Origin of the sequence: Clostridium sp. D33t1_170424_F3, from assembly GCF_015667585.1 — a bacterium.
Lineage (GTDB): Bacteria > Bacillota > Clostridia > Oscillospirales > Acutalibacteraceae > Anaeromassilibacillus.
This window is the reverse complement of record NZ_JADPEG010000003.1, coordinates 115,343-173,013: the sequence shown is the minus strand read 5'-3', so window position 1 is coordinate 173,013 and position 57,671 is coordinate 115,343. Positions and strand designations below refer to the sequence as shown.

The 57,671-nt window shown below is 56.5% G+C and carries 38 protein-coding genes (2 of these 38 running past the window's edge); 16 read left to right on the top strand and 22 right to left on the bottom strand.

Translation table 11 applies throughout. The annotated features are described in order from the left end of the window. The 14 genes in view from I4V53_RS03235 to I4V53_RS03170 are tightly spaced (at most 59 nt apart) and all read left to right on the top strand, a layout consistent with a single transcriptional unit that may run on beyond the window. Positions 1–312: the 3' portion of a hypothetical protein gene (locus I4V53_RS03235; RefSeq protein WP_195983956.1), read on the top strand. The gene continues 822 nt to the left of window position 1, outside the view; 312 of the gene's 1,134 nt are visible here — the last part of the coding sequence; the start codon falls outside the window, past its left edge; it ends in the stop codon at positions 310–312. 31 nt (positions 313–343) lie between these two features. After that, on the top strand, positions 344–985 hold the full coding sequence (locus tag I4V53_RS03230; RefSeq protein WP_195983955.1) for a LysM peptidoglycan-binding domain-containing protein: 642 nt from the start codon (positions 344–346) through the stop codon (positions 983–985). A 13-nt stretch (positions 986–998) separates the two neighbouring features. Beyond that, positions 999–1,991 carry an XkdQ/YqbQ family protein gene (locus I4V53_RS03225; protein ID WP_195983954.1) on the top strand — a complete coding sequence of 331 codons (993 nt, stop codon included), beginning with the start codon at positions 999–1,001 and terminating at the stop codon, positions 1,989–1,991. A 17-nt stretch (positions 1,992–2,008) separates the two neighbouring features. After that, positions 2,009–2,275 (top strand): DUF2577 family protein, encoded by a 267-nt coding sequence (locus I4V53_RS03220; RefSeq protein WP_195983953.1) that lies wholly within the window; start codon positions 2,009–2,011, stop codon positions 2,273–2,275. After that, complete coding sequence (locus tag I4V53_RS03215) at positions 2,272–2,745, top strand: DUF2634 domain-containing protein (protein ID WP_195983952.1); 474 nt, start codon at positions 2,272–2,274, stop codon at positions 2,743–2,745. Before I4V53_RS03220 ends, I4V53_RS03215 begins: the two co-directional genes overlap by 4 nt. After that, positions 2,738–4,003 carry a baseplate J/gp47 family protein gene (locus I4V53_RS03210; protein ID WP_195983951.1) on the top strand — a complete coding sequence of 422 codons (1,266 nt, stop codon included), beginning with the start codon at positions 2,738–2,740 and terminating at the stop codon, positions 4,001–4,003. Before I4V53_RS03215 ends, I4V53_RS03210 begins: the two co-directional genes overlap by 8 nt. After that, positions 4,000–4,596, top strand: a complete 597-nt coding sequence (locus tag I4V53_RS03205; protein WP_195983950.1) for a putative phage tail protein — start codon at positions 4,000–4,002, stop codon at positions 4,594–4,596. Before I4V53_RS03210 ends, I4V53_RS03205 begins: the two co-directional genes overlap by 4 nt. Further along, positions 4,577–5,128: a hypothetical protein gene (locus I4V53_RS03200; RefSeq protein WP_195983949.1), complete on the top strand. Its 552-nt coding sequence runs from the start codon at positions 4,577–4,579 to the stop codon at positions 5,126–5,128. Before I4V53_RS03205 ends, I4V53_RS03200 begins: the two co-directional genes overlap by 20 nt. Next, positions 5,128–6,477 (top strand): hypothetical protein, encoded by a 1,350-nt coding sequence (locus I4V53_RS03195; RefSeq protein WP_195983948.1) that lies wholly within the window; start codon positions 5,128–5,130, stop codon positions 6,475–6,477. The genes I4V53_RS03200 and I4V53_RS03195 overlap by 1 nt, the downstream gene beginning before the upstream one ends. A 59-nt stretch (positions 6,478–6,536) precedes the next feature. Continuing rightward, entirely contained in the window at positions 6,537–6,797 is a 261-nt protein-coding gene (locus I4V53_RS03190; protein WP_195983947.1) for a hypothetical protein, read from the top strand. Continuing rightward, positions 6,794–7,528 carry a peptidoglycan recognition protein family protein gene (locus I4V53_RS03185; RefSeq protein WP_353616464.1) on the top strand — a complete coding sequence of 245 codons (735 nt, stop codon included), beginning with the start codon at positions 6,794–6,796 and terminating at the stop codon, positions 7,526–7,528. The genes I4V53_RS03190 and I4V53_RS03185 overlap by 4 nt, the downstream gene beginning before the upstream one ends. After that, positions 7,515–8,012, top strand: coding sequence for a phage holin family protein (locus tag I4V53_RS03180; RefSeq protein WP_195983946.1), 498 nt, complete (start codon positions 7,515–7,517; stop codon positions 8,010–8,012). Before I4V53_RS03185 ends, I4V53_RS03180 begins: the two co-directional genes overlap by 14 nt. 4 nt (positions 8,013–8,016) lie before the next feature. Further along, positions 8,017–10,128: a collagen-like domain-containing protein gene (locus tag I4V53_RS13940; RefSeq protein ID WP_271732542.1), complete on the top strand. Its 2,112-nt coding sequence runs from the start codon at positions 8,017–8,019 to the stop codon at positions 10,126–10,128. Then, on the top strand, positions 10,128–10,628 hold the full coding sequence (locus I4V53_RS03170) for a hypothetical protein (protein WP_195983945.1): 501 nt from the start codon (positions 10,128–10,130) through the stop codon (positions 10,626–10,628). The genes I4V53_RS13940 and I4V53_RS03170 overlap by 1 nt, the downstream gene beginning before the upstream one ends. Before the next feature lie 73 nt (positions 10,629–10,701). On the opposite strand, the gene I4V53_RS14115 is transcribed toward I4V53_RS03170, so the two are convergent. The 8 genes from I4V53_RS14115 to I4V53_RS03130 form a co-directional block, all read right to left on the bottom strand. Then, positions 10,702–10,896: a cytidylate kinase family protein gene (locus I4V53_RS14115; RefSeq protein ID WP_195983983.1), complete on the bottom strand. Its 195-nt coding sequence runs from the start codon at positions 10,894–10,896 to the stop codon at positions 10,702–10,704. A 9-nt stretch (positions 10,897–10,905) separates the two neighbouring features. After that, a complete protein-coding gene (locus I4V53_RS03160; RefSeq protein WP_195983944.1) occupies positions 10,906–12,300 on the bottom strand; it encodes an MATE family efflux transporter in 1,395 nt (464 codons plus the stop codon). 408 nt (positions 12,301–12,708) lie between these two features. After that, positions 12,709–13,302 carry a hypothetical protein gene (locus tag I4V53_RS03155; RefSeq protein WP_195983943.1) on the bottom strand — a complete coding sequence of 198 codons (594 nt, stop codon included), beginning with the start codon at positions 13,300–13,302 and terminating at the stop codon, positions 12,709–12,711. Between the two features lie 420 nt (positions 13,303–13,722). Then, the gene (locus I4V53_RS03150; protein ID WP_353616463.1) at positions 13,723–15,729 is read right to left on the bottom strand and encodes a thioredoxin domain-containing protein; all 2,007 of its coding nucleotides are present in this window, start codon (positions 15,727–15,729) and stop codon (positions 13,723–13,725) included. Further along, positions 15,710–16,612 carry a hypothetical protein gene (locus I4V53_RS03145; RefSeq protein WP_195983941.1) on the bottom strand — a complete coding sequence of 301 codons (903 nt, stop codon included), beginning with the start codon at positions 16,610–16,612 and terminating at the stop codon, positions 15,710–15,712. The genes I4V53_RS03150 and I4V53_RS03145 overlap by 20 nt, the downstream gene beginning before the upstream one ends. Next, the gene (locus I4V53_RS03140) at positions 16,605–18,044 is read right to left on the bottom strand and encodes an FAD-dependent oxidoreductase (RefSeq protein WP_195983940.1); all 1,440 of its coding nucleotides are present in this window, start codon (positions 18,042–18,044) and stop codon (positions 16,605–16,607) included. The genes I4V53_RS03145 and I4V53_RS03140 overlap by 8 nt, the downstream gene beginning before the upstream one ends. A 162-nt stretch (positions 18,045–18,206) precedes the next feature. Further along, positions 18,207–18,554, bottom strand: coding sequence for a helix-turn-helix transcriptional regulator (locus tag I4V53_RS03135; RefSeq protein WP_195983939.1), 348 nt, complete (start codon positions 18,552–18,554; stop codon positions 18,207–18,209). Between the two features lie 305 nt (positions 18,555–18,859). Further along, positions 18,860–25,144 (bottom strand): MGH1-like glycoside hydrolase domain-containing protein, encoded by a 6,285-nt coding sequence (locus tag I4V53_RS03130; RefSeq protein WP_195983938.1) that lies wholly within the window; start codon positions 25,142–25,144, stop codon positions 18,860–18,862. Between the two features lie 412 nt (positions 25,145–25,556). Here I4V53_RS03130 and I4V53_RS03125 point away from each other — a divergent pair, with 412 nt between their 5' ends. Continuing rightward, the gene (locus I4V53_RS03125) at positions 25,557–32,828 is read left to right on the top strand and encodes a glycoside hydrolase family 2 TIM barrel-domain containing protein (RefSeq protein WP_195983937.1); all 7,272 of its coding nucleotides are present in this window, start codon (positions 25,557–25,559) and stop codon (positions 32,826–32,828) included. A gap of 1,010 nt (positions 32,829–33,838) precedes the next feature. After that, complete coding sequence (locus tag I4V53_RS03120; RefSeq protein WP_195983936.1) at positions 33,839–36,097, top strand: sensor domain-containing diguanylate cyclase; 2,259 nt, start codon at positions 33,839–33,841, stop codon at positions 36,095–36,097. Between the two features lie 145 nt (positions 36,098–36,242). On the opposite strand, the gene I4V53_RS03115 is transcribed toward I4V53_RS03120, so the two are convergent. The 14 genes from I4V53_RS03115 to I4V53_RS03050 form a co-directional block, all read right to left on the bottom strand. Further along, positions 36,243–39,449, bottom strand: a complete 3,207-nt coding sequence (locus I4V53_RS03115) for a lectin like domain-containing protein (RefSeq protein ID WP_195983935.1) — start codon at positions 39,447–39,449, stop codon at positions 36,243–36,245. A gap of 471 nt (positions 39,450–39,920) precedes the next feature. Continuing rightward, positions 39,921–43,172, bottom strand: a complete 3,252-nt coding sequence (locus I4V53_RS03110) for a lectin like domain-containing protein (protein ID WP_195983934.1) — start codon at positions 43,170–43,172, stop codon at positions 39,921–39,923. 331 nt (positions 43,173–43,503) lie between these two features. Then, positions 43,504–45,294, bottom strand: a complete 1,791-nt coding sequence (aspS, locus tag I4V53_RS03105) for an aspartate--tRNA ligase (protein ID WP_195983933.1) — start codon at positions 45,292–45,294, stop codon at positions 43,504–43,506. Positions 45,295–45,336: 42 nt separating this feature from the next. Then, entirely contained in the window at positions 45,337–46,626 is a 1,290-nt protein-coding gene (hisS, locus tag I4V53_RS03100; protein WP_195983932.1) for a histidine--tRNA ligase, read from the bottom strand. A 1,376-nt stretch (positions 46,627–48,002) separates the two neighbouring features. Next, complete coding sequence (locus I4V53_RS03095; protein WP_050696896.1) at positions 48,003–48,407, bottom strand: methylglyoxal synthase; 405 nt, start codon at positions 48,405–48,407, stop codon at positions 48,003–48,005. A 38-nt stretch (positions 48,408–48,445) separates the two neighbouring features. Further along, positions 48,446–49,186, bottom strand: coding sequence for a nucleotide-binding protein (locus tag I4V53_RS03090; RefSeq protein WP_195983931.1), 741 nt, complete (start codon positions 49,184–49,186; stop codon positions 48,446–48,448). Between the two features lie 114 nt (positions 49,187–49,300). Further along, positions 49,301–51,508 (bottom strand): penicillin-binding transpeptidase domain-containing protein, encoded by a 2,208-nt coding sequence (locus I4V53_RS03085; protein ID WP_195983930.1) that lies wholly within the window; start codon positions 51,506–51,508, stop codon positions 49,301–49,303. Between the two features lie 1,071 nt (positions 51,509–52,579). Further along, complete coding sequence (gene mreD, locus I4V53_RS03080) at positions 52,580–53,101, bottom strand: rod shape-determining protein MreD (RefSeq protein WP_207747822.1); 522 nt, start codon at positions 53,099–53,101, stop codon at positions 52,580–52,582. Further along, entirely contained in the window at positions 53,101–54,063 is a 963-nt protein-coding gene (gene mreC / locus I4V53_RS03075; RefSeq protein ID WP_195983928.1) for a rod shape-determining protein MreC, read from the bottom strand. Before mreC ends, mreD begins: the two co-directional genes overlap by 1 nt. A 99-nt stretch (positions 54,064–54,162) precedes the next feature. Further along, positions 54,163–55,176, bottom strand: a complete 1,014-nt coding sequence (locus I4V53_RS03070; protein ID WP_195983927.1) for a rod shape-determining protein — start codon at positions 55,174–55,176, stop codon at positions 54,163–54,165. Positions 55,177–55,427: 251 nt separating this feature from the next. Continuing rightward, positions 55,428–55,976: a Maf family protein gene (locus tag I4V53_RS03065; protein ID WP_195983926.1), complete on the bottom strand. Its 549-nt coding sequence runs from the start codon at positions 55,974–55,976 to the stop codon at positions 55,428–55,430. A gap of 4 nt (positions 55,977–55,980) precedes the next feature. Continuing rightward, positions 55,981–56,247, bottom strand: a complete 267-nt coding sequence (locus I4V53_RS03060; protein ID WP_195983925.1) for a DUF4321 domain-containing protein — start codon at positions 56,245–56,247, stop codon at positions 55,981–55,983. Between the two features lie 36 nt (positions 56,248–56,283). Then, positions 56,284–56,724 (bottom strand): dUTP diphosphatase, encoded by a 441-nt coding sequence (dut, locus tag I4V53_RS03055; RefSeq protein ID WP_195983924.1) that lies wholly within the window; start codon positions 56,722–56,724, stop codon positions 56,284–56,286. 861 nt (positions 56,725–57,585) lie between these two features. Continuing rightward, positions 57,586–57,671, bottom strand: partial view of a helix-turn-helix domain-containing protein gene (locus I4V53_RS03050; RefSeq protein ID WP_195983923.1) — the 3' end only. Its footprint extends 145 nt past the window's final position; only the last 86 of its 231 coding nucleotides appear in the window; its start codon lies off the right edge, out of view; it ends in the stop codon at positions 57,586–57,588.

Here is a 57,671-nt window from a genome sequence, read left to right as displayed (position 1 = left end):
ATGCATGACAAATATGTCACAAACCTAGCGTCGCCTGTTTCCGATGAGGTTCCGATAGGTCCGTCTCCAGGGATTTTACCCGATACTACCATTAAGGATGTTAAGTATAGTGCCGATAGTATTTCTAAAGCCGCAACTGACATACAGCAAACTGTTAAAACTTATATAGAAAAAGGTACGCCTAAAACATACCATATAACATATCAATTAAAAGTTCCTGAAACTGTAACTGTGAGCCAATTCGCACAACAGCATGCTGAGAACATGGTACGTAATAAGGGCACATTTGCTCCATCCATAGAGCCTAGGTGATATATACAAATGTACAGGGAGATACAATAGAATGCTTCGTAAATTTATATTTAAAGACTCCAAAACCCAGCAGGAACTAGCCCTGCCTGTCACTCCGGAGGACTTCACCATCCGCCACGGCGTAAAGGTTGAAACGGTGGATATGTACACGCTGGGGGACTTAAATCTTGCAGGCGGCGGCGCGCTGGCGACGCTGTCCATCCAATGCCTGTTTCCCGGGAAAAGCTATCCCTTCACCAGCGGTTCCGCGCAGACGCCATACGCCTATGTGCAGTTTTTTGAGCAGTGTGCGGACAACCATACGCCCCTGCGGTTCATCGTCTCCGATACGCCGGTCAACATGGAGGTTCTGGTAGAGAGCATCGAATACGGCGAGCGGGACGGAACCAACGACGTCTACGCGACGCTTTCCCTGCGGGAATACCGTCTGCCGAAGATCGTGAAGACGGAGCAGGCGACCAAAACAGAGGAACGCCGGGTGGAAACACCGCCCGCGGCGGCAAAAACCTACACCGTTAAAACGGGCGATACGCTGAGCGCGATCTGCAGGGAGTTCTACGGAGACGGCTCCAAAGCGCTCTACACGAAGGTCGCCAGTTACAACGGGATCAAAAATCCCAACCTAATCTACGCGGGAAAGACGCTGCAGCTGCCGGACAAATCCAAACTGTAAGGGGGCGGGACGCATGTTAAAGCTTCTTGTAACGCATGAAAATAACTTGTACGACCTCAGCCAGATGATCGCCTCCGTGGAGTGGTCCGGGGAATACCGGCAATGCACGCGTATTCTGGAGGTCGACCTGGTTTCCACGCCGGACGACGCCAATCTGCCGAAAGTCACCTGCGAACTGGGCGACGCGGTGACCTTCTCCCTCGACGGCAAAGAGCTGTTCCAGGGCTACATCTTCTCCCGCCAAAAGGGAACGGGCGACAGCGCGATTTCCATCCGCTGCTACGACCGGGGCTACTATCTCAACCGCAACAAAGCATCCTTTAAATTCACAAATGAAACGCCGGACGCGATCGCGAAAAAAATCTGCGCCGAATTTGAGGTGCCGATGGGACAGCTCGTCCAGCCGGGGGTAACGGTGTCCCGCATTTTCTCCGGATGCTCGCTGTATGAGATGATCCAGACCGCCTATACACTGGCGGCCGCCAAGACCAAAAAGCAGTATTTTATCCGGTTCTCCGGCGGAAAGCTGAACGTTCTGGAAAAAAGCGCCGACGGCAATAAACTGGTAATCGAGGGCGGCGCGAACCTGTTACAGGCCTCCTGCTCCGAGAGCATTGAGAACATGATTAACAAAATTTCGATCCGCGATGAGAACGACAAGGAAACGGGACAGGTCTCCAACGATTCGTACATCAGATTGTACGGCCTGATGCAGAATTACCTGTCCCAAAACAAGGACGAAAACGCGAAAGAAAAGGCAGAAAAACTTTTGGCGGAAAACGGCGTTTCTCAAAAGGTGACGCTGGACTGTCTGGGGGACGTAACCAGCCTGACAGGCGACGCGGTCATCGTAAAGGAACCGTACACCGGGCTTTCCGGCCTGTTCTACATTGAATCCGACATCCACACCTGGAAGGACGGCGTTTACAAAAACCAGCTTGTGGTCAACTTCCAGAGCATGATGGACGAGGTCGAAGCCGGCAGCAAGCCGGAAAACAAAAAATAAGGAGCGGAGGGAAACCTATGGAAGATAACCCGTATTCTTCATTCTGGCAGGCGATCCGGCAGGAAATCGCGGAACAGCGCATTCCCGCCAACGCGACGGGAACCGTCACCAGCGCGGCTCCGCTGAAAATCAAAATGGGGAATATTGAATTGGACCAAAACGACGTGAAAATCAACGCGCTGCTGCGCGGCGAAGACGCTCTCCGTCCGGGAGACATCGTCCTGATGTCGCCGCGCGGGGATCAGCAGCTATTCTATGTACTATGTAAGGTGGTGGGCGCATGACCCTGTTTCCAATTATCCAGCCGCCAACCGTGGAGGTGCAGAACGAGCTTCCGACCTACCGGGAGGTCAAATGGGATTTTACCGCGAACAAGCCGGTGTTTCAGGATAAGAATCCGGTCATTGTGGAGCGCGAGGAAGCCGTTCTGACCTGGGCGTGGAAAACCCTGCACACGGAGCGGTTCCGATATAAAATTTACACCTGGAACTACGGCTGCGAGCTGGCGGCCCTGATCGGGCAGCCCTACACGGAAGCCCTGAAGCGCGCCGAGGCGATGCGGTATATCCGGGAAAGCCTGCTGGTGAATCCCTACATCACCGGCGTGGAGGAACTGGACGTTTCCTTTGGCAAAAAGGAAGACGACACAGACAAAACGGCAAATGGCCGCTATGCGGCGGACATCCTGCACATCACATGCCGGATCAAAACCGTCTACGGCGATATACAATTGGGAGGTGATATCCATGTTTGAAGAAAAAACACCGGAAAATATCCGGGAACAAATCCTGGCGGGCATGTCGAACGAGCTGGATAAACGCGAGGGCAGCTACACCAGCGATCTGGTCAGCCCGGTTGCCTATGAAATCTGGAAGCTTTACGATACGATGAACGAGCTGATTCCCATCGCCTTTGTGGACGAAACCTCCGGTACATACATCGACCGGCGCTGTGCGGAGTACGGCATCACGCGCAAGGAGCCGCAGAAAGCGTCCGGCTATGTCAAAATGACCTGCGCAGCATCCGTGAACAACCAGCAGGTGCCTGTAAACACCTGCTTTACAACCAACGAAGAAAATGCGGACAACCGCAGACGGTACTATTCCACGGAAGCGGTCACCGTTAAAAACGGGACAGCCCTGGTAAACGTCGAGGCGGAACAGACCGGGACGCCCTATAACGTGGAGCCCGGCGCCATCACACAGCTGCAAACCGCGCTGGCTGGAATTACGGTGCAGAGCATCACCAATGAAAAAGCGGTGGAGGGCGGCACGGACGATTCGGAATCGGACAAGGATCTGGTAGAGCGCCTCTACAAGCGGCTGCGCGACCCGGGGACAAGCGGCAACGCATCCCACTATCAGCAGTGGGCGACGGAGGTCCCGGGTATCGGCGATGCAAAAATCGTGGAGGAACACATGCACCTGTACCGCGACACGGGCAATACCGGCGCGGATCAGTTTGCAGAGGTCAATCCGATCTATGTTCAAACGACAGACGGCAGCGGAAATACGGTCTATGTGGAAAGGGACATCCCATTGCCGCAGATTTCCGTCTATGTCATTGGGCCGGACAAAAAGCCGGTCACCGACGATGTGATTCTGAAAAACTGCTGGGATCACATTGAAACCTGCCGCCCGATCGGGGTAAACGTAAATGTGCTCAGCGCGGCGACCAAGAGAATCGACATCAGCGTGAAAGCAGAGCTTTTGGGGTTGGCGACCATCGAACAGGTGCGCGACGATTTCCGCACCGCGCTGGAAGAGTACATTAAAAAGATTGCGTTTAAGGAGAAGTCCCTGCGCTATAACCATGTGGTGAATCTCCTGCTGAATGTAAACGGCGTCAAGGACATCGGAAACCTGCAAATCAGCGGCGTGTCCAGCGCGCCCAGCACATATGCCGCCGGAGACGCGGAGAAGAAAAATATTCTTTTTGCAGAAAACGAAGTCCCGGTGCTCGGCAACGTCGATGTGGAGCCTTATGTGGACCCGGAAGGTGAATCACTATGATGAAACAGCTTTTGCCGGACTATTACCAGAGAAACGGCGAGACGGAAACCGAAAAAATGCAGGATACGATCGACCCGGCCATTGCCGCGGCGCAGGAGGCCTGGGGCGTTGGGAAAGAGCTGGAAGAACAGCCGGGCGACAGCTTTGTGCAGCAGCTTCTGGTGAACACCACAACATGGGGATTAAAGCTTTGGGAAAAGCTCTACGGTCTGGACACAGACCCGTCCAAAAGCGAGAAAGACCGGCGTGCCAGAATTTTGAGTAAGATGCGCGGGAAGGGTACGACAACGCGGGATATGATTCAAAATCTGGCGGAAAGTTTTGTCAACGGCAACATTATGATTCAGGAGTACCCGGAATCCAATCGTTTTACCATTCAATTTGGAGATATTGGCGTTCCGCCGCTGCTGGACGATCTTTCCGCCGCGATTGACGAGATCAAACCCGCACATTTGCAGTATACCTACGATATTCGGTATCTGACGCACAGGGAAATCGCTCAGGCAAAATGGACGCATCTGGCATTAAACAGCAAGAAATGCACACATATTCAGATCAGAGGAGGAGAGATCAATGGCAATAGAAACCAGTAATTACAAATTGGAAATGCCCTTGGAAACGGAATTTTACGACATTACGGTTTACAATAGAAACCTGGGCAAAATTGATACGCAGATGAAACTGAACGCCAACACCGTGGCGGTATCGCGCGGCGGTACAGGAAAGACAACCTGGACGGCGTCGCGCTTAATCTATCCGTCTTCTTCCACGACGCTGACGCAGGTTCCGGCTCCGACGAAAACCAGGTCTTTTCTTCGCCAGAACACCACAGGCGCACCGTATTGGAGCGCGCCGTCTACGACGCTGGAAAAGACGCTCCTTTCATCCGGGTGGGTTGGCAGCGCACCGCCGTTTACGTACACGCTTTCGGTTGCCGGTGTGACAACGACCAGCAATCAGGATATTTTGCCTGACTTGGATATTACGGAAGAGGAACTGAACGCTTTGCAGGCGGCTAATATTCAGGACGGAGGGCAGGCGGCTAACTCTATCGTTTTGAAGGCGTGGGGAAGTAAACCAGAAACAGATATTCCCATTCGCATCATTATTCGGGGGGATTTATAATGGCAAATATTATAAGAACCGGAGGAAACAGTGCTAGCGTAAATGTTTTCTGTCAACCGGAAGAGCCTCATGTGAAAGACGGTATTTGGCTTCAAATGCCTGAACGGCCTGCATCATTTAAATGTAATATGCGTAAACATTTTTCATTTTTAGGACAGTTTTTAGGCCCTACTGGATACAAGTCTTGTCTAATGGGTTCAGAGACTTATGGCGATACATATTTGCACTATCCTACCTTTCTATGGAGACCGTTTGTTGGAGATAATTCTATATTTTTTGTTACAAACGAACAAGAATTCGATGATGTATCTCAGGACTCTCAAAGATATTATCATATTGTGTACTTGTATAAATTTAATATGCAAACTAAAAAATTTGAAAAACAAACGCTTTTCAATGAGCATTATTCTGCAAGTTCCAACTATATCTGGCACTGTTATGCTGGTGCAAATGCTTTTGAGTATAACGATTCTTTTTATATTTTTGCACATTTTGAATATTACAAGAAAAAAGATGGTGAAATTAAAGACAGCGATACAATTTGTCTCGCAAAAAAGTTAGATAAAAGTGGTAATGAACTAGACTCTAGTACCTCTACAACCACAAAAATACCAAAAGACAAATTTATAATTGGCTGCGTCAAAAACACTCTTTATGCATTAGAAGCAGTTACCTGGACTTCATCATCTTATGTAGTCAGCGCAACTGAACTATATAAAGTATCTCTTGATGGATTTAAAACAACATTTACAAAAGTTGCTACTTTGCCGTCTGTATATGCATCCCAGAATTTCATTTCTATTGTCGATGACAATATATACTTTGCGTCCAACAAAACTCTTATAAAATATAATACTCTTACAAACACCTCTACTTCTATTACAGCACCCGCAAGTTTTTCTGTCATTTGCAATGTGGAAGATAACATATTTATGACTGATATCAGTAACCAAACAAAAAGCACTTTTCTTTTTAATGTCAATACAGAAATATTCACTCCGGTTGTACATGAAGACTCGCATTCATATTTTCGATATTCTATGGCTTGCATTGATAAGGAACAATTACTAATTTTTCCCCCACTCTATAATCGAAAAAACACTTCTATTGCCGCAGATGAGAACGATCTTAACGTTACAGCATTTGAGTTAAAAAATTCTCCATTACCCGAAAACACAGTTGCCATAGAAGATAAAATTAACTATGATGCTATTCTTTATTCATCTCTCGATAAATCGCTAAACTTGCGGAGTTGGTTTGATCATGTATGGTTTTATAAAGATGGTAAGTACCAAACATACCCAACTTATATTGGAGATGGGACCCAATGGGTAAAAATTAGAAACTAGTGAACCTAAAAAATCTGTAATCAATGGTTCAGTAAAAATGATAAGGAGGTTAATAATTTATGAAACTGACTTACAGAATTTGGGACAAGCAGTCCCCGATCAATTCCTGTCCGGCAAAGAAGGCGATGACGTCTCTCAAGATCTCTAAAAATGATGAGGTTTACATCATTGTCAATGAGAACGGCGCCGACTGGATCGTTCAGACAAAACTCAATGCCCCCTATCCTGGCGCGACCATCGAGGAGAGCGCCCAGAACCACATTAATATGCTCCTGAAAGAGCATCAGGAGGAAACCGCCGGCGAACAGGTGGAAGCGTGATTGTCCGCCAGGCCCTGCTCTCAAAGGATCAGACCCTGATCAAAGCCCCCTACACGATGATCCCCACCCGCGTGGTGATTCATAACACGGCCAATGACGCGAGCGCGGAAAACGAGGTCCGCTACATGCGTTCCAATACACAAAAAGTATCTTTTCATTATGCCGTGGACGATATTGAGGCCATCCAGGCGATTCCGGAGACCCGGAACGCCTGGCACGCGGGCGATGGAAACGGGAAGGGCAACCGGCAGGGCATCGCCATTGAGATCTGCTATTCCAAGAGCGGAGGACCGCGCTTCCTGCTGGCGGAGCAGAACGCCGCGGAGCTGACCGCATCGATCCTGGCGCGGTACGGCTGGGGGCTGGAGCAGGTGACAAAGCATCAGGACTATTCCGGAAAGACTTGTCCGCACCGCACGCTGGCGCTCGGCTGGCCGCGGTTTCTGGACATGGTAAAACAGGCGCTGTGCGCGGTCAAGTCCGACACGACGATGGACATGCGCCTCCCCAGGGGGCAGATTTACACGGTAAAGCTGACCAGCTGGCAAAAGCCGGCTTTCACCGTCGGCAACGGCGCCGTGCTGCAGACAAAGTTCGGAAAACAGCAGGGATGGGACTGGTATTTTCAGATCAAGGCGATCGGCCCGCCCGGTGCGGGCTGCGGCGTGTACGCAAACGGCGAACGGCTCTTCGCCGTACAGATAGGAGAAGAAACGCATGGAACGATTTAATGAAACACAGGTTCTGGAGATCAAGGCGGCCATCTCGGCAGCGGCGGCGGCGCTTTCCGCATGGCTGGGCTGGTTCGGCTGGCTGGCGGTGATCTATCTGGCCTGCATGGTGGTGGATTACATCACGGGCAGCGCGGCGGCGGGCAAGTCCGGCGTGTGGAGCAGTGCGGCGGCGCGGGAGGGCATCTGGCACAAGGCGGGATCGATCGTCGCGGTTGCGGCGTCCCTGCTGACGGATATTCTGATCGGGCTGGTGGTAAACCACCTCCCCGCGGTTTCCCTGCCGTTCCAATACACCGTGCTGTTCTGCCCGGTTGTGATCGTATGGTACATTTTAACCGAACTGGGATCCATTGTGGAAAACGCCGGCGCGATGGGCGCGCCCATCCCCGCGTTTTTGCAGAAGCTGATTCTGGTTTGTAAAAATTCCGTCGACGCGGCGGGCAATCGCCTGACGGACGACGAGAAAGAAGAAAGGAAGTGATCTCTTGATTCCTGTAAAGGATTGGTCTGTGGTTGTGCCAGATGAGGACTACCTGATCGGCTATGTCGGCGAGGACAAGGTGCATCGCATTGAATTCCTGCTGGACGACATGGCGGACTACACGGGCTGGGGCTTTTGTCTGGACGTGGAAATCAACGGAGAAAAGCGCGTCATTCAGCTCAACCGCAATACCAGCGGCGATACCAACCTCCTGTACTGCGACGTTTTGCGCGCCTATATGCCGGCGGACGGCTTCATGCTGGCGCAGATCCGCGCGGTTCTGGGAGAAAACGAAAAGGTCAAAAAGAGCAACCAATTCAGTTTTGCGGTCCACCAGTCCATCAACGCGACGGACGTCTTCGCAGACGTGACGCCCGGCTATTTCGATGAAGTTGAGGCGCGGATTCTGGAGGCGAAGGCCGAAGCGGAAACCGCCGCGCAGAACGCCTGCAACATGGCGCCGCAGATCGGCAATAACGGCAACTGGACGGTTTGGAGCAGCGCCTCCGACCGCCTGGTGGACAGCGGCATTCTGGCGCGGGGCGAACCGGGCCCCGCGGGTCCGGACGGCCTTACGCCGCGGATTTCCGTGGGAACGGTGACGACGCTTCCCGCGGGAGAACGCGCGGCGGTGACGCAGGGAGGCACCACAGAGGCCCCTGTTTTCAACTTTGCCATCCCGCAGGGCGAAAAGGGCGACACCGGCAACGCCGGAGAACTGGACCTGTCGCTTTACGCGACAAAGCGCTATGTCGACAATGAGATCGGACAAATTGAATTGACGCCGGGGCCGCAGGGCCCCAAAGGCGACAAGGGCGACGCGGGCGCACAGGGGCCGAAGGGCGCTACGGGCCCGCAGGGCGCAAAAGGAGCGACCGGGCCGGCGGGTCCCACCGGTGCGCAGGGTCCAAAGGGAGACACCGGGCCGCAGGGTCCCAAAGGCAACACAGGCGCACAAGGGTTACAGGGCACAACTGGACCACAGGGTGCAAAAGGCGCAACCGGGCCGGCCGGCGCTTCCGGTACACAGGGACCCAAGGGAGACGCGGGAACTACGCCGCGTATCACAGTCGGGACGGTAACCACGCTCTCTCCCGGCGCATCGGCCACCGTCACCCGGACCGGAACCGACGCGCAGCCTGTTCTGAACTTTGGCATCCCGAAGGGCGATACCGGCAACGCGGGCGACATCGACCTGTCCACCTATGCGACGAAAGCATATGTCAGCAGTGAAATCGACAAGGTGGAGCTGACGCCCGGTCCAAAGGGCGCGGACGGCCTGTCCGCTTATGAGGTCGCGCGGAACAACGGCTTCAGCGGAACGGAATATGGTTGGTTAAACTCTTTGATCGGTACGACTGGGCCGCAAGGACCACAAGGTGCAACCGGGCCGCAGGGTCCGAAGGGCGACAAGGGCGATACCGGCCCACAGGGACCCAGCGGAGCCTCGACCGCCCCGGTTGTCACCACTTCCGGCAGCGGTTCCGCCTATACCGCCACGCTGGACGGCGTAACCAGCCTGTATGCCGGATTGATGATTACCATGATCCCGCATGCGTCAAGCACATTCACTTCGCCCACACTTAACCTCAATGAGCTGGGCGCCAAGACAATTAAACGCCGGTACAGCTACACAAACAGCAGCACGACGTCCGGGCAGGCAAGCAGCTGGCTATCCATCAACAAGCCGCAGATTTTGCAGTACGACGGCACGTATTGGATTGCGGTCGGCGCGAACAAGCCGTACGGGCCGGATATGTACGGAACTGTCGGCGTGAGCAACGGCGGCACGGGAAAAACCAGCTGGACCAGCAACCGATTGGTTTACGCGTCCGCCACCACAACGCTGACACAGCTGACCCCGCCAACCTCTGGAACGGGGTATTTGACACAGAGCGCAAGCGGCGCGCCTTCGTGGATAACTTCTGAAAATATGTGCGGTGCGATCGGCGCGACGCCTGTTTCCCACCAGGAAAGCACTGTGACAAACAGCGGCGGCGCACATGGCATCCGATACCTGGACAATACGCTGTCCGTTCAGAAGGACGGCGTGTGGATTGACCTTCTGGGAGATTTGAACACGGTGCTGGACACGCTGAATGGAGAGGTGATCTGATGGGAACGATTGCGGAAAAGCTCCGCCATTTGGCGGAGACAAAGACGGCGATTAAAAATGCCATTACAGCGAAGGGCGTAGCTGTTTCAGAGCGTGATACATTTCGGTCTTACGCGGCAAAGATTGAACTAATTAAAGATTCATCAAGTGAATTAGATGACATAAAAATTCCGTCCTCAAATAATATGCAGGACATATATTTTAGAGTTGATTTTGTTAATGATTCGGATAGTATAAATGTAATGATTAATGGTGAAAATGTATTTTGGTATTATGAATTACAATACAACCATCCGGATTGCTTTTTACCCCCCACTCCTGGATCCGGCTCAGACGTCTACACGCAAATTTCTTTTGATACGTTGGGCTTTTTAAATCAAGCATTAGTTCACATTAATGTCACTTCACAAAATTGGACTTTACATATTACCTCTGGTAGCCCTGACGTAAAAATAACTTTTCTCAGCAAGGATTATTATCTAACATGCAACCATCTTTAGAATTTAGTATATCATAACTATTAAAAGCAGCAATTTAAAAACTGCACAGTTTTTGTTTTTAGCCCCTTATAACTTAGTTATCTCTCACAAATCCTACTATAATCTCCGCACAGCGTTCCACACCGATCACACTGTTGCCCAGTGTCAGATGATAGTCCCTTGCGACTCCCCAATCGTACCCTGTGTAATGCTTGCAATAAACACAGCGCTTTTTGTCCTTTTCCTTCAGGCGCTTTTCCGGGCTTTTGTCCGTTAACTCCCCATAAATGCGAACGGTTTATGCATAAGCGGGTTCCTCTTTCTCTTGGTGGAAAGCGGCGCGGTACTCCGACGCGATCAGCACAACCGTCAGAATCAAAGCCAGCACGTCGGCAATCGGGGCAGCCCACAGCATACCCGTGACGCCAAATTGCAGCGCCAGAAGCACGATTCCCGGCACGAGGAACACCACGTCGCGGGAGAGCGAAAGCACCGTTGCCTTGACCGGCTTGCCGATGGACTGCAAAAAGATACTGCTGGCCTTCTGGACGCAGCACAGCAGGATCCCTCCCAAATAGATACGGAAGCACAGGCTGGCATATTCGTTGTACAGCGCGCTTTCGTTGCCGAACAATCTTACAATTGCCTGCGGGCAGCACTCAAACAGCAGCATGGAAACGGCGCCGACCACAAGATTTGCCGCGATAATATGGCGGTACACATCAAACACGCGCTGCCGGTTTCCCGCGCCGCAGTTGTATCCCGCGATGGGCTGTCCGCCAACCGCAATCCCCACGGAAAACGCGATTACAATACCGAACACCTTCATCACAATGCCCACGGCGGACAGCGGAATGTCCGCGCCATACGCCGACTGCGCGCCAGTCAGGACAATCATGTTGTTCGCCACACCGATGACGACGACAATCGCAATCTGCGTGATGAAGCTGGAAACGCCCAACTGGCCGATCCTGCGGACGGTTCTCCCCCGCGGCCGGAAGCTGGCCCTGTGAAACACGATCATCCGGGGTTTGCGGAAATACCAGGCTGTCATGACACAAGAGGCCACCTGTCCGACGACTGTCGCAATCGCCGCACCCTGTACGCCCCAATGGAGTATAAAAATTGCGACCGGGTCCAGAATCAGGTTGAGCACCGCGCCCAGCACGGTGGCGAACATCGCATAGCCCGGCGCGCCGTCCGCTCGGATGGCGGAATTCATTCCCGAGGTGAAGACATAGAAGGGAATCCCGATCAGAATGATGCGCAGGTAGTCCCACGCATATTGGTAGCTGGCCTCCGTCACGCCGAACATTCGCAAAATGGGATCGGAAAACGCCAAGCCAAGCGCCATCAGGAGTATGCCGGTGAGCCCCGTCAGCACAATGCCGTTGCCGATGCACCGGCTGCCGGTTTCTTTATCGCCGCTTCCCAGCGAAAGGCTCAGCAGCGCGGCGCTGCCGTCGCCGATCAACAGGGAAAGGGCCAATGCCAGCACGGTAAACGGATAGACGACGTTGGTCGCCGCGTTGCCCAGATACCCGACGCTCTGCCCGATAAAAATCTGGTCCACGATGTTATACAGCGCGCTCACCAGCATGGAAAGCACGCAGGGAACGGAAAACTTCAGGAGCAATTTGCCGATTGGCTCCGTTGCCAAATAATTGTCCGACATACGCTTTGTCTCTGCCATAAATGAAATCTCTCCTTTGCATAAAAAACAGCGTGTCATCCGAGGGGCGGGCAAGCCGCCGATAGACTACACGCTGTACAAAGCTGGATTTACATCTATTCAGATTAAACGCCGAATCTCTCTGTTTTTTATTATATCCGGCGCTTCGCCGCGATGTAAGCGGAAATTTGCGGCCTGCGCCAAGTTTGGGACCTTTTGCGCAGAGACAGGCTGTGAATTTTGGTTAGATTTACCCATTTCGGTCTTCCCTGCCATCCACGGGTACCGTTCCTTCGCCATACAGATTCCATGAAAAAGCCGCCGTTTTTCCAACTGACCTGGAGAAACGGCGGCTTTCCTGTTCACGAATAGAATGATACTGATTTTCTTTGCCGGGATGACGCCCTTCGGTCCACAGTTGAAATGGAATCAGTCCGTTTGCGCCGCCATGTCAAGCGTTTCAGACAGACCGTCCGCACCGGAAACTTCAACCTTCAGCGTATAGGTCCTTCCAATTGGCGGGATGCTCCCTGTTTGGGAAGCATCTGCTGCAAATATTTTTCTTCCAAGAGGCATTTTCCCATTCAAAGAGTCTTGCAGACCAGTGAATGAATCCTGCCTTTCCATCGTTACCATCTGTTCCCATTCCGTGCCGGAGGCAAACGTCAGAAAATAACTCTGCATATCGTCTAAATTTGCTTTGTCCCCCAGATACTCCAGGTAAAGCGTTCCCGCATAGGCGGGCAAGGCCTGCTCCATTCTTTGGTACGTGGGGCTGTCCTTGCCGAGATTTTTCTCAGCCTCATGCAACGCTTTTTTATAAAACGCCGCTTCGGTTTCCACGTCGGCGTCCACCCGGTAGGTCGCCCGCCATTGTTCGCTTTCTCCCTCCAATGTATAGGGAATCGCCGCAACGCTGCCGGCGTCGTGTGTGGTCTGCCGTTCCGTCAAACCGCACCCCGGCAAAAAGAGGAGCAGAAGCGGCAAAAGGATCGAACAAATCTTACTTTTAGTTACAGGCATCTTTTTTCCTTCTTTCATCCTGACCCCTGTACGAATATACTTTTCATCCGCTGGTACGTGGTTAAAAGCTATAACACGCCCTTTATTACAGCAGAACGTGGCCCTTCCAATCTTCTCTCCTAAAATTCTCAATCTACAATGATTATATTTCTCAAACATGGTTGCGTCAATGGATTTTTATCACGATATTGGAACGTCTGCAAAAGATTTATCGCAACGCGAATATAAAAAGAGCGGGCAATCGAGAGGCGGGCAAGCCGCCGATCGATTACACGCTGTGTGAAGCTGGATTTCCATCAAGCCAGAGGAAGCGCTATTTTTTATTATAATCCAAAGCTTTACCGCGATGGAAACGGAACGCTACGGTTTGTGCCGCGTTTGGGACTTTTCGCAGAGGCAGGCGTCTATTTTCAGGCAAAACTATTTTTTCCAGCGCAGGCCTTCCCAGTCGTCCACGGGCGCGGCACAGGCCCCGCCCCGGCAGAGATAGAACCGCGTGCCGCTTGGCGGGATGGGGTACGCCTTTGTAAAAGGCGCGACGCACGCCAGTTCTTCCGCGTTGCGCGGGGTTTTAACCAGCACAGCGGGACGGAACAACGGCTGATTTTGCAGCTTTTCCCGCACGTCGTCCGGCAAAGACGGGTCTGCCGTCACGCAGACCAGCTCCTCCGACGGGTACAGCGCTTCCAGCATCGCCAAAAGGGATACGCTGTATCCCGCCGGATAGTCCGCGATCTGACCTGCCACAAAGCGGAGCTGCCGTTCCGCCAGCCCGCGCCATTTTTCCTCGCCGGTCAGGCGGGCCAGCCTGCCCAGCAGCAGCGCCGCCGCGCTGTTTCCGGAGGGCAGCGCGCCGTCGTAAACCTCCTTTGGGCGGTGGATCAGCTGTTCCGCATCGGACGCATAGAGGAAAAAGCCGCCCTTGTCCTCATGCCAGAACAGACGGCGCATCCAGTCCGCCAGCGCCGCGGCGCGGTACAGAAAGGAGACGGAGAAGGTTTCCTCATAGAGGTCGAGCAGCGCCAGCGCATAGAAGGCGTAGTCGCTGAGCTGCCCGGCGTGGGCTGCCTCGCCGTCTCGCCAGCGCACATAGAGCCGCCCATCCGGCTGTGAAAGACGCTGTTCCAGAAACACCTGCGCCTTCCACGCCGCTTCCAGGTAGCGCTCGTCGTGCAGGACATGGTGCGCTTTGGCAAGCGTGGAGAGCATCAGCGCATTCCAGGACGTCAGGATTTTGTCGTCCAGATGCAGGCGCGTGCGGTGCTTGCGGTACAGGTACAGACGCTCGCAGAGCTCGTATAACGACGGGTCCGCCTCCCACGCGGAGGACGCGATGCGGTTCGGGATGCTCTTTCCCTCAAAGTTGCCGCGCTCTGTGACGTCGAACGCCCGGCAGAAGCGCGCGCCGTCCGCCTCGCCCAGCACCTCGCGGACTTCCTGCGGCGTGAACACATAGTATTTTCCCTCCACGCCGTCGCTGTCCGCGTCCTGCCCACAGTAGAAGGCCCCCTCCGGCGCGGTCAGCTCCCGCAGCACATAATCCAGCGTGCGCTCCGCGACCGTACGGAACAGCGGCCTTTTTGTCTGCTCATACGCTTCCAGATAGGCCTGTGCCAGCAGGGCGTTGTCGTAGAGCATCTTTTCAAAATGCGGGACCAGCCATTTCCGATCCGTCGAATAGCGGGAAAAGCCGCCGCCCACATGGTCGAACAGGCCGCCCGCCGCCATGTGCTCCAGCGTGTGTTCCGCCATGCGGCGGCACGATTCGTCGCGTTCCCTCTCCGCATAGCGCAGCAGGAACAGCAGGTTGTGCGGCACCGGGAATTTCGGCGCGCCGCCAAAGCCGCCCCAGTGCGCGTCGTAGCTCCGCCCAAAGAGCGACACCGCCTGCCGCAGCAGTCGGGCGGACGGCTCCCCCGGCCCGGGTTCCCTGCGGCTGTCCAGCGCCTGCACGACCCGGTCCCCCGCCGCCAGCAGGGCGGGGCGGTTGTGCGCCCATTCCCCCGCGACGGTGTGCAGCAGGTCCAGCAAACCGATCATGCCGCCGCGGGACTCCTTTGGCAGGTAGGTCCCCGCAAAAAAGGGCCGCTGTTCCGGCGTCATCAGGATGGTGAGCGGCCAGCCGCCGGAGCCGGTCATCGCCTGGCAGAAATCCATGTACACCGCGTCCACGTCGGGGCGTTCCTCGCGGTCGACCTTGATACTGACAAAATGCGCGTTCAAAAATTCCGCCACGCGCCCGTCCTCAAACGATTCGTGCGCCATCACATGGCACCAGTGGCAGGTGGAATACCCGACGCTCAGGAAAACCGGCTTGTCCTCCCGCTTCGCCTTTTCAAACGCCCGCGCGCCCCAGGGATACCAGTCCACCGGATTCTCCGCGTGCTGGAGCAGATACGGCGATTTTTCATGTTGCAGATGGTTCATATGCATCCTCCCATTCTGATTCAAATCCGGCTTTGTCGCTGGTGAAGTCAAACACCACGCGGCTTCCCCGGAGCAGCCGGTAGCGCACCAGGCAGGCGCCGCTCTCATGGATGGTGCGGCCCATCGCGCCGCCCTGCGGCGCCTGCAGGGGAAGCGGGCAATCCTTTAAAAGCTGCACGGTCAGCAGCAAATCCCCCTGCTTGACCATCAGCAGCCGCTTGCCGATGTGCAGCAGCTCCACGCCTGCGTAGGTCGCCAGGCGGTACTCCTTCCCCTCCCAGAGGATGCAGGCGATGCAGCCCGTGAAGGACCGCCCGCCGACGGGAATCTCCGCGACGGAAACCATCACGCAGCCGCCGTCCGCGCTCCCCTGCGTCCAGACATACCGGCGGGGAAACGAACGCCCGCGATCGCCCTCCATATAGCCGGTCCCGCGCTGAAAGACCGTCTTTTTCCCGTTGACGGAAATCCAGCCGTCCACCCGGTGGTACAGGCTGAACACGCTGTGGCGGCACTGCATCCCCGGGACAAAGCGGAACGGGCCCATCACGTCGGTCTCCGGCGCTGTGAACGGCCCATATTGCAGCTGTCCCTTGAGCTTACATTCCTCTGTCTCGCAGTCGAGCTGGCATCCGCCGCGGGTGAACACGCTCCTGCCCAACCGCACGCAGAACCGCCCTTCCGACGCGCGGAATTCTTCCGCCGGGAACGGCACGGAAAAGGATTGGTCGTTTGTGATCGCCTGCAAAGACGCGGAACGCTGCCCCGTCCGGTCCACATGGAACGACGGGATCAGCGCGACGACGTCCGTCTCATTCTGCTGTTTGAAGTACCAGCCTTCAAAGTAGCTGCGCGTTTTCTTTGCGCCGTGGAAATTACGCATGCGGCAGCCCCTCCTGTGCCGGGTTATCGATCAGATTTCCCCGGTAATCGAAGCGGGAGCCGTGGCAGGGGCAGTCCCAGCTTTTTTCATCCGGGTTCCATTCCAGCTGGCAGCCCAAATGCGGGCAGCGCGTGGAGACCATATAGATCTCGCCCTGCTCATCCTTATATACGCCCACCTTTTCGCCCTCGCAGGATACCACGCCGCCGTGGCCCGCCGGAAGGGCGTCGATCTCCGCGCGCGGCGGGGCGAACGCCTGCCGGGACAGGTCGCGCACCGCGTGCAGCCCCTCCTGCAAAAAGGTCTTTGCGGAGGCCGCCGGGGTAAACCGCAACGGGGAAAAGACCTCTTCACAGGGGTTTTCCACACCGGTGATCAAATCGGTTAATAACTGCGCCGCCGCCATGGAGGTGGTCATCCCCCACTTCTGGAAGCCGGTGGCGACAAACCAGTGCGGCGTGGAGACGGAAAACTGCCCGATGTACGGCACGCCGTCCAGCGTCATGCAGTCCTGCGCCGACCAGCGCGCGGCTTCGCGGCTCTCCGGCCAGAACTGCTTTGCACAGCTCCGCAGCATTTCATATTTTCCGCCGGCGCGGTTCTCGCCGGTGCGGTGGTTTCCACCGCCCAGCAGCAGGTATTTGCCGCTGTTGCGGAACGAAAGCCCGTTTTCGTCGATTCCCAGATACATGCCGTCCAGCTTCGCGGCGTTCTCCAGCGCCAGCACATAGCTGCGCTCCTGATGCTGCCGCAGGAAATAATAGCCCGGGAAATTCAGGAACGGATAGTGCGTAGCAAACACGATGTTCCGGGCGGTGACCGTCCCCCGGTCCGTAATAATCCGGTCGTCCTCGACTTTGGTCACACGGGTATCCTCGTAGATTTCCAATTCGTCCGCAATCTCCCGCAAAAACGCCAGCGGGTGAAACTGCGCCTGCCCCGCAAACCGCACCGCGCCCGCGACGGAGAACGGCAGCGCCGTCCGGGTGGTGAAGCGTGCGTCGATATCAAACAGGCGCGCCGCCTCTGCCTCCCGTTCCAGCGGCTCCGATTCCACGGTGGAATAGAGGTACGCGGGGCATTCCTCAAACTGGCAGTCTATTTTCTTTTCCTGAATCAACTTGCGGTACGCATCGATTGCCTGCTGGTTTGCCCGCGCATACTGCCGGGCCGGCTCTTCGCCCAGCGTCTGCAGCAGTTTATGGTAGATCAGCCCGTGCTGGGACGTGATTTTGGCGGTGGTATTCTTCGTCTGTCCGCTCCCGACGCAGGACGCTTCCAGCACGACGGTCTTCACGCCGCGCCGCTGTAAAAAACAGGCGGTCAAAAGGCCCGCCAATCCGCCGCCGATCACCGCCGCCTCGGTCTGCATGCTGCCGGGCAGCGGCTTTCGCGGCTGCAATTCCGTTGTTTTGCTCCATATCGATTCCATGTACTTCACCTCACCCATAGGATTCCGCAGAACAGGCGGAAATAAACGGCGGGAGCGGGACTTTTTAGCGGAAAAGGAAAACCGGCCCAATAAACAGGCCGGTTTTTCTTCTCGATTTCTCTGTTCTGGCTCTCAGCTTGTACAGCCTGTCAACATCCGCAATCAGCCCATTTTGAGTATATCGATATTTCTCACCAGCGATTGAATCAAAGCCAACTGATCGCTGGAGCAATTTTCCAGCAAACAGGTGATTTCCATGATACGGGCGGACTTCAAAGAACGATCCTCTGCCGTTGTGTTGACTTTAATAATGTCATCCAAAGTGATATGGAAACAGGAACAGAAAGCGACCAGCTTTTCCAGGCTCAATTTTTTTGCGCCGCGCTCGGCCTGCCCATAATATTGTTCGTCAATATCCAGAATTTCGGAGACCTGTTTTTGCGTCAGTTCCGCCTGCAAACGGTACTTTCTAAGCCGCTGGCCCATTGTTCGCAACGCGCCGTCATCCAACGTTTTCACCTCTTAAAAAGGAGATTATCCATTCACATTTTTGTATGCTTGCTTCAGTATACCGTATCAGAAAATCCCACATTCACTTCTATCTGATTTTAAGATGCATCGTACATACGGCGCATTGTCATACAAAGGGAGAATGATATGAATGCTCTGAAGATGAACCGTAAAGAATCCCCCGGTTGCCATTTTATGATGGCAACCGGGGGTTCTTTTGGAACAGGAAAGGCCGCTTACTGCAAGCGGCCTCCCCTGTTTATAAGAATGAAAAGCTGCGATTTTCCTGAAAAACGGTTTACCCTTTAGCCGATGGTCACCGTACAATGCTTCTGCGGGTTTTCGCCCGACATGGCGGTATACACGCCGGTGCTCTGGCCCGGTGCGCCGATGGCCCACACTCTGTAATAGCAGTCGCTGCCGATCTTCGCGACAAACTGCGTCTTGAGCACGCTGCCATTGCCGACGGTGAAGTTCGGAGCCGCGCTGCCGCCGCCCACGACCGTCATCTTGAAGCAGTAGGCGTTGCCTCTCTTCAAGGTAAAGTCCATCGTCGTATCGGAGCGGACGGACTGCTGTGCCGCCACGCCCTGCGCCGCCGCAACGACCGGGCTGGTCACGGCAACCGCCGTGCCGGTTCCGGAAACATTGCCGGACGGTCTTTTATTGCCGGAGGAACCGCCGGACGGGGTATTGTGGCGGTTGTTCTCCAGTGCGTTACCGGCCTGATCCAGCGTATCGTACGCGCCGGAAATCTCCGCCGGGCTTGCGTCTTCTTTCATGTAAACCGCATTGGCGGCAGCCAGCGCCGCGCGCAATGATGCAAAGCTGGACGGGGTATAGCCTTCCGGCTTTACGTCGAGGTATTTCTCGATCAGTTCCCTCAGCGCATCCTTGTCCGGAATCTTACGCAGGCCGGCAAGCACATTGGCGAGCTTGTTCGCGGCCGCGTCGATCTGCTTCTGGGTAGCGGACGCGTCGTCGTAAACGGTCTGCGCCGCTTCAATCGCCGCCGTCAGGACGGCTTCGCTGCCGTCCACATACAGGCCGATTTCCGCCATGGTCTGGTTGGCCTGCTCGAGCACGCCTTCCAGCCCGCTCCGGTCTGCCAGATAGCCCATCTCGCACATCGCGTCGTAGAGGTTCTTCCACGCCTTGTCGATCTCGGCCTTGAGCATATTGTCCGGATCGTTGTAGACTTCTTCCGCTTCCGCCAGCGCCTTTTCAAATACGGCGACGGTCTCCGGGGTGAAGTCCGCTGTGTTGACGTCCTGTGCAATCGCGATCAGCTTGCCCAGCTCGGTCTTGCTGCCCGCTTCAAAGGACAGGTAGTGCAGGGAGAGCATCAGATCTTTCCAGGCCTTATCGACCTGCGCCTGCGTTGCGGATACGTCCGCGAGGACCTTCTCCGCCGCCGCCAGCTTTTTGGTGATGTTCTGCCGGACCGGTTCGACCGCGCTTGCGTATTCATCGCCTTCAATCAGTTCCTTCGCCGTGTCGATGACCATGCGCAGGATGGAGGTCTTGACGATGGTGAACTTGAAGGCGAGTTGCGCCGCTTCGCCCGGCATGGTGTATTCATAGACCGCGCTGTCGGCGGAGACGTTCTCCACCGGCTCGCCGTTGACCTCGGCCGCGAGGAAGCGGTCGTTTTCATCCGCGGGCGTAAAGCGGAAGGCCAGCTTGCTGCCCTCTTCGATGCGCGCCGCGTACAGGCCGCCGCGCTCGATGACCACGTCGTCCCCGCCGCCGGCGACGGTGAGGTCCGCGCCCGCGCCGTAGCTGGCAATCAGGAGATTCGTGGTCAGTGCGATTTTTTCAAACACAGCGGTTACGGTCACGTTGCCCTCCGGCATCACAAAGCTGCCGCCGGTGATGGCCACAGGCGCGCCGCCGTCCACCTGATAGGACAGGGAGGCCAGGCGCATGCCTTCTTCCGGAAGGGCGAACACGTCGACCGTCTCGCCCGCCGCAACGGACGCGCGGCCCACGCGGACCCTGCCGCCCGCCGCCGGAGCGGCTTCCACGCTGTAAAGCTCGTTGAGCAGGATCGCGGTGATGCTGAAGTTGCCGGCTGAATGGGTAATCGCCTTGTTGTAAATGCGCACATGCACGTCCTCGTCGGACTGATAGGTCAGGGTGTACATGCCGTATTTGACCGGCTGCCCCACCTGGTAGGTGTAGGAAGCGGTCTTGCCGCCGGAGGTCATCTCGACGACCATCTGGGAATTCCAGTCGCCGAAGGTAATCTTCGCCTGCTGGCGGTTCGGGCCGCCGGGCAGGGTGAAGTCCACGCCGTTGCCGACCGTCTCGACGACGACGTACGGCTTCTGGTTCTCCATGCTCGCCGTGGGCGTGCCGTCCGTAAAGGAATAAACAGTGTTGTATTCGCTGTTTTTTACACGGTGCGGCGCCTTGTCCGGATTCGTAATCGCAAAACCGCGGATCTGCGGTTCTACATTCTTGCGCTCGTAGGCCGCGTTGCCGTCCACGCTGTTGAACAGCATCCAGTCCTTGCCGCCCTCGGCGGTCAGGTCGATCTGATCGGGCAGGGTATTCGTCATGGTGATATTGAAGGACTCGTCAAACGGAGGATCCTTTTCCGGGACTTCCGCGTCCGTCTCGCGCAGGGTGACCGCGGCAAGCGCGATGCTGCCGCCGGGGCTTGTGCTGTGGGACTTGTTCATCACCATGCGGAATTCGACCTCGTCGTCCGGATGATCCGTATAGTAGTCGATGCTGCACTTCTGCACGGACCAGTTGGACCCGCCGTACTCGCCGGCGTAACGGACCTTGCCGCCGATCCGCAGCTCCACCTTGCAGGTGCCGTTCCAGGAGCCCAGATAGACGTTGACGTTCTGCATCTTATCGCTGGTCGGAAGATTGAAGGCAAAGCCCGCCAGCTCTTCCGGGCCGCGACAGGTAATCGCCCACTGGTTCTTCGGCTGTGTGCCCTCCGCCGCGTCGGACGCGTTGAAGCTGATCTTCATATCCTTGGCGACGTCGACCGCCAGAGGCGTGTCGTCCGAAACCAGGCGGTGCAAATTGGTGATGGAGCTGGCCTCCACGTTCTTCTTTGCGTAGTCGCCCACCAGCTTGGTGGGGAACTGCGCCCAGTCCCTGGTCCCCTCGGCGGTCAGATCGACCGTCGCGTTGTTCGCGTCGGAAATTACGCCGGAGGCATAGACGGTGTTGTCCGGCTCCGGGATCACGCCGTCGGTCTCCGCCAGCGTCACCGCGGGCAGGCCGATGCTGCCGCCGGAACCGCCGGTATTCGACTTCACCAGGATCTGGCGCACCGTGACCACGTCGTCCGGATTCGGAACCTTGTAGTCCACGCCGATCTTCTGCACGTCCCAGCCGTTGCTGCCGCCGTAGGTGGTGCTGTACAGCACGGCGCCGTTGACCAGGAAGTCCACGCGCGTGGTGGCGTTCCAGGAGGACGCATAGATGTTCACATGCTGCATTTTCTCGCTGTACGGAAGCTGGAATGTAAAGCCCGCTTCGCCCTCCGGGCCGCGGGAGGTGATACAGGTGCGGTCCACGGGCGCCTTATCCTTGGCGTCTGTCGCACTGTACCGGAACGGCATGTCGGTGGCGTGGTCAACGCCGCCTTCCGCCAGACGGCGCAGGCCGGTGATGGTGTTCTCCGTGTCTTTCTTCGCGTAGTCATCCACGTAATGGGTGCAGAACTGCGCCCAGTCCCTGGTTCCCTCCGCGGTCAGGTCCGCGGTCGTATTCATGGCGGAAACCATGGTGCCGAAGACATAGGGCTGCCGGTCGTATGCCTGCGACTTGACGACGACGTTTTCCACCAGGGTAATCGTCTCGCTGCCGCAGGTCGCGGAAACGGTCAATTCACAGCTGCGGTCCGGTTCCGGCAGTGTCGGCGTCACGACGGAGCCGTCGTTCATCAGACCGGTCGGGTATCCGTTCGCGGTGCTGGAGAAGGCGAACGCTGTGCCGTAGACCGGGCCGGTGACATTAAAGTTCAGCGACCTCGTCACGTTGTCAAAGTCCGCGTTGCCGTTCAGGATCATTGCCTTGACGGACTCGTAATCCGCATAGGCGCGCTCGCGCTCGGTGCGCGGCGTCTTCTCCGGCACGTTGCTGACGATCTCGGAAAGCGGGCCTTCCACGCCGTCCTTCACGCCGGAAACCGCGACATAATAGCGCTTGTAGTTGTCCAGGGAAGCGATGGTATACGGCAGCGCGGATACGGACCGCACCTCGGTCAGCTCGCCTGCCTTTTCGCCGATGTATACCTGATAACTATCGTAGGAAGCGTCCTCCGCCGCGTCCGCGGAGAGGACCAGCTGGCCGTCGCCGGAAGCAAGGGACGGGTTCTCCAGCGCCTGCGGCAGTGCGGCGCCGCTCTTTTCATAAAAAATCCCCTTGAGGGAGACGGAGCCTTCCGTCCCTCTCATCGCGGTGTACTCGACCAGCAGGGACTGGCCGTCGCCGCCCGCGCGGTACGGGATTTCAATCACATAGGTCTGCTCCGCCGCTCCGCCGGTGATCTGACGGATAGCGCGCGGCGCGGACGCGTCGGACAATGCCGCCGTCACGGTCGCCGTGGTATTCTGCACGCCGACGATCAGCTTGACCGTGCTAAAGGAGTTGTCCGCCGGGACGTTGAGCATAAAGCCCTCCTCGCCGTCGGTAAACGCCTTCTTGGTGAGGCTCTTCGCGCCCTCGAAGCCAAGGGCCGCCAGCTCCGCGCTGTCGGAGAGCTTGACCGGGCTTTGGGTGCTGTTGTAGCGGTAGCCGATGGTATTGACGTTGGTGATCGCGCCGGCGCGTTTGCCGGCCTGATACAGCAGGCCGTCGTCGATGGAATCGTCCGCCGCGTCGGTGAACGTAATGTAATCCGCCGCGTTCGCGTCGACGGCTTCCCTGGTCAGGGATGCGTCGTCGCTTTGCAGCGGGCGGGCCGCCGCGCCCAGATACGCGTCTGCCTCTTCCACGCCGTCGATGTGGTAGGTGCTCCTGCCGGCGGGAACCTCAATGGTTTGCTCGACGCCGCCGTTTGTCACATACAGCGTGAACGGCACGTTTGCGGTGACCGTGATGTCCGCCGGGGAATCGGAGCCGCTGCGCGCCGCCATCTCCAGAGAGGCGCGGACCGGCTGCCCTTCATGGCACATATACAGGTTTGTAACGCCGCAGGCCTCCGTCAGGCGAAGGTCCCAGTCGATCTCGTTCAGCGGGGCGCGCAGCTCCACGCCCAGCAGGTCTTCGATAATCGAACCGATGCCCAGCGCGCCGGTCCAGCCGACAAAGTTGCCGCGGGCCGGATCGCCCTGGCGGGCATATTCGCTGGCGTAGTTTTCCCAGAGGGTCGCCGAACCGACGACGGAGTCGGTCTTGCCGGCCTCGTATACGTCGGAGAGGGCCTCCACATGGCGCAGCGCCTCGGAGAACGCCAGGTCGTCGTAGCCGTAGTACTCCAGTCCCTTGATGTACTGGAAGGAGGTCGGCGCCCAGATCGCGCCGTTCCAGTAGCCGCCCGTCGTTTTAAAGCTGGGCCAGTCGTAGGTGACGGTGGACAGGCCCTGCGGACGGTACATCTTTTCGGAATTGAGGCCGTAATTTTTGACCATCGCGTCGGCGCGCTCCGGCGTCGCCACGTGTCCGGCCAGCGCCCACAGGCCCGTCGGGGTCGGGACGTTGGTAAACTGCTGATCCTTATCGAGGTTGAAGTAGAACTGTCCCTCTTCGGACCAGAGCAGCTCGTTGATCAGCGCGCTGATCTCCTCATATTCCTTATGAAAGCGCTCTTCCGTCGCGGTATCGCCGATCTCATGCGCGATCTTGGCGATATAATAGGCGGACTGCGCCTGCTGGATGCTCAGGTCGTTGTAGGTCTGCTCTTTTCTGCTGTGGTCCTGGTTGGGGGTGTTGTCCAGGCCGTTGGCCAATCCGCTGGTCTTGCCGTACAGGCCGTTTTCTTCCATTGTGCGCGTGCGCTTGATGAAGTCAAAGTGGGAAACAATGCGCTCCAGGACGGTCTTGCCGTCGATGACCTTGGAAAAGCGCGCCTTATCGCCGTGAATCTGGTACTGCTGCCACTCCGCCCAGGCCCACAGCGGCGGGTTGACGGAAAGCGGGTTGTCGTACTCGCCGTTATAGGAGGCATGCACGCCGGTCTTTTCGCTGATTTCCCTGGCAATGAAGCCGTCGTCCGGCTGGCCGGGGTTATCGACTTGGAAGTAGTAGAAATTGTCCAGCGCCTGCTGCACCGGGAACTGGTGCATGCCGTACTTGTCGAACATCATCATGAACAGCGTGTCCCATGCAAAGATCATATCGCTGAACGCCTCGTCCACATAGTAGACGTCCTCCGGGTTCAGGATGGTGTTCGCCTTGCGGATATTGCTCTTATGCGACTCCCACGCGGCCTCGTAGAGCTCCTCCCACTCGGGATGCTCCGCAAAATACACCTTCGGCAGGTCATCCATATCGATCTCGTAGCCGCCCGCTACAATTTCCTTTTCCCGCGCGACCGCCGTCGCCATCCCCGCCGGGATGGAGCTGAACAGCATCGCCGCGGACAGGCACAGGGCCAGAATCCGTTTACCTTTTTTCATTTTCTCCTCCTTGTGTTTCCAATCCTCTCTGTATGCCGGCCCCGTTCCCCCTTTCCCAGCCGGCTCGTTCCGCTTCATTCTTCGCTCCAATGAATCACTCAAGCACGTTTATCCATTAGACGATTTCATACAAATATATCATACCTGCAGCAGGCACGGCGGTCAAGCGGCAGGTTTCCCAATAAACACCAGTAAATTTGCGCATATAGTACAATAATTCCATAAGAACCTTATTAAATTTATAATATTTCTATTGAAATTGCACGGAATAAAATTTGCGGAAGTGGGGGTCCAAAGGTTGAAAACATTTGGCTATTATGATAGGATAAATTTGTAAACGCCGCAAATTTTTGGATTAATTGCGGCAATGTCCCATACATTGCGATGGGGAAGGAAAGAAAAGGAGGAACCTATGAAACGAAAGAAAGCATTAGCAGTGCTCCTGGCGCTGGTCATGGCGCTGACGGGCACGGGACTCACCCAGGCGCTGGCCGATACCGGCAGCGCGCGCACCCCGGCGGACCCCGCCTTTGACGGGGAATACTGGTACAACGCCACCAAACCGGTGGAGGGCGACAGCCGGTTTTCCGTGACCAAGGTCTACGAGGAAAACCGCGAGCCACAGCGCAGCTATTTCATCCCGTACGACACGGAAGAAAAAGCGCTGGCGCGCGACCGCGAAGCGTCCGACTACTACATGCTCCTGAACGGGGACGACTGGAAGTTCAAGCTGGTGGACAAGCCCGCCGACGCAATCATGGACTTCCAGAACGACGACTACGACACCGAAAGCTGGGACAACATCACCGTCCCGCGCAGCTGGCAGATGGAAGGGTACGACGTGCCCATCTACACCAACATCAAATACCCCTGGACCAACTATGAACCGCGCGGCGACTGGCAGACCGCCCTCGCCCCGACGGTGTACAACCCGGTCGGCCACTACAAAAAGACCTTCACCCTGCCCGAAAGCTGGGATGGCCGCGAGGTCTTCGCCTCCTTCCAGGGCGTGGAATCCTGCATCTACCTGTATATTAACGGGCAGTACGTGGGCTATTCCGAAGACAGCTTTACCATGCATGACTTCAACATCACCCCGTACCTGAAGGCCGGGGAAAACACCATGGCCCTGCGCGTTTACCGCTGGTGCGACGGCACCTGGCTGGAGGACGCGGACTACATCCGCCTGTCCGGTATCTTCCGCGACGTGGAGCTGTACTCCAAGGACAAGGTGGAGATGCGCGACTACTTTGTGCGCACTACCTTTACGGACGATACCTACACCGACATGAACCTCAGCATGGAAGTCGACGTGCGCACACACGACGGCGTTTCCGCAGAAGGCTACTCTGTCAGGGCGAAACTGCTGGACGCGGACGGCAAGGTGGTATTCGACGACGTCTCCCTCCCCGTGGACGCGATCCCGGCGGGCGAGGACGAAGTCAAGATCAGTAAAAACCTGGTGATCGACAATCCGCACAAGTGGTCTGCGGAAGATCCCTACCTTTATAATCTGCTGCTCCAGCTGGTGGACGCGGACGGCAATGTTGTCGAGAACATCGGCCAGCGCGTGGGCTTCCGCCAGATCGAGCTGAAAAAGATCGGCGTGTACAACGGCAAGGATTACGGCAACAAGCAGATGATTACCATCAACGGCGAGCGCATCATGCTGCGCGGCTTCAACCGCCATGAGGTGCATCCGGAGTACGGCCGCTACCTGCCGCGCGACTTCCTGGAGGAAGACATCAAGCTGATGAAGCAGAGCAACGTCAACGCCATCCGCACCTCGCACTATCCGAACGACCCGAATTTCTACGACCTGTGCGACGAGTACGGCATCTATATCTGCGACGAGGCGAACGACGAGTCCCACGACGTGCGCGGCAACTTCCCGTCCAACATCGAGGAATGGCGCGCGCCGACGCTCGACCGCATGATCAACATGGTGGAGCGCGACAAGAACTTCCCCTCCGTCGTCATCTGGTCCCTGGGCAATGAGGCCAGCGAGGAGTGGACGCCCGCCAACGGCAACGCCTTCAAGCTGATGAGCGAGTGGACCAAGGAGCGCGACGACGGCCGCCCGATCAAGTACGAGCGCGACAACCGCTGGACCGACATCATGAGCGTGCAGTACCCGGCCTACAGCAGCGTAACCAGCTACTGCAACGGCAGCAACATCAAGCCGTATATTATGTCCGAATACGCGCATGCCATGGGCAACAGCACCGGCTACTACAAAAAGTATTGGGACATCTTCCGCGTAGAGCCTCAGGCACAGGGCGGCTTTATGTGGGACTGGGCGGATCAGACCCCGGTTTGGGACCTGCCGACCTCCACGGAGAGCACCGGCCTGCTGGACGAAGCCTCCAACCTGCGCAACTCCTACACCGGCACGCTGGAGCGCGTCAGCACCACCCCGATTGTCAACAACGTGCTGCGCGGCGGCGCGATCTTTGACAGCACCCCGTACCTGAACTTCTACACCGGCAACACCGATATGGCGGACGGCGTGGTGGTCGGCAAGACCTTCACCATCGACGTGACGCTTACCCCGGAAAAGCCCGCGGGCTACGACAACGCTTCCGACCGCGTATTCAACTACATCGTCGGCAAGGGCGACCAGCAGTATGCACTGCAGCACATCAAGACCAAAACCGGCGAGGAGCTTGTCCAGTTCTACTTCGGCAAGAACTGGGAAGAGGTCAACGCTCCCGCGCCCGCCGACTGGTTCGGCAGGGAGCACCGCGTGACGGTCTCCTACAACTATGATGAAAGCGCGGCGAAGCCCACTTCCATCAACATCTACATCGACGGCGCGCTGCAGGGCAGCTACAGCGGCTCCACCGCCATGGACCAGAGCAGCCAGAAATTCTCCATCGGCGTTAACAGCCAGTATCCGGACCGCGGTGTCTTCAACGGCGCAATCGACTCCGTACGCATCTTCAAAGAGGCGCTCACCCCGGCCGCGATCGACGAGGCCGATATGGAGCCGGGCGACCAGTACCGCGTGTTCTTCTGGGCCGACTTTGACGACGAAGAGGGCGTCACCCCCACGCAGGTCGTCGACAAGGGCGGCTACGGCTACAACGGAACCCTGCGCTCCGGCAGCACCATCGCGCCGAAGGATGCGGCAAACGCCGTGTCCGTCCCGGACGGCACGGAGAGCAAACCCGGCGCAACCTCCGGCGACAAGGCGCTGCGCGGCTCCATGACACTGGAAAGCGCGGACGACCTGGACATCACCGGCACAACGCCGCTGACCCTGGAAGCCTGGGTAAAACCGGAAGCCCTCTCCGGCCATAAGACCATCATGGGCAAGGGCGACAACCAGTTTGCATTGAAGACCAACGGCAAGAAGCTGGAATTCTTCATCTATGACGAAACCAAAAAGAACAGCAATTACGACCAGTATGTCAGCGTTGCCGCGGATCTGACCGACGAGGGATGGATCAACAAGTGGCAGCACGTGGCGGGCGTCTACGACGGCGCGAGCCTCAGGCTCTACCTGAACGGCGAGCAGGTCGCGGAGACGGTCCTGGACGGCCAGACCATCGTGCCCGGCTCCAGCCATCCGTTCTCCATCGGCGCCTGCACGCAGGAAAGCGGCCGGGCCTTTACCGGCCTGATCGACGACGTGCGCGTGTACGACAAGGCCCTGACGCTGGACGAGTTCAACAGCGCCAGCCGCAAACCGTCCGATGCGAACACCCGCCTGTGGATCGGCTTTGAGCAGATGCGCGCGGGCGACCCGATCGAGGCGACCGGCCCGGTCGCGGCTCCCGGCAAATACTACGCCTACGGCGGAGACTGGGGCGAGACGGTCCACGACGACAACTTCCTTGCGAACGGCGTCGTCTCCGTCGACCGCATCCCGCATCCGGCTTTGGCGCAGGTCAAGCAGGTGCAGCAGGAAATCAACTTCAAGGATACCGACGTGGAAAACGGCGTGGTCCGCATTGTCAACGAATTCCTGTTCACCACCACAGAGGATTACGACTTCCACTGGACGCTCATGCAGGACGAAAAAGAGATCGCCAAGGGCGACTTTAACGTCGTCGTCAACCCGCTGAGCGAGCAGGATTACACCATCGAAAACTTCCCCGCCGTGACCGATCCGGCCCCCGGCGCGGAATACTGGCTCAACTTCAGCGCGACGCTCAAGAACAAAACCACCTGGGCGGACGCAGGCTTTGAGGTCGCCAAGCAGCAGTTCAAGCTGGATATCGACGCGCCCAGGCACGCCAACAAATCGCTGGCCAGCCTGCCGGACCTCACCTATACCGAGGACGGCGACACCGTGACGATCACCGGCGGCGATTTCAACGCCGTGTTCGACAAGACGCAGGGCACCCTGACCTCCTACCAGTTCCAGGGCGATGAGTACCTGGTGGACGGCCCCGCGCCGAACTACTTTAAGGCTCCGGTCGACAACGACCGTGAAAACGGCTTTGTCAGCCGCACCGCAACCTGGAAAAACGCGGGCAAGAACCGCACCGTGACCGGCGTGCAGGTCGCACCCGTGGCGGAGACAAAGGGCGTCAGCTTCACCGTGAACGCCACTCTGCCCACCTCCACGCAGTCCACCTATCAGGCGGTGATCACCGTGTACGGCAACGGCGAAGTCGTGTTTGACCAGACGCTGCATCCCGGTTCCTCCAGCCTGTCCGAGATTCCGGAAGTCGGCACCCTGATGAAGATCAAGGGCGACTACGACCAGATCACCTACTACGGCAGAGGCCCCGAGGAGAACTACCGCGACCGTCAGGACGCGTACGACATCGGCGTCTATGAATCCACCGTCATGGACCAGTTCGTCCACTACGTGGAGCCGCAGGAACACGGCAATCGCAGCGACGTGCGCTGGATTGCCCTGACCAACGAGGCCGGCAAGGGCTTTATGGTCAGCGCGGCGGACGGCGAGGTCCTGGAGACAAACGCCTCCTACTTTGAGCAGAACGACCTGGCAAGCAAGAAGCATCCGTACCAGCTCGTGCAGGAGGACGACATCTATCTCAAGATCAATCAGCTTACCTCCGGCCTCGGCGGCCAGCAGAGCTGGGGCGCCAAAGCGGAAGAGTATGTTACCATCCGCCCGAACAAGGATTATAACTACAGCTTCCGGTTCAGCCCGATCGCGGAAAAGAACGTCGGCGACATGATGCAGAACAGCAAGAGCGGCATCACCGATAAGCTGGTGGAATCCATTTCCGTGGACGGAACCCCGATCGCAGGGTTTGATCAGAACCAGAAAAACTACGATGTGATGATCACCGACACCACCCGCATCCCGCAGGTGGACGTTGTGGTCAGCGACACGGAGAGCAAAGCGGAAATCACCCAGGCGTATTCCCTGCCCGGAACCGCGACCATCAAGGTCATCCCCGCAAACGCGGACGAAGCGGACGCGTGGGTCTATACCATCCACTTCACCGTGGCGCAGTTCACCTACATGAGCGATCTCGACTGGACCTCCGCCACGACCGGCTGGGACGGCTACCAGCCCAGCAAGGACTCCCACGCCGGCGAAGGCAAGCTGACCCTGATGGGTGAAAACGGCGAGGAGGTCCAGTACGACAAGGGCATCGGCACCCATGCAACCTCCGACATTGTCTACCATCTGGACGGCGCGTTCGACCTCTTTGAGGGCTTTGTGGGCGTCGACCGCTCGCAGTCCCACAACAATAACGCGTCGATCAACTTCCAGATCTTCCTGGACGGCAGCAACACACCCGCCTTTGAAAGCGGTGTGATGAAGGTTGGCGCCGTACAGAAGAAGTTCTCCGTCGACATCTCCGGTGTGGATGAAATCCGTCTCCACGCGGACATGGTCGAGAGCAACGGCAACGACCACGCCGACTGGGCCGATCTGAAACTCTTCAAGAATGAAGAAACAGGTACCATTTACGCAATCAGTAAGCATGTGGAAGGCGGCGAAGCAACCGTCACAACCGACAAAGCCGCGGCCACGGCGGGCGAAACGGTCACGGTTGCCGTCTCCGACATCGAGGAGGGCAAGCAGTTCAAGTCCCTTTCGGTATCCATGGCCTTGAGTGGAAATCTCATTGTCATCCAGACAGTCAAGGCGGGCGAGGTGTACACCTTCACCATGCCCTCGGAGCCGGTCAACGTCACAGTCGTTCTGGAGCCGAAGGGCACCGAGCCGCTGAAGGCGCACGTTCTGAACGTCCAGTACGGCGGAAACGCGGCGCTGGAGATCACGGGAGAAGCGGAAGTGATTCTCGACGGCAACGGCATCTACGGCGCGAAGGTCATGGCGGGCGAGGAACTCACCCTGACGTTCACCCCGGCGAACGGCCCGTTTGCAAGCGCGCAGCTCAACGGCGAGGACATCCCGTTTGAGGCCGACGGCTGCACCTACACCTTCACCATGCCGAACGAAAACACTGTCCTGCGCTTCACCTTCACCACCGTGAACAAGGACGTGCTGGAAACCCTGCTGGAGAAGGCGAACGAAGTCACCGACGAACAGCTCGACAAACTGGTTGAATCCGTCCGCACGAAGTTCCTTGCGGCACGTGACAACGCACAGAAGGTCTTTGAAAGCGATAAGGCCACCCAGGACGAAGTGAATGAAGCCTGGAAGGAACTGCTCGACGCGATGCATTACCTCTCCTTTGAGGAAGGCACGAAGGACGAGCTGAAATACTGGCTTGACTATGCGGCGCAGCTCGACCTGGATAACTTCACCCCGAAGAGCCAGGAAGGCTACGCGGAAGCGCTGGCCTATGCGCAGGAAGTCTACAACGACGAGGGCGAGACGCTGAAGGCAGTCGTTGAAAAAGCAACGAAGGACCTGTACGACGCCATCCTGCGCCTGACGTTCAAGGCAAACACGGAAACGCTGGAATCCTTCGTGGAGCAGGCACAGGAGATTGCCACAAGGATCGATCAGTATCTGGACGGCGCTGAGAAGGATAAGTTCAATGAGATTCTCCCGCAGGCGGAAGCCCTTTTGGAAAACGCTGACGCGACCCAGAAGCAGGTGGACGAACTGGCGGAGGCGCTGTACAAGGCGATCCAGAACATGCGGATGATCCCGGACAGAGAAGCGCTGAAAGACCTGATCGATACCTATGAAGCGCTCAATCCGGCGGACTATACAGAAGCAAGCTACGCGATCCTGCGCGCGGCGCTGAACAACGCGCTGGACGTCTACCACAACGACGCGGCGACCCCGGCGGAAATCGCGGCGGTCTACACCACCGCGGAGCAGGCATATGACGGACTGGTTCCGGCAGACAAGCCGGAAACACCTGTGAAGCCTGATAATAAGCCCAGCAACAAGCCGTCCAACAGCGGCAGCAAGAAGCCGGCTGGCAATGTTTCCGGCGAAGGCACAGCGGTTGTAACGGCGAACCCGGTCATCAGCGCGGCACAGAACGTGATGGGCCGGAAGTCCGTGCGTTCCGACACGACGATGAACTTCACCCTGAAGAGAGGCAGCGCCTACTGCTTCAAGATGACGGTCGTCAACGGCAGCAGTGCGGCTCCGAGCTTCACTGTGGGCAACGGCAATGTGCTCAAGACGCAGTTTGTGGCGAAGATCGGCAACGACTACTATTACAGAGTCTGGGCCGTCGGCGCACCGGGCCAGAGCACCGGCGTATACACAGCCATGGCAGGTGAAAAAGCCCAGCAGCATTGTGTTATCACAATTGCATAAAATGGTCTTCGCTGTAAGCGCGTCCCGACCGGAGGTCCCGATGAAGCGGCCCAGCAGCATTGTGTGGTAACCGTCGGCTAAAGGCCTATTCCGTTTTTGAACCGGAAAGCCGCAATTTCTGATTTCCCAGCACTGGCAAAGCCCAATGGTTACGGGAGAAGGCCGCTTGCAACAAGCGGCCTTCTTTGTATCCATTCTGCACCGCGCGGGACGCGGCAGGGCGAATCGTGAGCGCACATAAAAGGCCCGGAGGGGATTCGCACCTGTGAGAGCAAATCCTATTTCTCGATACGTCGCATATAAATAAGGAAAGCAAATAGAACAGGAAGGAATCCGCGTTAAGCTTCGGATTCTCTGTAAGTATTACAGCAAACAGAGGGAATTGCTTTGGTCACTTTTGCTAGTCAGGCCCATTCGGGCCTGTGGATTGAAACTTACTGGCCTGCAGGAGCCCCTTCACGCCAAATAGCCAGGCCCGTTTGAGTCTGCGGATTGAAATACATTCGCATTCTCACGGCAACGCCCTTATCGCCGGACGATCTCTTTCAGAACCTTCTGGAAGAGATAAGAAGATGCTATTTCAGCTTAACACGAAGGGCCTTCTCCGGCAAATTCAGCCGGGGAGGGCCCTCAGTGTTTATGAGATGGGCATATATTCGTTTGCTGTTCTCCCTTAAAAGGAACTCAACGTATTATTAAATTCAACCACGCAACTTGCGTACACTCCAGCGCACATCTTTGTCATTATTCACAAACGCCTGCTCTATTTCTCTAAAAAAACAGTATTGATTACATGACGACCCATTCTTTCTCTGCTTTTTACCGCTCCTTTTATTTCATTTGAAAATATTCTGCTATTGGACGTAAAATCTATTCCCAGCGCATGTAATTGTGTTTGACTTATCTTTATTTCGGCAGTATAATTTATCTATCTAAAGTGCAGATCATGTATGCACCCCCTGTAAAGGCAGGATATTTCTATTGGGGAAGGAACGAAAAGGGGCGGCGGAATGAACCAAGAACAGCGTTATCCCACTGCTGGGAATCTGGAGACACCCAGGCTGGTCAAAAGTGAATTCCCGGGCGGGATGTACCGCTGCCGGGCGGATGGGGACTGGCAGATTCTGGAGGTCAATTCCGATTTTCTGCAGATGTTCGGCTATACCTGTGAGGAAATTCGACAGAAGTTCCAGAACAGCTACCACCTCATGATCGATCAGCGTGACCGTGTCATTGTTAAAAAGGAGATTACATCCTGCCGCGAGCCGGAATCGGACTGCGAAATAGAGTACCGGGTCCCGCGGGCGGACGGGCGGATCATCTGGGTTCGGGAGCAGGGAAGGCTGATACGGGACCTGGACGGACAGGTGCATTACTGCTGTACGCTGATGGACATCACCACCAGCAAACGGATCCAAGAAGAACTGCGGCTGAGTTTGGAGCGGTATCAGATCATCATTGACCAGACAGACGATATTATTTTGGAATGGGACATGGTACAGGATACCTTCAGCTATTCCCCCAATTGGAGCAAGAAATTCCAGTATGTACCGATTTCCCGGGAGGTCAGCTCCCGGCTGGCCTGCGATTCCCACATCCTTTCAGAGGACACCGCGTATTTTCTGGACGCGCTGCGGGCACTGCGCAAGGGTACGCCGTACATAGAGGTGGAATTCCGCCTGCAGTCACTGGAGGGTTCCTATTTGTGGTGCCGCGCACGCTTTACCACACAGTACGACGAAACCGGACGGCCCATTAAGGCGGTGGGCGTCATCATCGACATCGACGATGAGAAGCGGCAGGCACAGAAGCTGATGGAGATCGCCCAGCGAGATCCGCTGACCGGGCTGTACAACAAGGGCGCTTCCCAGAAGCTGATTGAAGAACGGTTGGAAATGTGTGCGCAGCAGAAGGCGAATTGCGCGCTGTTAATTATTGATATCGATAACTTTAAATACGTCAACGATGCGATGGGGCATCTGTTCGGCGACGCCTTCCTGGTGGAAACGGCCCGCGCGATCGAGTCGCAGTTCCGCCGGACGGATATTGTGGGGCGTATCGGGGGAGATGAATTCCTCGTCTACATGTGCCACATCAACAACAAGGAAATTGTGGAGAAAAAAGCGGCGCAGGTGATCGACGCCATCCGCCATATTCAGGTAGACGGCGCAGGCATCGAGCAGGTATCCTGCAGCATTGGCTCCGCACGTTTCCCGGATGATGGAAAGGTTTACAAGGAGCTGTATCACCAGGCGGATCAGGCTCTTTACCAAGCGAAAAACGCGGGGAAAAACCGCCATGTCGCCTTTGATTCAGAGGACCAAACGCACCGCTTCCCGGGCATGTATCCCCAGATCCGCACCTTTGTCAGCGCAAAGATCGATTCCGACAATGAAAGCCGGACGATGCAGGAGCTGTCGGAATACGTGTTTCATATCCTCTACCAGGCGACGGACACAGAAGCCGCCGTCAACACCATATTGGAAATTGTCGGCAAACGGTTTGACGTCAGCCGCGCCTATATCTTTGAGAATACGGAAGACAACCTCTACTGCTGCAACACCTTTGAATGGTGCAATGAAGGCATCTCTCCGGAAATGGAGCATCTGCACCGGGTCGCCTATGCGGACCTGGGTACGGATTATCTGGAGAACTTTAACGAGGACGGCATTTTTTACTGCCGGGATATTGCCGCGCTGGTTCCGGAGCAGTTCGATATCCTGAACGCACAGGGCATCAAATCGATGCTGCAAAGCGCCATTTACAACGACGGCGTATTTTACGGATACGTGGGCTTCGACGACTGCCGCAACAACCGTTTCTGGGATAAGGAACAGATCAACGCGCTGGTTTTCATTTCTGAAATTCTCAGCATCTTTCTGTTAAAATGGCGTGCGCAGGAACGCGCCGAGCGTTCGGCTCTGCTGCTGCAGACCATACTGGATAATCAAAATTCCTGGATTTACGTCATCGATCCCGAAACCTATAAAATGCGGTATATCAACCGGCGGACGCGGGAACTGGTACCGGATGCAAAGCTGGGGATGCGCTGTTTTGAAGCGTATTTCCACCGGGACCAGCCGTGCGAGAACTGTCCCATTCGAATGCTGACGGAAGAGGGGGACAATTATACGGAGGAAGTCTACAATCCGATCCTGCATCTTTGGACGCTTGCCGACGCGACCTATATTTCATGGGAGGGAAGCCGGGCGGTCCTGCTCAGCTGCCACGACGTGTCGCAGTATAAAACAAACACAGAAGAAACATAAACAGGCGGCAGATGCCGCCTGTTTTTTCTTCTCAGCATACCGGGAGGGTTCTGGCCAATGGCCAGAACCCTCCCGGTTTCATTTGATTTTAACTTTCATCACAGGGAACCTGTCACATCGCTGACAGGCGCTTCCCGTAAAAACATCAGGCAATGGTCACCGCGCAGTGCTTCACAGCCGCATTGCCCGCCAAAGCGGTGTAGACGCCCGTGCTCTGGCCCGGCGCGCCGACTGCCCACACTCTGTAGTAGTAATCGCTGCCAATCTGCGCCACAAACTGGGTCTTCAGGACCGCACCGTTGCCGACCGTGAAGCTCGGAACCTGCCCGTTGCCGTTGACGACGGTCATCTTGAAGCAGTATGCCGCTCCTCTCTTCAGCGAGAAGTTCACAGTTGTATCGGAAACCACGCTTGCCGCCTGCGCGACGCCCGCGCCGACAACCGCCGTGCCCGCGCCGCCGTAGGAGGAACCGCCGCCGGAAGAACCGCCGGAGGAACCGCCGCTGGGCTTACCGGGCTTGGAATCCGGTACATTCGGATTTGCCGCCAGATTGTTTTCTTTTTCGATCGCCTCATAATAGGCCTCGGTGACCGCTTCCTTGGACGCGCCGCTATCCATCAGCGCTGTAAGGGCCGCGACGCTTTCGCTGTACGCCGCAAAGGTCTCTTCTGTGTAATCAGAAGCATTTGTGTTTGCGAAACGCGCGAGCAGAGCTTCCAGCTCGGCGCGGTCCGGAATCTTCCGCAGAGCGGCCATGGCGATCGCCAGACGGGACTCCATAGCATTGTAATCGCTCTGGGTCGCAGTTTTATCCGCAAGCAGGGCGTCGGCTGCCTGAAGCTCCGCCTGGAATTTCTCCTTGCCGATGTCCAGATACTTGTCCAGATCATAGGTCTTCGCTTCGTCGACCAACTTCTGCAGGGATTCTTTGGTTGCTTTGCGCACCAAATTGGTAATCGCTTCCTTGAGTTCCTTCGCCATCGCGTCGATGTCTTCCTGCAGGGAATCCTTCGCGTCGAACATCTCCTGCGCCTTGTCGCGCACCGCGATCATCGCGTTCCAGCTGTCCTCAGTGAACTCCGCGGGATCCATCTGTCCGGCCATTTCGAGCTGGAACGCCAGCTCCTTCATGTCGCCGTTGCGGAACTGCAGCAGCTGGATCACGTCAATCAGGTCTTTCCAGGCCTTGTCGATCGCCGGCTGGTCCGCCGTCTTGGAATCCGCCACGGCAACGCCCGCCGCAAGCGCCTCATCCAGAAGCTTCTGCACGGTCGGCATCGCCGCCGCGTATTCCTCGCCCTTCTGGGCTTCCTTTGCAAACTGGACCGCTGTATTCAGCACCAGCTTATTGACAATCGTGAACGAGAAGTCCAGCGCGGCGTCTTCTTCGCCGCCCGTCACCTGGTAGGTGTACAGGTTCTTTTCATAGTCGCCGTCCGCTTCGCCGTTTACGGTCACACCCGCAAACTCTCTGCCTTCCGCATAGGGGACAAAGGACAGGACCGCGGAATCGCCCGCGTAGACCTTGCCTTCGTAATAGCCCGGGAAATCATAGGTTTCGTCGATGTCGCCCGTCACTTTGACGTCCGCGCCGACGTTGTATTTCACCTTGACGCTCGGCGCTTCCACCGGGTCAAAGCCTTCCTGGCCCTCTGTGGTGAACGCTTTCAGGCAGACATTGCCCAGATCGCCCCACATGTCGCCGTCGAAGTCGCCCGCAACTTCAATGTTGACGCCGCTGGTGCCAGGCTTACCCTGCAGGTCCTCCGCGGAGGAGGAACCGGCGTTTCTCTTCGGAATCGCCGTGTAGTTGCTTCCAATGGTTTTAACATCCTGCCAGCCCTCGCCGTCGAGGCTCAGGTAGCTCTGGCGCGCGTTGATCGCGGCCACACAACGTACGTTGTCAAAGTTGCCGTTCATCTCGGTCGCGATCGGGAACGCCCGGCCCAGCGGGTTTTCCAGTGTCACGACGACGGCATACTTCTCGCCCTTGGAGAGGTTGACAAACTGGTCTTCGTCCAGCGCAACCGTATGATAGCCCGGATACGCTTCCGTTCCGGCGATGGGTTCCTTATAGGCCTTGACGCCCTGCGTAGGCTTATAGAAGCCGGTCGGCAGCTGCGTGTAAACCTGAATGGAATACTCCGCGTTGGCGTCTGTCGTATAGAAGGAAACCGCCTTCAGTGTCTCATCGCTGGTCGCGGTAAAGACGTTCGCCATGGAGACCGGCGCGTCTTTTTCTTCCGCGCCCGCGGACATGGACCAGCCGGTGCCGTCGTACTGGTAGAGATGATCGTATTCCTGGCCGGACTTGTCCATATTGTACTGCATGACCTCGGTGATGGAACCTTCGTCATAGGACATATAGAAATAGCCGCCGTAGGCATCCACACCCCAGCTGTTGCGGATAATCCACGCGCCGTCGTGTTCCGGCGTACCGTAATAGTTGGTAAACAGCTCCTTCGGCACGTTGTCGTCCCAGCCGACAATCTGCACCGCGTGGTTGCAGTCGCCAAACTTCATACCGCCGAACTGCGTCTTGATCTTCTGTCCATTGTAATCCACATTATAGTTGTAGCCTCTGGAGTTATAGGAAATTCCCAGGCTGCCGCCCTCCAGCAGGGCTTTCTTTACCGCGGCGCCATCCAAATTTCCATTGGCGTCGCGGGTGGGAAGGTAATTGGCGCTCTCCAGACGATACTCCTGATTAAACTGAATTTCCGGATCGAGATCCTCATACTCCGGTTTCCCCACTTCATAGGGAAGATCCTCTTCCAAAACCGGCCCTTCGCCTCTGGAAAGCGTTGCCATTGCAATAAAGGTATTGCCGCCCATAATGTATTCCTGGAATTTCTTATCCGCGTCAGACTCTTTGTACTCGAACGGACGATAGGTATCGCCGTCGGTCTTATCCGCCGGATCGTTCGGATTGGAGCGGCCATGATAGGCAAAATAGGCCAGATGCATCGGCGCAAACACCGGCGCGTCGTCGCCCATGTCCTCATAGAGGTCGGAAGCCATTGCGCCGTTGGCGCTGAAGGACCAGCAGGTGCCCCAGCCGCCCTGGTTGCGAACTTCTGGAGTAACGGTGCCGCTCTCCACGGCATTGTAGGCTGCGGGGAGTTCTTCGCCTGCCGCACGCGCCAACGCTTTCTTTGTGACCGGCGCACCGTTCAGCATGTAGGAGATGTCCATCTTCCGGGAAGAATACGCACTGACGCGTTTTCCCATGACAGCCCCTTCCTCCGGGTCATTGCGGTTGGCCGCCGCGAACGCCGCCGTTCCCGCAAAGGAACTGGTCAGAAGCGAACAGGCGATCATGACGGATAATACCTTGGATCCTGCTTTCATAAACTCAACCTCACTTTGTAGTAAATTTGCCCTAAAACCGAGCACATGGACATCAATTATCGTCCATATATATCAATGATTTTACTCCGGTAAATTTTTCCTGTCAAGCCAGTTTACTAATCTTCCTGCATCTTACTGTAAATCAGCTTGTAAAAAAAATCAAATTGATACGATTCAAGGCCTTAATTTCTGATGTTCCGACAAAAATATTGCATTAAATTTGTGAGAATGCTGCAATTGCTTGACTAATCTACCAATTTAACATCCTAAAATTTTGTCATAAACCGGCTTGGGTTTTTCCAGATAAAACAGCGAAAGGAACCGCCTTGGACAAACCATCCTTGGCAGTTCCTTTTTTACGTATCTTTATTTATCTTAGCCCGCTGCAGCGGGGCAAGCTGTCCATACCTGATTTATCCGCAGACAGCCGCCACGGCATTTCATTTTTTATTCGCTGCTGCTATAGGATTCTCAGCCAATCGTTACCGTGCAGTGCTTAACGGCAGCAGAACCCTGCAGGGTGGTGTACACGCCCGCGCTCTGGCCCGGCGCGCCGATCGCCCAGACTCTGTAATAATACGCGTTGCCGATCTGCGCCACAAACTGGGTCTTAAGCACTTCGCCGTTGCCGACCGTAAAGCTCGGGACCTGTCCGTTGCCGTTGACAACCGTCATCTTGAAGCAGTACGCCGCGCCTCTCTTCAGGGTAAAGTTCACGGTAGTATCGGAGACCACGCTCGCCGCCTGTGCAACGCCCGCGCCGACAACCGCTGTGCCCGCGCCGCCGTAAGAGGAACCGCCGCCGGAGGAACCGGAGCTGCCGCTATTGCCGGAACCCGGCTTGGAGGTCTTCAGCGCCAGCTTCTCTTCGTTATCAAGCGCCATGTAGTAGGCCGCGCCGATCTCTTCGTCGGAAGCGCCGCTCTTTACCAGGGCATTGAGCGCTTCCACGCTGGAACGGTATGCCTCAAAGCTCTGTTTTGTGTAGGCGTTTTCGTCCATCGCCTCAAAGCGTGCGTTCAGTTCATCCAACGCATTTTTGTCCGGAATCTTCCGCAGGGCCGCCATCGCGATCGCCAAGCGGGTTTCCATCACGTTGTACTCTGCCTGAGATGCACTGTCGTCTTTGAGCAGCTCGACCGCAGCCGCAAGGACCTTCTGGAATTCCGCTTTGCCGGTTTCCAGGTACTCTTCCAGATCATACGCGCTTGCCTCGTCGACCAGACGCTGGAGGGAATCCTTGCTTGTCGCATGGACCAAAGCGGTAATCGCTTCCTTCAGCTCCTTCGTCATCGCGTCGATGTCTTCCTGCAGGGAATCCTTCGCGTCGAACATCGCCTGCGCCTTGTCGCGCACCGCGATCATGGCGTTCCAGCTGTCAACGGTAAAGTCCGCTTCATTCATCTGCGATGCCATTGTGAGCTGGAATTCCAGCGCCGTCATGTCGCCGTTGCGGAACTGCAGCAACTGGATCACGTCGATCAGGTCTTTCCAGGCCTTGTCAATCGCCGCCTGATCCGCCGTCTTGGACTCTGCAACCGCTTCCGCCGCTGTCAGGGCCTTGTCGATCAGCTTCTGCACGGTCGGCATTGCCGCCGCGTACTCTTCGCCGCCCTGCGCTTCCTTCGCAAATTCGATCGCTGTGTTCAGCACCAGCTTGTTCACGATGGTAAACGCAAAGTTCAGCGCGGTATCTTCTTCGCCGCCTGTTACCTCGTAGGTGTACAGGTTCTTTTCAAAACTGTCGTCCGCTTCGCCGTTCACGGTCACGCCCGCAAACTCTCTGCCTTCCGCATAGGGGACAAAGGACAGGGTCGCGGTGTCGCCGGTGTAGATTTTGCCTTCGTAATAGCCCGGGAAATCATAGGTTTCGTCGATGTCGCCCGTCGCTTTGACGTCCGCGCCGACGCTGTACTTCACCTTGACGCTCGGCGCTTCCACCGGGGTGATGCCTTCCTGGCCGTTTGTTGTGAACGCCTTCAGGCAGACGTTGCCGATCTCATCCCACACGTCGCCGTCAAAGTCGCCCGCAACTTCGATGTTCACGCCGCTGGTGCCGGGCTTCATGTTGCCGGTCCAGTCGCCCTGATTCTGGGAAGACGGGTCCACTCTCTTGGAATGCGCTGTGTAGTTCTTGCCGACCGTCGCCATGTCGATCCAATTCTTGCCGCCGTCCACGCTGATAAAGCTCTGGTGCGGTTTGATCGCCGCCTGTACGCGGAAGTTGTCCAGGGTCGCGTTCATTTCAGTCGCAACCGGGAACGCACGCGCAAGCGGGTTCTTCATGGTGACGACGACGGAATAATACTCGCCCTTGTTCAGGTTGACCGGCTCGTCCAGATAGATGGTGTGGTAGCCCGGATACGCTTCCGTACCGGTCTGCGGCGCTTTGTACGCCTTGACGCCGCTGGTCGGGTTATAGTTGTTGGTGTTTGTGTACACCTGGATGGCATATTCCGCGTCCGCATCCGTGGTGTAGAAGGAAACCGCCTGTAACGTCTCGTCGCCAACCGCCTTGAAGATGTTGGCCATCGGGACCGCCGCGCCTTTGTCCTCGCCGCCGGCGGACATGGACCAGCCGGTGCCGTCATACTGATAGTTGTGGTCGAACTCATCGGCGTCCGCCACGTTATACTGGGAAACCTCTGTGATGCTTCCCTCGTCGTAGGACATATAGAAATAGCCGTGCATGTAGGACCAATCGCCCCAGCTGTTGCGGATCAGCCAGCCGCCGTCATGCTCCGGATTTTCTCCCCTGCTGTTCTGGAAGTATTCCTTCGGAATATTGTCGTCCCAGCCGACAATCTGCACCGCATGGCCGCAGTCTGTAAAGGCAGAGCCGGTATAGTGCGTCATGATGACCTTCTGGTCGCCTAATGCACCGAGCATGGCCGGTTCATATTCTTCATTATAATAAAACGCTCTTGTGCCGCTGGAGTTATAAGCTACTTCCAGGCTGCCGCCGTTTTCATACAGGGCTTTCTTGATCGCAGTGGTGTCAAGCTCGCCCTTTGTATTAAACTTGGGCAGATAATTGCTGTTGTTCAGGCGATACTCCTGATGGAACTGCAAATCGGGATCCAGATCCAGCCACGGGGTCTTGTCCACATCATAGAAGGGTTCCGGATACGGGGCCTCCTCCTCCAGGACCGGGCCCATGCCTCTGGCAAAGGTCGAGGTGCTGGCAAAGGTGTTGCCGCCGCCGGTGTACTCAACGTAAGGCTTCTCTACATCGCCCGCGTTGTACTCATAGGGCAGGTAGCTGTCGCCGTCCGTCTTATCCGCCGGATCGTCCGGGTTGGCGATTGCGTGGAAGGTAAAATACGCCATATGGACCGGGGAAAGCACCGGCGTATCCTCCTGGAGCTCATCGTACAGGCTGGAAGCGATTGCGCCCGTGGCGGCAAACGCCCAGCAGGTGCCCCATCCGGCCTGGTCGCGCACCTCTGTGGTCACGCGTCCGTCGTCAACCGTATTGTAGGCGGAAGGCAGCTCCTCCGCGGCGGCTCGGGCGAGCGCTTTCGATTTGGGCACATCCTGCAGCATGTAGGAGGTGTCCATCCCCGGACGGGAATATCCCATCACGGTCCCCATTTCCACTTCGCCCTCGACCGGTTCCGGCGTGGGCCTGTCCGTCTTTGCAAACGCCATGGTCCCGCTGAACGATGCGGTCAGCATGGAACAGGCGATCAGCAAAGAGACGATCTTGTTTCCTGTCTTCATAAACTCGACCTCGCTTTTCCTTAAATTTACTCCGCGAAGGAGCAGAACGGACAACCATTTTTCTGTCCGTTTATACCCCCGATTGTACTCCGGAAAAATTTGCCTGTCAAGTTCCCAATGAAATTTTTGTGAATTCGCCTGCATTTAACCAAATTTATTCGAATAATAATTGCCCGTATTATTGAATACCGAAGATATAAAGAAAACAAGAGTACAGTATCCTGCATATTTTTAGATATTTTACGATATTAGCTCAGTAAAATATATAAAATTGATAGGAATGCGGGCAACAAAAAACCGGACGGCAGGCCGTCCGGTTTCATTTTCTGTTTTACTCCTGTTCCTGCGGGGCGCTGATTGCAATGTTCAGCTCTTCCAGCTGTTTGGCGTCCACGCCCGCCGGGGCCTCCATCATCAGGTCGCTGGAGGACGCCACCTTCGGGAAAGCGATGACCTCGCGGATGCTGTCGCAGCCGAGCATCAGCATGACCAGGCGGTCCAGGCCAAACGCCATGCCGCCGTGCGGCGGCGCGCCGTAACGGAACGCGTTAATCAGGAAGCCAAAGCGCTTCTGCGCCTCCTCCGGCGTAAAGCCGAGCGCTTCAAACATCTTCTCCTGCAGCTCGGGGTCGTTGATACGGATGGAACCGCCGCCGACCTCGTTGCCGTTGAGCACCATGTCATAGGCCACTGCGCAAACCTCGCCGGGGTTCGTGTTCAGCTTTTCAATATCCTCCGGGCGCGGCATCGTGAAGGGATGGTGCATCGCCACCCAGCGGTTGTCCTCTTTGCTGTACTCAAACATCGGGAAATCGGTGATCCACAGCAGACAGGGCTTGCTGGCGTCGATCAGGTCAAAGCGTGCCGCCAGATTGCAGCGGAGCGCGCCAAGGGAGCTGTAAACCACCGCGTTTTCGTCGCTCGCCACCAGCAGGAGCACGTCGCCCGGCTCCGCGCCCATGGCGGAACGGATCGCGGCGACCTCGTCCGCGGAGAGGAATTTCTCATAGGAAGAGGTTTCCTTCTCCGCCAGGCGCGTCCAGGCCAGTCCCTTTGCGCCGTAGGCCTTGATCCACTCGGTCAGCTTGTCGATCTCCTTGCGGCTGAGCGCTTCCGCCTTGCCCTTGAGGTTGATGCCGCGCACGGAACCGCCGCCCGCCAGCGCGCCGGCAAACACCTTGAATTCCGTATTTTGCAGGCAGCCGCTCAGGTCCGTCAGCTCCATGCCGAAGCGCAGGTCCGGCTTGTCCGAGCCGAAGCGGTCCATCGCTTCGTGCCAGGTCATGCGGCGGAAGGGCGTTTCGATGTCGATATTCAGCACTTCCTTGTAAACCTTCTTCATGAAGCCCTCGCCGATGGCCATGACGTCATCCTGATCGACAAAGCTCATCTCCAGGTCGATCTGGGTGAATTCCGGCTGGCGGTCCGCACGCAGGTCCTCGTCGCGGAAGCAGCGCGCGATCTGCATGTAGCGGTCAAAACCGGAAAGCATCAGCAGCTGCTTCAAAAGCTGCGGGGACTGGGGCAGGGCAAAGAACTCGCCCGGGAACACGCGGGACGGGACCAGGTAGTCGCGCGCGCCCTCCGGCGTGGATTTAATCAGGTTCGGCGTTTCGATCTCGATGAACCCGTTCTGATCAAAATAGTCGTGCGCTACCTTGACAATCTTGTGGCGGCCGATGATCTTTTCCTGCATGTCCGGACGGCGCAGGTCCAGATAGCGGTACTTGAGGCGGGTGTCCTCCTTGACATTGGAGTCCTCCACAATCTCAAACGGCGGCGTTTCGGCCTTCGCCAGCACGCGCAGGTCGGTCACTTCCATTTCAATGTCGCCGGTGGGCAGCTCCGGGTTCTTGGACGAGCGCTCGCGCACCACGCCTTTCGCGGCGAGCACGAATTCCGCGCGCGCGGCAAACGCCTTGTCAAAAACGGCGCGGTCGGTGTGGTCGTCAAACGCAAGCTGGATCAGGCCTGTGCGGTCGCGCAGGTCGATAAAGATCAGCTGGCCCAGGTCGCGCTGGCGCTGCACCCAGCCGCAGACCGTCACTTCTTTTCCAATTTCCGTACCGCGGAGTTCCCCGCAGTAATGGGACCGTTTCAGGCCCGTCATCAATTCCGCCATGGAATGGCACCTCCAAAATGTATTTCTAAAAGATCCTTTTTCTTAAAACGCAAGGTCGCCCTGCTCTGTTTCGATACAGACAAACTGTTCCACGAAATCCCCCGCCAGACTGACCTTTTTCTTTTCGCCGGTCTTCATGTTCTTGAGTTCGGCGGACTGGTTCGCCAGCTCATCGTCGCCCAGCACCATACTGTATTTTGCGCCGATCTTGTCCGCATATTTCATCTGCGCCTTCAGGCCGCGGTCATTTTCGTCGCACGCCGCCATAATCGAGCTTTTGCGCAGCTCCGCCGCCAGCTTGAACGCTTCCAGATGCGCTGCCGCGCCCAGGGACGCGATAAACAGGTCGCAGCGCTTCGGCTCCGGCATCTCAATTTTCTGCTTTTCCATCACCATCATCAAGCGCTCAATTCCCATGGCGAATCCGAGCGCGGGCATCTTCTGGCCGCCCATCTCCTCCACAAGGCCGTTATACCGGCCGCCGCCGCAGAGGGTGCTCTGCGCGCCGAGGTCGTTGCTGATAAACTCAAACACCGTGTTGGTGTAATAGTCCAGGCCGCGCACAATCGTCGGATTGACGGTATATTCGATCTGAACGGCATCCAGGTACGTCTGCACCTGTTCAAAATGCGTTTTGCAATCGTCGCAGAGGTAATCCAGAATCTTCGGCGCACCCGCCGCAATCTTGGAACAGACCGGGCTTTTGCAGTCCAGAATCCGCATGGGATTGCGTTCCAGCCGACCGCGGCAGGTCTCGCACAGGTCGTCCTGATACTGGGCAAAATACGCTTTCAGCGCGTCGTAGAATTTCGCGCGGCAGGTCGGACAGCCGATGGAATTGATCTCCAAACGCAAATTCTGAATCTGCAACCGATCAAAAATGCCCTTTGCCAGTCCGATCAGCTCCGCGTCCGTGCTGGGGCTGTTGCTGCCGAAGAGCTCCGCGCCGAACTGGTGGAACTCGCGCAGGCGGCCCGCCTGTGTGTTTTCATAGCGGTAACAGGTGGTAAAATAGTACATCTTGACCGGCAGGCCGTTGTTGTAAAGCGCATGCTCCAGCAGCGCGCGCACCACGCCCGCGGTACCCTCCGGCCGCAGAGTAATGGACCGGCCGCCCTTGTCGTTGAAGGTATACATCTCTTTCTGCACCACGTCGGTCGTTTCGCCGACAGAACGCTGAAACAGACGCGTATCTTCAAAGACCGGCGTCCGGATTTCCCCGAAGCCGTGGAGCGCCGCCTCGTCGCGCATGACGTCTTCCACCGTCTGCCAGCTGCCGCTCTGTCCGGGCAGGATGTCCTGTGTGCCTTTTTGTGCTTTGATCAGTTCCATCTGGATCCCTCTCTTTTAATGAAATAAAGATAATTTTCTAAAACATATTTTTTACCTTGCAGGTAAGGGCTAAAACGTATTTATCCACCTTTCCAAAAGGTGGCGGGATCAAAGGGCAGGGCCCTTTGCCGCTCCTCGCAAGGAGCGGGACGTGCAACGTCTTTCGCGCCTCCGGCTATTGTCGTTTAGAACCTCGAGCGAGGCTTTAGCCTCAAGCGAGCGTCCCGACCGGAGGTCCTCTTCCTGAGAAGAGCGAGTGGGAACGAGCGATAGGGTCCTTTACGAGGCAGGGCGCTGCCTCTGGGGCTTTTCTTTGGTTCCACGGCTTTCGCCGGGGGTTTTCGTCGCTTTGAAAAGCGACAGCAAATACTTTTTACTTTAAGAAAGTAAAACAAATCTTAGCATTGCGGAAGCAATGACATTCTTTGCTTTCAAAAAGCAAAAGGAAATTATTATCACAAAGCAATGGGGTTCTTTTTATTGCATAAACAACATTTATTTTAAAACTTTTATTTTACTGCATTACATAGCCTTATATCGTTGCGCAAGCAACCTATATCTTATCAAATATCTAAAACAATTAATTGCATGTACAACTATATAACCTATTACGCTTTTACAAAAGCGAGAGAAAACCGCTGGCTGCCCTCATGCCGGGCGGCACTTACTTTTCGTCTTGCCACAAAAGTAAGCAAAAGCACGCGAAGGGGGGCGTGAGAGCTGGGCTCCGGGTGGGTACGACTCGCGCCCCCCTTCACCCCCGGTATCCCCCGTATACCTGAGTTGCTCAGGGCTACTAAAGTGCTCTTCATTGCCGGCGGAGCTTTGGTCGGGAGTTTCTTTCGGGCTTGAATATAATCCTTGAGTTGGTTTTCCATTATTCTACATCAGGGCGTTGTTGGGTGGAATTTTTATGCTCTTTGTAACTCTTTTTACTTGCTAAGAATGCCGCTGTAGGCGCGTAAGACGTTGCACGTCCTGTCACGGCCATCCGTGGGTTTGTGCTTAAGTACGCTTCCGCCCGCGCCGTCCCGGCCGCAGGTCTGCGAACGTCAAAAAGCCCCTCGTCCCCTGGTGAAAGGGACGAGGGGTCTTCCTCGTGGTGCCACCCTTTTTCAGGAGCGGGACGCTTGTCCGGACGCTCCTCTCAAAGCTTCCCAGTTTACTGCGCGGGAACCACGCCGGCTCGCGGATGTCTTCCCCGGACCTCCTGACGCAGCGCGCTTCCACCAATCGCGCGCCTCTCTGTGGCGGGAGTTTCCGGATACTCTTTCCGTGTCGTCGCCAAGGGATTCCAGCCGGAATCACCTGTTCTGCAAGTGATTTTACACGGTTCCGGCTGTTTTATAATTCCAATTTCCACATATGTGCGAAAATTATGCTTTCGGATTTAAAATATTGCGCCAATCGAGGTCGCCGCGCTCCAACCCGTGGATCAACACTTCCGCCGTGGCGATATTCGTCGCAACCGGGATGTTGTGCATATCGCACAGACGCAATAGGTTCATATCGTTCGGTTCATGCGGCTTCGGGTTCAGCGGATCGCGGAAAAACAACAGCAGGTCTACTTCGTTGCAGGCGATGCGCGCCGCAATTTGCTGATCGCCGCCCTGGGAGCCGCTCAAAAAGCGCTGAATCTCCAGTCCGGTCGCCTCCGCAACCATTTTGCCGGTGGTACCTGTAGAGCAAAGGAAATGACGGCTGAGTACGCCGCAATAGGCAATACAAAACTGTACCATCAATTCTTTTTTCGCGTCGTGTGCAATGAGTGCAATGTTCATCTGTGACTTCATTCCTTTCAATAAAAAGCGCTCAGGCTTTATCCCTTGATTGCCAAAGGCACCTGTTCTCCCTCTAATCTGGCCGCCAACCGGCCAAATGCCATGGACCCCGCAGATTTCAGCGGCGCGGGCCCGCTGGAAGCGGCAGCCGCCGCGAGCGCCGGATCCTCCGGGATGATTGCAATCAGGCGGATGCCGGAAACGTCGATGACGGCGTCCAGGTCCCGGTACGCGCCCAGGTTGCGGAAGCTCTTTTTGCTGAAACGGTTGACCACCAGCCGCTGCTGCCGCACGCCCGCGTCCTCCAGCGCCATCCGGGTCTTGTTGCAGTCCCGCAGGCAGACCGGGTCCGGCGTGGACACCACCAGCGCGCGCTGCGCCGGCGCGACCGCGCTGTAAAAGCCGCTGCCGACGCCCGCCGGGCAGTCGATCAGCACATGGTCGTAATACTTTGCCAGGGCGGCAACCAACTGTTTCATAATTTCGGGGCTGATAATATCCTCTTCGCGGCCGGGAGCCGGCAGCAAAAACAAGCCCGGCGCCCATTCGCAGGCGTAAATCGATTTGACCGGATCGGCCTCTCCGGCGGCAACATCCGCAATGGTGAAGACCTGCCGCTCCGCGACGCCAAGCATGAGATCCAGCGACGAAAGGCCCGCGTCGCCGTCGATCAGCAGAACGCGCCTGCCGCGGCGGACCAGGGCCAGTCCCAAACCTGTTGTCAGCGTGGATTTTCCCACGCCGCCTTTTCCCGATGTGATCACTGTAACAGCACCCATAAATAAAACCTCATTATCATACTACCACAAATTTTTGGTGTAGTCAAAGTATTTTTCTTGTTCACTTTTCCCATTTCCCATAGAATTAGGATGTATTTTGTAAAATTGACAGTTTTAAGCCTCCGGAACCGGTTGGTTTTCGTTGGAAGCATCGTTTCCCCGTGCCGGCGCGTTCTCCTGCGTCGCTTCACCGGTGGAAGACGCCCCATTCTGCCCGGCAGATTCCCCGGACATCACACTGGATGCGGACTGCTCTTCCGGCATGACAAGGTTGCCTTCTTCGTCCACGGTCTTTCCATAGAAATACGCGTCCAGAAGGTCTCTGACCACCTGCTGGCAATAGGTGCCGGTGGAGCCGTGCTGCAGGACAACCGCGACGGCGATTTCCGGATCGTCGTACGGCGCAAAGCCGATGAACGCCACGTTGTCGGAACCGGGGCCCTGCGCGGTACCGGTCTTGCCCGCGATAGGCACCGGATAGCTGCCGAGCATCCGGTGCGCGGAACCGCGGTTTTCCGTGATGACCGCCCGCATGCCCGCTTTGATATAATCGATATTTTCCTGGGAAACGCCGGTTTCCGCCGCGACAACGGGATTGTTCGGATCGTTTTCCATGATCGTGGTCTTGCGCGTGTAGTCCGTGATTTTATCGACAATGTGCGTCTGGTACCGCACGCCGTTGTTTGCAATGGTGGAGGCGTACGCCGCGAGCTGGAGCGTTGTGAACTGGTTGTCGCTCTGCCCGATGGCGGCCTGGACGGTATCGCCCTGCACCCAGGGCTTGCCGACGGAGGCGCTGTACTCCTTACTGGCGAGAATTCCCGCGTTTTCGTTCAGCTCCACGCCGGTCTTGACGCCGAGGCCGAACCGTTTGCTGTACAGGTTCATCGTCTCAATCCCCGTATAGAACCCTGTCTCAAAGAAGAAAATGTTGCAGGACTCAGAAATCGCCCGACGTAGGGAAAGCGTGCCGTGCGTTCCCAGGCATTTTGGCGTAAAGTTCACATCCGCGAACCGCTGATACACGTGGGCACAGTGGAACGTGGTATTGTTGGTGATGATCCCCTCCTGCAGGGCGGCGGCAGCCACCGCGGGCTTAAAGCAGGAACCCGGCGTAAAAATACCGTTGAACGCCTGATTGACCAGCGGATGGTCCGGGTCCTTTAACACCTCGCTTTTGTAGGCGGGGTCCGTCATATATTTGCCCAGATCGTAATTGACGTTTCCAGCGGCGGCCAGTACGGCGTTGTCTTTGACGCGCAGCACAACGGCGGTTCCCAGCACACAGTCCTGTCCGTTCCATCCGCCCTTTTTAGCCGCCAGCTTCTGCCCGTTTTCACGCGCGGCAATGACGTTTTGATCCAGGGAAGCCTGCGCCACCTTCTGCAGATTGCTGTTAAGGGTCAAATAGACGGTATGCCCGGACTCCGGCGGCTTGATGACCGTTTCCGACGCGACGCCGCCCCGGCTGGTGGTTTCCACCTGTTTTTCCCCGGCCTTGCCGCGCAATTCTTTTTCAAACGCGGCTTCCGTTCCGCTCTGTCCCATACGGTCGTTGTAGGCGTAGCCCTCGTCTTTTTTGGCGTCGTACTGCTCCTGTGACAGAGGCCCCATCGTACCGATCAGGTTGGAACCGATGTCCCCGCTGGGATACGTGCGCGCGGTGGTGATTTTGATGCTCGCACCCGGCAGGAGCTGCGTATTCTCACTGACGATCCCGACGGTATCCCCGGAAATATCCGGCGCAAAAATATACGGCGTAGAGGAGTTGAACCCTGATTTTACCATATTATAGCGCACGGATGCAACATTCCGGATTTCTCTTTGCGTATAGGATGAATCGATGCCATATTTTTCAATCAACGCGTTCATACAGTCCTCCGCCGTGGCGTAGGAGTTCAAATCGGCGTAATCCTTGCCCTTGAGCCGCTCCACAGCGGCCTCGCTGTCCGGCAGGAACTCGTATCGATCCGCGGCGTTGATAAAAATGGGCAGCTCGTCCGTCCACTGCTCGTCCCTGCCGTTCAGCAGGTTGGTCAGGCGGCGGATGGTTTCGTTCTCCGTGCCGCGCGGCATATACGGACGCTCAAACTGGATGGCATAGCCTGTCTTATTCGCCGCCAGCGGGTTCCCGTGGATATCGAGGATTTCCCCGCGCGCAGCATCCATGGCGACGATGGACGCGCTGGTGGCGTCGGCCTTTTTGCGGGTATCCGCACCGTTTAATATCTGCCAATCGATCAGGCGCAGAATATAGACGGCGAGAATGCCGAAAACAATGCCGATCAGCGCGACACTGCGCAGTGTTACTTTATGTTTCATCTTTTCACCTCCAGACCTGCGGACCTGCGGTCAGCACGGCCCGCCCTGTCGCGTTGCCGAAATCACACCCGCGCCGCGGCGGGACGGACGGGACAAACTCCCGGGGCTTTTTCTGCCTCGCAGGCAAGGGGTTAAACGTGTTTTTTCACCTTTCCAAAAGGTGGCGGGATCAAAGGGCGGCGCCCTTTGCCGTTCTCCGCAGAGAACGGAACTCTCTTTCTGAGAAGAGCGAGTGGGAACGAGTGATAGTGCTGTTTTTGAGGCAGGGAGCTGCCTCTGGGGCTTTTCTTTGGTTCCCCGGCTTTCGCCGGGGGATTTCATCGCTTTGAAAAGCGACAGCAAAGACTTTTTACTTTAAAAAGTAAAACAAATTTTTATATTGCGGAAGCAATGACATTCTTTGCTTTCAAAAAGTAAAAGGATTTTCATCGCAAAGCAATAGCACTCTTCGCTTTTAGAAAACAAAAGAAATTTTATTGCATAAGCAACGTTTCTATAAATTTTTATTTACTCAAATAAAACCTTGTTTTACAGAATGTTGCAGTAACAACATTATATCAAAATTCTAAAGATTCTTATAGAACTTTATAAATTAAGCGAATTGATTGCACGCGCAATCTTTATTGCTTACTCGCTTTTACAAAAGCGGGAGAAAACCGCTGGTTTGCCCTCATGCCGGGCGGCACCTCCGGTGAGGACGCTCGCTAGAGGCTAAAGCCTCGCTCGATGCTTCAAACGACCATCGCCGGAGGCGCGTCAGACACTGCGTGTCCGTCTTGCCACAAAAGTAAGCAAAAGCACGCGAAGGGGGGCGTGAGAGTTGGGCTCCGGGTGGGTACGACTCGCGCCCCCCTTCACCCCCGGTATCCCCATATACCTGAGAGGCTCAGGGCTACCGGCGTGGTTTTCATTGCCGGTGGAGCTTTGGCCTTTGTTTTTTCTTTTGGGTTTACATATCGTTGTCGGCTGGGATGCCATACGGTAGTCTCTTCTTTTAACCTCCCAGCAAATTGCCAGCGAAACTATGGCCTTCTCTATCTGATTCGGACTTTTTCCTATGAAAGTTCCTGATTATATCCCATCATCGGCGGTTCCGCGGATCTGGAGGGCCAACGCGCGGTTAAAGAAATAGCAGAGGGGCATGGCGAAGAAGGAATAGGCCATGCGGGGGAGATAGTGCTGCACCAGCGCATAGCCGCTGTGGTCGTAGCCGTACAGCAGGAAAAAGAACACCCACTGCAAAAACAGGATCACCCCGACGGACGCCAAACCCAACAGAATGGCTGTCAGGAAATTGGTCTGGATTAAATCCGCCGTCAGGATGCCCACCAGATAGCAAAACGACGCCAGCAGCAAACCGTGAAATCCCAGCACGCCGCCCATTCCAAAATCGATAAACAGGCCGCACAGCAGGCCGATACCTATACCCGCGAATTCACTCTCGAACATGGCGATGGAAACCGCGGCGGGAATCAGCAGCACGGGCCGCGCCCCGAAAAAAGGCGGCAGCAGCCCCGGCGTCTCCTGCACCATGAACATAACCAAAATTTCAATGATATAAGCAAAATAGCGGATCAGCTTATAGCGGTCCATCACTGGCCCTCCGTTTCATCGGAGGAAACGCCGAACGCCTCCTCCAGCGCCTGGCCCTGCCCGTCAAATTCTGTAATAACCATCACGTCGCGCACGTTGTTGACGTCGACAAAGGGCTTAATCTCCGCGTAGAGCGATACGTCATATTCCTCATTTTTCACCGACACGACTTCACCGATTGCCAACCCGCTGGGATACACGCCGCCCAGCCCGCTGGTCGTCACGACGTCGCCCGCCTTCGCGGGCGTATCCGCCGCCAGAAAGCCCAGCTTTACCAGTCCGTTGTCCGCCATTCTGATGTCCGTACCGACCACGCCGCTGTCCCGGCGGAACGCCGGCTCCGCGCCGGTTTGTCCGGCGGAATCCGTCCCTGTCTCTCCGCCCGCTTCCGGCTTCTCTTCCTCGGTCGTCGTGACCAGCGCGGCAATCTTCGTATCCGGAGAAAGGATGGTTGTCACCTGGCTGTAGTTGGAGTTGACCGCGGAGATAAAACCCACCACGCCCGCGTCCGTAATGACCGGGTCGTTTATGGAAACGCCGTCGCCGGTGCCCTTGTCGATCGTAAATTTATACAGCACGTTCGGGTCGCGGCCAATGACCGCGGCCGGCACCGGCTTGAAGTCGCGGTTCTCATCCTTCAATTCCAGATATTTACGAAGCTGGGCATTCTCCATGCGATACTGGTCGTAATGGACCAGCTTGGCGTTCAGCTCCTCTATTTTCTTTTTCAGCGCGGCGTTTTCGTCGATCAGCTCCTCTTTGGAGCGCATGACCGGTTCCGCCGCGACCACCGCGTTGTTGGTGACAATGGTGCTCACGCGCTGCATCGGCGTGGCGACCAGTCCCATCGCATCCGCCGCGAAGGAGCTTCCTGTCGAAGCCGTGTAGAGCATCAGCCCAAACATGACAAAAATAACCGTCAGCAGCACCTTAAAGCTCCTGCCGTGTACAAAGTCTTTCATCTGCGAACACCTCCCGTACCAAGATGATGAAAAAAAGGGCTCAGGCCGCCGTTCCGCACGGCGCCTGAACCCTCTCCGGGGCCGGCGGGTTCCGCCGGTTTATCTGCGGGCTTTGTAATACGAGGAAGGCATCACGACTTCCAGGCGCTTGCCGGTGCCGTCCACAACGCAATCCAGCGGGCTGTCCGCCACATGGACCGGCATGCCGGTCTCCTGCTCCACCAGCTGGTCCAGGCCGCGCAGCAGCGCGCCGCCGCCCGTCAGCATGATGCCGTGGTCGATGATGTCCGCGGAAAGCTCCGGCGGGGTCTTCTCCAACGTGCTTTTGATCGCGTCGATGATCACCGCCAGCGGGTCGGAGAGCGCCTCGCGCACCTCTTCCGCGCTGATGCTGACATTTTTCGGCAGGCCGTCCACGAGGTTGCGGCCCTTGATGTCCACGGACGCGCTGTCCGCCTCGTCGCCGGTGGGGAACGCGGAACCGATGGCGATTTTGATCTCCTCGGCGGTGCGCTCACCGATCAGCAGGTTGTATTTCTTTTTCACATAGGAAATAATCGCTTCGTCGAATTTGTCGCCCGCCACACGGACGGAGCAGGAGGTGACAATATCGCCCAGGGAAATGACGGCGACTTCCGCGGTGCCGCCGCCGATGTCCACGACCATGCTGCCGGTCGGGTCCGCGACGGGCAGTCCCGCGCCGATCGCGGCGGCCATGGGCTCTTCGATCAGCTCCACCTGGCTGGCGCCCGCCTGACGGGCGGCGTCTTCCACGGCGCGGCGCTCAACCTCCGTGACGCCGGACGGGATGCACACCACGATGTGCGGGCGGCTGAAGGCGGTGGATTTCACCGCTTTTTTGATGAAATGCTTAAGCATCGTCGCGGTGATGTCGAAGTCCGCGATGACGCCGTCCTTGAGCGGACGCACCGCCACGATGGAACCGGGCGTACGGCCGATCATATCCTTCGCGTGGGAGCCAACCGCCAGAACGGTATCTGTGCGGACGTCCACAGCGACTACGGAGGGCTCGCGCATGACGATGCCCTTTCCTTTCATATATACAAGCGTATTGGCAGTCCCCAGGTCAATTCCGATATCCTTTGAAAACATTCCAAAATTCCCCTTTCAACGTCAGGCCGGCACGGCGGCAAAGCGAGTATCCGCAAAGTCAATTTTATCAAAAAACCCGCGCCGCATCCGGTATTCAAGGCGGCGACAGGCGGTTTTACATAAGATTTATTATAACCGTTGCACCCGCATTACTCAATAAAAAAATTGTGAACAAAAATAAGTTTGTCAGAATCCACATTTTGCCAGCAGGCAAAGGGAAGTTTGCCGCCAATTTTTTGTAAAAGAACACATCAGCCCTGTGCAAGCAGCCTTGCGACCCGCGCGACAGGCAGGCCCACGACATTATAATAATCCCCGGCAATCTCCTTCACCAGCAGCGCGCCGCGTCCCTGGATGCCATACGCGCCGGCCTTGTCCATCGGCTCGCCGGTCGCGACATACGCGTCAATCTCCCGGTCCGTCAGTGGATAAAACGTGACCTTCGTGCGAACCGCCTCCACGACGCAGCGCTCCGGAGAGCGAATACAGAACCCCGTAAAGACCTCGTGCGTCCTGCCGGAGAGAAGGCGCAGCATTTCCGCGGCGCGCGCCGGGGTTTTCGGCTTGCCCAGAATGGTTTTTCCCAGCGCAACGACGGTATCCGCCGCCAGGATTGTCCCGTCCGGATACCGCGTGAACACGGCGTCCGCCTTGCGGCGCGCCAGCAGCCTGACCGCTTCTTCCGGCGGCGTGCCGTCGGCAAAGCGCTCGTCCGCATCGGCGGGGGCGACGGTAAACGAAATCCCCGCCAGTTCCAGCAGCTCGCGCCGGCGCGGGGAAGAGGATGCAAGATAGATCATGGAACTACTCCTTTACCCGGATTTTCAGATATGACAAAATTGCGGCGAGGAGGAGGATCGCCTGCGCCACATTGAGATTGACCGAAAGGCCAAAGGTCAGTTTTACGATGGCGAGATCCAGCGTGGCGGGCTCCAATCCGAACCCGGCGCCCATTCCCAGCCACGCGAGGAACCCGATCCCCTGCACCGCCGTCCCGATCACGCTGCCCAGCACAACCGCCAGCAGCAGCAGGACGATCAGCAGCAGGGTTTTGACCAGCCCTTTTTTCATACATGCATCTCCCGTTCACAGGGCGTTTGCCCCAGATTACCGGCCCGTGGAGCCGAAACCGCCCGCGCCGCGCTCTGTCTCGCCAAGGTCGTCCGTCTCCTCCAGCGGCAGATTCAGAACCGGCATGACGACAAGCTGCGCGATGCGTTCGCCCGGCTCGACGGTATACGGTTTCCCGCCGACATTACAAAGGCCGACGCAGAGCTCGCCGCGGTAATCGCTGTCGATCACGCCGACGGCATTGGACAGCGAAACGCCATGCTTGACGCCCAGCCCGCTGCGCGCGAAAATCAACCCGACGGTCTGCTCGTTCGGCAGGGCGATCGCCAGGCCGGTCGGAATCTGCACCAGCTCGTGCGGCGCGATGGTGACGGGGGACGGCATGCAGGCGTGGAGGTCCAGGCCGGCGGAACCGCTGGTTCCCCGCTGGGGAATGACGGCGTTTTCATTCACTTTTTTGATTTTTAAGGTATCCATTGGTTTGTTTTCCTCCCGGGACTTTTTCACCTTGCAGGTATTGTCTAAAACGTATTTATCCACCTTTCCAAAAGGTGGCGGTTTCCAAAGGCAGGGCCTTTGGCCGCTCCTCGCAAGGAGCGGAACTCTCTTCCTGAGAAGAGCGAGTGGGAACGAGCGATAGAGTTGTTTACGAGGCTTTGTGCTGCCTCTGGGGATTTTGTTCGGTTCCCCGGCTTTCGCCGGGGGTTTTCGTCGCTTTGAAAAGCGACAGCAAAGATTTTTTACTTTAATAAAGTAAAACAAATTTTACTAAAACAATTTTTACATTGCAAAAGCAATGAGGTTCTTTACTTTCAAAAAGCAAAAAGAAATTTTCTATACTACCAAAACAATGGAAGACTTTGCTTTTAGAAAACTAAAGGAACTTTGTTGTACAAACAACATTTCTTTAAAACTTCCATTTTACTTCAACAACCATCTTATTTTTAGATTGTTGCATTAACAACATTATATTAAAATTCTAATTGATTGCATACACAATCTTTATCATTTATTCGCTTTTGATAAAGCGTGCAAAAACCGCTGGTTTGCCCTCATGCCGGGCGGCACTTACTTTTCGTCTTGCCACAAAAGTAAGCAAAAGCACGCGAAGGGGGGCGTGAGAGCTGGGCTCCGAGAGGGTACGACTCGCGCCCCCCTTCACCCCCGGTATCCCCATTCAACTGAGATGCTCATGGAGGGCAGTGTGGTTTTCATTGACGGCGGAGCTTTGGCCTTTCTGCCTGTTCTTGTGGATTTAAAGAGAATTGTCGGCGGAGATGTCACACGAGAGTTTACTATTTTAAACTCAATTTACATGTATTGACTGACTATGATCTTCTACTCTGTAAAAAAGGCGTCATAGCTTACGTTAAAAAGCGTCTTCAACGCTTTCAGGTCGCTGGCTTTGATATTACGGCGGCCGG

Bases quoted from the DNA above. Each gene is read 5' to 3' on its own strand.
- I4V53_RS03230 (WP_195983955.1), top strand. From the start codon at position 344: ATGCTTCGTAAATTTATATTTAAAGACTCCAAAACCCAGCAGGAACTA.
- I4V53_RS03225 (WP_195983954.1), top strand. From the start codon at position 999: ATGTTAAAGCTTCTTGTAACGCATGAAAATAACTTGTACGACCTCAGC.
- I4V53_RS03220 (WP_195983953.1), top strand. From the start codon at position 2,009: ATGGAAGATAACCCGTATTCTTCATTCTGGCAGGCGATCCGGCAGGAA.
- I4V53_RS03215 (WP_195983952.1), top strand. From the start codon at position 2,272: ATGACCCTGTTTCCAATTATCCAGCCGCCAACCGTGGAGGTGCAGAAC.
- I4V53_RS03210 (WP_195983951.1), top strand. From the start codon at position 2,738: ATGTTTGAAGAAAAAACACCGGAAAATATCCGGGAACAAATCCTGGCG.
- I4V53_RS03205 (WP_195983950.1), top strand. From the start codon at position 4,000: ATGATGAAACAGCTTTTGCCGGACTATTACCAGAGAAACGGCGAGACG.
- I4V53_RS03200 (WP_195983949.1), top strand. From the start codon at position 4,577: ATGGCAATAGAAACCAGTAATTACAAATTGGAAATGCCCTTGGAAACG.
- I4V53_RS03195 (WP_195983948.1), top strand. From the start codon at position 5,128: ATGGCAAATATTATAAGAACCGGAGGAAACAGTGCTAGCGTAAATGTT.
- I4V53_RS03190 (WP_195983947.1), top strand. From the start codon at position 6,537: ATGAAACTGACTTACAGAATTTGGGACAAGCAGTCCCCGATCAATTCC.
- I4V53_RS03180 (WP_195983946.1), top strand. From the start codon at position 7,515: ATGGAACGATTTAATGAAACACAGGTTCTGGAGATCAAGGCGGCCATC.
- I4V53_RS03170 (WP_195983945.1), top strand. From the start codon at position 10,128: ATGGGAACGATTGCGGAAAAGCTCCGCCATTTGGCGGAGACAAAGACG.
- I4V53_RS03160 (WP_195983944.1), bottom strand. From the start codon at position 12,300: ATGGCAGAGACAAAGCGTATGTCGGACAATTATTTGGCAACGGAGCCA.
- I4V53_RS03155 (WP_195983943.1), bottom strand. From the start codon at position 13,302: ATGCCTGTAACTAAAAGTAAGATTTGTTCGATCCTTTTGCCGCTTCTG.
- I4V53_RS03150 (WP_353616463.1), bottom strand. From the start codon at position 15,729: ATGAACCATCTGCAACATGAAAAATCGCCGTATCTGCTCCAGCACGCG.
- I4V53_RS03145 (WP_195983941.1), bottom strand. From the start codon at position 16,612: ATGCGTAATTTCCACGGCGCAAAGAAAACGCGCAGCTACTTTGAAGGC.
- I4V53_RS03140 (WP_195983940.1), bottom strand. From the start codon at position 18,044: ATGGAATCGATATGGAGCAAAACAACGGAATTGCAGCCGCGAAAGCCG.
- I4V53_RS03130 (WP_195983938.1), bottom strand. From the start codon at position 25,144: ATGAAAAAAGGTAAACGGATTCTGGCCCTGTGCCTGTCCGCGGCGATG.
- I4V53_RS03125 (WP_195983937.1), top strand. From the start codon at position 25,557: ATGAAACGAAAGAAAGCATTAGCAGTGCTCCTGGCGCTGGTCATGGCG.
- I4V53_RS03120 (WP_195983936.1), top strand. From the start codon at position 33,839: ATGAACCAAGAACAGCGTTATCCCACTGCTGGGAATCTGGAGACACCC.
- I4V53_RS03115 (WP_195983935.1), bottom strand. From the start codon at position 39,449: ATGAAAGCAGGATCCAAGGTATTATCCGTCATGATCGCCTGTTCGCTT.
- I4V53_RS03110 (WP_195983934.1), bottom strand. From the start codon at position 43,172: ATGAAGACAGGAAACAAGATCGTCTCTTTGCTGATCGCCTGTTCCATG.
- aspS (WP_195983933.1), bottom strand. From the start codon at position 45,294: ATGGCGGAATTGATGACGGGCCTGAAACGGTCCCATTACTGCGGGGAA.
- hisS (WP_195983932.1), bottom strand. From the start codon at position 46,626: ATGGAACTGATCAAAGCACAAAAAGGCACACAGGACATCCTGCCCGGA.
- I4V53_RS03095 (WP_050696896.1), bottom strand. From the start codon at position 48,407: ATGAACATTGCACTCATTGCACACGACGCGAAAAAAGAATTGATGGTA.
- I4V53_RS03090 (WP_195983931.1), bottom strand. From the start codon at position 49,186: ATGGGTGCTGTTACAGTGATCACATCGGGAAAAGGCGGCGTGGGAAAA.
- I4V53_RS03085 (WP_195983930.1), bottom strand. From the start codon at position 51,508: ATGAAACATAAAGTAACACTGCGCAGTGTCGCGCTGATCGGCATTGTT.
- mreD (WP_207747822.1), bottom strand. From the start codon at position 53,101: ATGGACCGCTATAAGCTGATCCGCTATTTTGCTTATATCATTGAAATT.
- mreC (WP_195983928.1), bottom strand. From the start codon at position 54,063: ATGAAAGACTTTGTACACGGCAGGAGCTTTAAGGTGCTGCTGACGGTT.
- I4V53_RS03070 (WP_195983927.1), bottom strand. From the start codon at position 55,176: ATGTTTTCAAAGGATATCGGAATTGACCTGGGGACTGCCAATACGCTT.
- I4V53_RS03065 (WP_195983926.1), bottom strand. From the start codon at position 55,976: ATGATCTATCTTGCATCCTCTTCCCCGCGCCGGCGCGAGCTGCTGGAA.
- I4V53_RS03060 (WP_195983925.1), bottom strand. From the start codon at position 56,247: ATGAAAAAAGGGCTGGTCAAAACCCTGCTGCTGATCGTCCTGCTGCTG.
- dut (WP_195983924.1), bottom strand. From the start codon at position 56,724: ATGGATACCTTAAAAATCAAAAAAGTGAATGAAAACGCCGTCATTCCC.